50 protein-coding genes, 4 tRNA genes and 1 riboswitch (2 of these 55 running past the window's edge) are annotated in these 56806 nt (G+C 65.8%); of the genes, 9 read left to right on the top strand and 45 right to left on the bottom strand.

The genetic code is table 11. The annotated features are described in order from the left end of the window. The 8 genes from metE to ACFVYC_RS03510 all read right to left on the bottom strand — a co-directional run. Positions 1-981, bottom strand: partial view of a 5-methyltetrahydropteroyltriglutamate--homocysteine S-methyltransferase gene (metE, locus tag ACFVYC_RS03545; RefSeq protein ID WP_387546607.1) — the 5' end (the start) only. The gene continues 1350 nt to the left of window position 1, outside the view; the window shows 981 of its 2331 coding nt (coding positions 1-981); it begins with the start codon at positions 979-981; the stop codon falls past the left edge of the window. A gap of 84 nt (positions 982-1065) precedes the next feature. After that, a complete protein-coding gene (locus ACFVYC_RS03540) occupies positions 1066-2031 on the bottom strand; it encodes a methylenetetrahydrofolate reductase (RefSeq protein WP_387546605.1) in 966 nt (321 codons plus the stop codon). A gap of 355 nt (positions 2032-2386) precedes the next feature. Then, on the bottom strand, positions 2387-3124 hold the full coding sequence (locus tag ACFVYC_RS03535; RefSeq protein ID WP_387546604.1) for a hypothetical protein: 738 nt from the start codon (positions 3122-3124) through the stop codon (positions 2387-2389). Further along, positions 3121-4155 carry a VWA domain-containing protein gene (locus ACFVYC_RS03530; RefSeq protein ID WP_387546601.1) on the bottom strand — a complete coding sequence of 345 codons (1035 nt, stop codon included), beginning with the start codon at positions 4153-4155 and terminating at the stop codon, positions 3121-3123. The genes ACFVYC_RS03535 and ACFVYC_RS03530 overlap by 4 nt, the downstream gene beginning before the upstream one ends. Further along, the gene (locus tag ACFVYC_RS03525) at positions 4152-5150 is read right to left on the bottom strand and encodes a VWA domain-containing protein (RefSeq protein ID WP_387546598.1); all 999 of its coding nucleotides are present in this window, start codon (positions 5148-5150) and stop codon (positions 4152-4154) included. Before ACFVYC_RS03525 ends, ACFVYC_RS03530 begins: the two co-directional genes overlap by 4 nt. After that, the gene (locus ACFVYC_RS03520) at positions 5141-5608 is read right to left on the bottom strand and encodes a hypothetical protein (RefSeq protein WP_387546595.1); all 468 of its coding nucleotides are present in this window, start codon (positions 5606-5608) and stop codon (positions 5141-5143) included. Before ACFVYC_RS03520 ends, ACFVYC_RS03525 begins: the two co-directional genes overlap by 10 nt. Then, complete coding sequence (locus ACFVYC_RS03515; protein WP_387546593.1) at positions 5598-6470, bottom strand: DUF58 domain-containing protein; 873 nt, start codon at positions 6468-6470, stop codon at positions 5598-5600. The genes ACFVYC_RS03520 and ACFVYC_RS03515 overlap by 11 nt, the downstream gene beginning before the upstream one ends. A gap of 7 nt (positions 6471-6477) precedes the next feature. Beyond that, entirely contained in the window at positions 6478-7485 is a 1008-nt protein-coding gene (locus ACFVYC_RS03510) for an AAA family ATPase (RefSeq protein ID WP_387546591.1), read from the bottom strand. 139 nt (positions 7486-7624) lie between these two features. Here ACFVYC_RS03510 and ACFVYC_RS03505 point away from each other — a divergent pair, with 139 nt between their 5' ends. Then, a complete protein-coding gene (locus ACFVYC_RS03505; protein ID WP_387546588.1) occupies positions 7625-7828 on the top strand; it encodes a hypothetical protein in 204 nt (67 codons plus the stop codon). Positions 7829-7866: 38 nt separating this feature from the next. Here the strand turns inward: ACFVYC_RS03505 and ACFVYC_RS03500 are convergent, their stop codons facing one another. From ACFVYC_RS03500 to ACFVYC_RS03475, 6 genes are all read right to left on the bottom strand, one after another. Further along, complete coding sequence (locus ACFVYC_RS03500) at positions 7867-8748, bottom strand: carbohydrate ABC transporter permease (RefSeq protein WP_387546586.1); 882 nt, start codon at positions 8746-8748, stop codon at positions 7867-7869. Further along, complete coding sequence (locus ACFVYC_RS03495) at positions 8745-9566, bottom strand: carbohydrate ABC transporter permease (RefSeq protein WP_387547132.1); 822 nt, start codon at positions 9564-9566, stop codon at positions 8745-8747. The genes ACFVYC_RS03500 and ACFVYC_RS03495 overlap by 4 nt, the downstream gene beginning before the upstream one ends. A gap of 63 nt (positions 9567-9629) precedes the next feature. Continuing rightward, a complete protein-coding gene (locus ACFVYC_RS03490) occupies positions 9630-10982 on the bottom strand; it encodes an extracellular solute-binding protein (RefSeq protein ID WP_387546583.1) in 1353 nt (450 codons plus the stop codon). 107 nt (positions 10983-11089) lie between these two features. Next, complete coding sequence (locus ACFVYC_RS03485) at positions 11090-12292, bottom strand: ROK family transcriptional regulator (protein ID WP_387547129.1); 1203 nt, start codon at positions 12290-12292, stop codon at positions 11090-11092. 193 nt (positions 12293-12485) lie between these two features. After that, positions 12486-13640 carry a class I SAM-dependent methyltransferase gene (locus tag ACFVYC_RS03480; protein ID WP_387546581.1) on the bottom strand — a complete coding sequence of 385 codons (1155 nt, stop codon included), beginning with the start codon at positions 13638-13640 and terminating at the stop codon, positions 12486-12488. 86 nt (positions 13641-13726) lie between these two features. Next, a complete protein-coding gene (locus ACFVYC_RS03475) occupies positions 13727-14809 on the bottom strand; it encodes an FAD-dependent oxidoreductase (RefSeq protein ID WP_387546579.1) in 1083 nt (360 codons plus the stop codon). 67 nt (positions 14810-14876) lie between these two features. Here ACFVYC_RS03475 and ACFVYC_RS03470 point away from each other — a divergent pair, with 67 nt between their 5' ends. Then, positions 14877-16193: a class I SAM-dependent methyltransferase gene (locus tag ACFVYC_RS03470; RefSeq protein WP_387546576.1), complete on the top strand. Its 1317-nt coding sequence runs from the start codon at positions 14877-14879 to the stop codon at positions 16191-16193. A gap of 88 nt (positions 16194-16281) precedes the next feature. Here ACFVYC_RS03470 and ACFVYC_RS03465 read toward each other — a convergent pair. The 13 genes from ACFVYC_RS03465 to ACFVYC_RS03405 form a co-directional block, all read right to left on the bottom strand. Then, positions 16282-16354: transfer RNA gene (locus tag ACFVYC_RS03465), tRNA-Ala, on the bottom strand. A gap of 187 nt (positions 16355-16541) precedes the next feature. Next, positions 16542-16614 (bottom strand) — tRNA-Ala (locus ACFVYC_RS03460). Positions 16615-16729: 115 nt separating this feature from the next. Beyond that, on the bottom strand, positions 16730-17131 hold the full coding sequence (rsfS, locus tag ACFVYC_RS03455; RefSeq protein WP_387546573.1) for a ribosome silencing factor: 402 nt from the start codon (positions 17129-17131) through the stop codon (positions 16730-16732). Between the two features lie 46 nt (positions 17132-17177). After that, the gene (locus ACFVYC_RS03450; protein WP_387546570.1) at positions 17178-18485 is read right to left on the bottom strand and encodes a hypothetical protein; all 1308 of its coding nucleotides are present in this window, start codon (positions 18483-18485) and stop codon (positions 17178-17180) included. Positions 18486-18492: 7 nt separating this feature from the next. Further along, the gene (gene nadD / locus ACFVYC_RS03445; protein WP_387547126.1) at positions 18493-19161 is read right to left on the bottom strand and encodes a nicotinate-nucleotide adenylyltransferase; all 669 of its coding nucleotides are present in this window, start codon (positions 19159-19161) and stop codon (positions 18493-18495) included. A 1-nt stretch (position 19162) separates the two neighbouring features. Continuing rightward, entirely contained in the window at positions 19163-19393 is a 231-nt protein-coding gene (locus tag ACFVYC_RS03440; RefSeq protein WP_163164071.1) for a hypothetical protein, read from the bottom strand. A gap of 78 nt (positions 19394-19471) precedes the next feature. Further along, entirely contained in the window at positions 19472-20851 is a 1380-nt protein-coding gene (locus ACFVYC_RS03435) for a glutamate-5-semialdehyde dehydrogenase (protein ID WP_387546567.1), read from the bottom strand. Between the two features lie 26 nt (positions 20852-20877). Next, positions 20878-22029: a glutamate 5-kinase gene (gene proB / locus ACFVYC_RS03430; protein WP_387546564.1), complete on the bottom strand. Its 1152-nt coding sequence runs from the start codon at positions 22027-22029 to the stop codon at positions 20878-20880. Next, positions 22019-23608: a GTPase ObgE gene (obgE, locus tag ACFVYC_RS03425; RefSeq protein ID WP_387546562.1), complete on the bottom strand. Its 1590-nt coding sequence runs from the start codon at positions 23606-23608 to the stop codon at positions 22019-22021. The genes proB and obgE overlap by 11 nt, the downstream gene beginning before the upstream one ends. Positions 23609-23724: 116 nt before the next feature. After that, positions 23725-23988 (bottom strand): 50S ribosomal protein L27, encoded by a 264-nt coding sequence (gene rpmA, locus ACFVYC_RS03420; protein ID WP_009372867.1) that lies wholly within the window; start codon positions 23986-23988, stop codon positions 23725-23727. Positions 23989-24047: 59 nt separating this feature from the next. Beyond that, positions 24048-24356, bottom strand: coding sequence for a 50S ribosomal protein L21 (gene rplU, locus ACFVYC_RS03415; RefSeq protein WP_091422877.1), 309 nt, complete (start codon positions 24354-24356; stop codon positions 24048-24050). A gap of 263 nt (positions 24357-24619) precedes the next feature. Continuing rightward, positions 24620-26143: a bifunctional hydroxymethylpyrimidine kinase/phosphomethylpyrimidine kinase gene (gene thiD, locus ACFVYC_RS03410; protein WP_387546559.1), complete on the bottom strand. Its 1524-nt coding sequence runs from the start codon at positions 26141-26143 to the stop codon at positions 24620-24622. A gap of 8 nt (positions 26144-26151) precedes the next feature. After that, a riboswitch (TPP riboswitch) is annotated at positions 26152-26249 on the bottom strand. Positions 26250-26425: 176 nt separating this feature from the next. Continuing rightward, a complete protein-coding gene (locus ACFVYC_RS03405; RefSeq protein WP_387546556.1) occupies positions 26426-29884 on the bottom strand; it encodes an Rne/Rng family ribonuclease in 3459 nt (1152 codons plus the stop codon). Positions 29885-30335: 451 nt separating this feature from the next. Here ACFVYC_RS03405 and ACFVYC_RS03400 point away from each other — a divergent pair, with 451 nt between their 5' ends. Next, on the top strand, positions 30336-31019 hold the full coding sequence (locus tag ACFVYC_RS03400) for a vitamin K epoxide reductase family protein (protein WP_387546553.1): 684 nt from the start codon (positions 30336-30338) through the stop codon (positions 31017-31019). An 81-nt stretch (positions 31020-31100) separates the two neighbouring features. On the opposite strand, the gene ndk is transcribed toward ACFVYC_RS03400, so the two are convergent. The 5 genes from ndk to ACFVYC_RS03375 form a co-directional block, all read right to left on the bottom strand. Further along, positions 31101-31520: a nucleoside-diphosphate kinase gene (gene ndk, locus ACFVYC_RS03395; RefSeq protein WP_387546551.1), complete on the bottom strand. Its 420-nt coding sequence runs from the start codon at positions 31518-31520 to the stop codon at positions 31101-31103. A 40-nt stretch (positions 31521-31560) separates the two neighbouring features. Beyond that, the gene (locus ACFVYC_RS03390) at positions 31561-32043 is read right to left on the bottom strand and encodes a DUF4233 domain-containing protein (protein ID WP_387546548.1); all 483 of its coding nucleotides are present in this window, start codon (positions 32041-32043) and stop codon (positions 31561-31563) included. Beyond that, positions 32043-33401 carry a bifunctional folylpolyglutamate synthase/dihydrofolate synthase gene (locus ACFVYC_RS03385; RefSeq protein ID WP_387546545.1) on the bottom strand — a complete coding sequence of 453 codons (1359 nt, stop codon included), beginning with the start codon at positions 33399-33401 and terminating at the stop codon, positions 32043-32045. Before ACFVYC_RS03385 ends, ACFVYC_RS03390 begins: the two co-directional genes overlap by 1 nt. Positions 33402-33404: 3 nt before the next feature. Next, entirely contained in the window at positions 33405-36713 is a 3309-nt protein-coding gene (ileS, locus tag ACFVYC_RS03380; RefSeq protein ID WP_387546542.1) for an isoleucine--tRNA ligase, read from the bottom strand. A gap of 390 nt (positions 36714-37103) precedes the next feature. Beyond that, complete coding sequence (locus tag ACFVYC_RS03375; RefSeq protein ID WP_387546539.1) at positions 37104-37862, bottom strand: SDR family oxidoreductase; 759 nt, start codon at positions 37860-37862, stop codon at positions 37104-37106. Between the two features lie 140 nt (positions 37863-38002). Here ACFVYC_RS03375 and valS point away from each other — a divergent pair, with 140 nt between their 5' ends. After that, positions 38003-40624: a valine--tRNA ligase gene (gene valS, locus ACFVYC_RS03370; protein ID WP_387546536.1), complete on the top strand. Its 2622-nt coding sequence runs from the start codon at positions 38003-38005 to the stop codon at positions 40622-40624. A 386-nt stretch (positions 40625-41010) separates the two neighbouring features. Here valS and ACFVYC_RS03365 read toward each other — a convergent pair whose 3' ends face one another. From ACFVYC_RS03365 to ACFVYC_RS03340, 6 genes are all read right to left on the bottom strand, one after another. Next, entirely contained in the window at positions 41011-41643 is a 633-nt protein-coding gene (locus ACFVYC_RS03365) for a DsbA family protein (protein ID WP_387546533.1), read from the bottom strand. 100 nt (positions 41644-41743) lie between these two features. Beyond that, positions 41744-43024 (bottom strand): ATP-dependent Clp protease ATP-binding subunit ClpX, encoded by a 1281-nt coding sequence (clpX, locus tag ACFVYC_RS03360; RefSeq protein WP_387546530.1) that lies wholly within the window; start codon positions 43022-43024, stop codon positions 41744-41746. Positions 43025-43199: 175 nt separating this feature from the next. Continuing rightward, positions 43200-43859 carry an ATP-dependent Clp protease proteolytic subunit gene (locus tag ACFVYC_RS03355; RefSeq protein ID WP_387546527.1) on the bottom strand — a complete coding sequence of 220 codons (660 nt, stop codon included), beginning with the start codon at positions 43857-43859 and terminating at the stop codon, positions 43200-43202. Between the two features lie 37 nt (positions 43860-43896). Further along, a complete protein-coding gene (locus tag ACFVYC_RS03350; protein WP_387547123.1) occupies positions 43897-44526 on the bottom strand; it encodes an ATP-dependent Clp protease proteolytic subunit in 630 nt (209 codons plus the stop codon). Between the two features lie 258 nt (positions 44527-44784). Continuing rightward, positions 44785-46167: a trigger factor gene (gene tig, locus ACFVYC_RS03345; RefSeq protein WP_387546524.1), complete on the bottom strand. Its 1383-nt coding sequence runs from the start codon at positions 46165-46167 to the stop codon at positions 44785-44787. Positions 46168-46249: 82 nt separating this feature from the next. Beyond that, positions 46250-46324, bottom strand: a tRNA-Pro gene (locus ACFVYC_RS03340). 152 nt (positions 46325-46476) lie between these two features. Between ACFVYC_RS03340 and ACFVYC_RS03335 the strand changes: the two genes are divergently transcribed. Then, positions 46477-46550: transfer RNA gene (locus ACFVYC_RS03335), tRNA-Gly, on the top strand. A 55-nt stretch (positions 46551-46605) separates the two neighbouring features. Here ACFVYC_RS03335 and ACFVYC_RS03330 read toward each other — a convergent pair. The 3 genes from ACFVYC_RS03330 to ACFVYC_RS03320 form a co-directional block, all read right to left on the bottom strand. Further along, positions 46606-47550 carry an Fpg/Nei family DNA glycosylase gene (locus ACFVYC_RS03330; RefSeq protein ID WP_387546521.1) on the bottom strand — a complete coding sequence of 315 codons (945 nt, stop codon included), beginning with the start codon at positions 47548-47550 and terminating at the stop codon, positions 46606-46608. Next, entirely contained in the window at positions 47550-48044 is a 495-nt protein-coding gene (locus ACFVYC_RS03325) for a ribose-5-phosphate isomerase (protein ID WP_387546518.1), read from the bottom strand. Before ACFVYC_RS03325 ends, ACFVYC_RS03330 begins: the two co-directional genes overlap by 1 nt. 78 nt (positions 48045-48122) lie before the next feature. Beyond that, positions 48123-49139, bottom strand: a complete 1017-nt coding sequence (locus ACFVYC_RS03320) for a hypothetical protein (protein WP_387546515.1) — start codon at positions 49137-49139, stop codon at positions 48123-48125. A 169-nt stretch (positions 49140-49308) separates the two neighbouring features. Here ACFVYC_RS03320 and pepN point away from each other — a divergent pair, with 169 nt between their 5' ends. Continuing rightward, the gene (pepN, locus tag ACFVYC_RS03315) at positions 49309-51888 is read left to right on the top strand and encodes an aminopeptidase N (protein WP_387546513.1); all 2580 of its coding nucleotides are present in this window, start codon (positions 49309-49311) and stop codon (positions 51886-51888) included. Then, entirely contained in the window at positions 51885-52358 is a 474-nt protein-coding gene (locus ACFVYC_RS03310) for an OsmC family protein (protein ID WP_387546510.1), read from the top strand. The genes pepN and ACFVYC_RS03310 overlap by 4 nt, the downstream gene beginning before the upstream one ends. 22 nt (positions 52359-52380) lie before the next feature. Here the strand turns inward: ACFVYC_RS03310 and ACFVYC_RS03305 are convergent, their stop codons facing one another. Beyond that, the gene (locus ACFVYC_RS03305; protein WP_387546507.1) at positions 52381-53379 is read right to left on the bottom strand and encodes an epimerase; all 999 of its coding nucleotides are present in this window, start codon (positions 53377-53379) and stop codon (positions 52381-52383) included. A 116-nt stretch (positions 53380-53495) separates the two neighbouring features. Here ACFVYC_RS03305 and ACFVYC_RS03300 point away from each other — a divergent pair, with 116 nt between their 5' ends. Both ACFVYC_RS03300 and ACFVYC_RS03295 read left to right on the top strand, forming a co-directional pair. Beyond that, positions 53496-54182 carry a mechanosensitive ion channel family protein gene (locus tag ACFVYC_RS03300; protein ID WP_387546505.1) on the top strand — a complete coding sequence of 229 codons (687 nt, stop codon included), beginning with the start codon at positions 53496-53498 and terminating at the stop codon, positions 54180-54182. A gap of 3 nt (positions 54183-54185) precedes the next feature. After that, on the top strand, positions 54186-54635 hold the full coding sequence (locus ACFVYC_RS03295) for a globin (protein ID WP_387546502.1): 450 nt from the start codon (positions 54186-54188) through the stop codon (positions 54633-54635). A gap of 343 nt (positions 54636-54978) precedes the next feature. Here the strand turns inward: ACFVYC_RS03295 and ACFVYC_RS03290 are convergent, their stop codons facing one another. The 3 genes from ACFVYC_RS03290 to ACFVYC_RS03280 form a co-directional block, all read right to left on the bottom strand. Continuing rightward, on the bottom strand, positions 54979-55716 hold the full coding sequence (locus tag ACFVYC_RS03290) for a hypothetical protein (RefSeq protein ID WP_387546499.1): 738 nt from the start codon (positions 55714-55716) through the stop codon (positions 54979-54981). Between the two features lie 370 nt (positions 55717-56086). After that, a complete protein-coding gene (locus ACFVYC_RS03285) occupies positions 56087-56572 on the bottom strand; it encodes a hypothetical protein (RefSeq protein WP_387546496.1) in 486 nt (161 codons plus the stop codon). Beyond that, on the bottom strand, positions 56562-56806 hold the end of the coding sequence (locus ACFVYC_RS03280; protein ID WP_387546493.1) for a CPBP family intramembrane glutamic endopeptidase. The gene runs 628 nt beyond the window's last position; 245 of the gene's 873 nt are visible here — the last part of the coding sequence; the start codon falls outside the window, past its right edge — the gene reads right to left on this strand; it ends in the stop codon at positions 56562-56564. Before ACFVYC_RS03280 ends, ACFVYC_RS03285 begins: the two co-directional genes overlap by 11 nt.

Here is a 56806-nt window from a genome sequence, read left to right as displayed (position 1 = left end):
CTTCAGTTCCTCAAGCTTTGCGGCGGAAGCGGCGAGGTCGTTGCGCCAGATGTTGTGGCCGTCAACGACGCCCGCAACCAGGGTCTTGTTTCCCAGGCCGGCGAGGGCGGCCGCAGAGGGAACGGCGCCCTTGAAGACGTCTATGTGGAGGGCCTCGATGTTGGTGGCGGCGAGGGTGCCGAGCTGTCCGTCGAGCGAGCCGTACGGGGTGGAGACGAGGATTTGCGGACGGCTGGCCGGAGCGGTCAGCACCTCGTAGGCGCGGGCCACGGCTGCTTCGATTTCGGCCGCCGGGGTGTCCTGGTCCACTACCAGTGCGGGCTCGTCGAGCTGTACCCAGCCGGCGCCGGCTGCTGCAAGCTTCTCAAGCAGCTGGACGTAGACGGGCAGGATGTCCTCGAGGCGGGACAGCGGAGCGAAACCGGCGGGGGCGTCGTCGGAAGCCTTGGAAAGCAGCAGGTAGGTGACCGGACCCACAAGGTACGGGCGGGTCTCGATGCCGTTGGCCAGGGCGAAGGCAAACTCGTCAACCTTTGCGGTGGAGGCGAGGGTGAACCCGGTCTCCGGGCCGATCTCCGGCACCAGGTAGTGGTAGTTGGTGTCGAACCACTTGGTCATTTCCAGCGGCTGCTGTTCCTTGGTGCCGCGGGCCAGCGTGAAGTAGCCGTCGATGTCCAGCTGTCCGTCAGCGTTGAGGAGCTTGCCGAAGCGGGCGGGCACGGCGCCGAGGTGCGCGGTGGTGTCCAGGACCTGGTCGTAGTAGGAGAAGGTGCCGGGCACGGCTGCGGCTTCGGTCAGGCCGAGTTCCTGCAGGCGCCGGGCAATGGTCAGCTGGATGTCCTTGGCGGCGGCGTCCAGGGCGGCGGCGTCGATCTTGCCGGCCCAGTAGGCCTCGACGGCCTTCTTGAGTTCGCGGCGGCGGCCGATGCGCGGGTAGCCGAGAAGGGAGGCGGAGGGGAAAGGCGTGGTGTTTTCAGGCATGGGAAAGTTCCTTAGATAGAAGCTGCGTCTAAAGCTTGGGCTCAGAGACCACTGGTCTGGAGCCGTGTGGGTCGCGGAAGGCGGTCAGCTGGCCAGCTGGGGGCTGCCCACAGCGGCGCGCCGGCCGGCGGTGCGGGAGTGTCGCGGCAGGGCGAGCTTGTCCAGCACTTCCAGTGCGCTTTGGTGTTCGTTGAAGGTGTAGAGGTGGATGCCGGGCGCACCCGCATCGAGGGCCGCGTTGGCCAGGTCCACCGTGGCATCGACGCCGAGGTGCAGGCGCTCAATGTCGCTGTCCGCGGCAGCCAGGCGTTCCATCAGTTCGGGCGCGGGTTCCACGCCGGCGAGTTCGCCCAGCCGTTTGAGGCGGCGAAGGCTGGTGAGCGGCATAACGCCCGTAATGATGGGGATGGTGACCCCGGCCCGGCGTGCCCGGGTCAGCAGGTCCGCATACTCTTCGGTGCGGAAGAAGACCTGCGTGATGGCAAAATCGGCGCCGGAACGCTGCTTGGCGAGCAGCACCTCGACGTCGTGCTCCTCACTGGGTGATTCGGGGTGACGCGTGGGATATGCCGCAACTCCCACGGCGATCTTCCCCGCGCACAGCAGTGCCGAACGGCGCTGCTCCACCCGGCGGATGAGTTCGATCAGGTCCTGGGCGTAGCGCAGCGACCCCGGAGCAGGTTCACCGCCCTCCTTGGGCAGGTCCCCGCGCAGGGCGAGGATCCCGCGCACGCCGGTGTCCAGCAGTTCGCCGATGATCCCCGCCAGTTCCTGCGGCGTGTTGCCAACGCAGGTCAGGTGCGCCAGGGGCCGGAGCGTGGTTTCGAGCAGGAGCCGGTTGATGAGTTCGACGGCGGTGTCCCGGTTGGAGCCGCTGGCACCATAGGTCACGGAGACGTAGTCCGGTTCAGTGCTTTCCAGCTCGCGGATGGTGGTCCACAGTGTCTCCGCGGCTTTCGGCGACCGCGGCGGGAACAGCTCATAGGAAAGCGCCACCGGGGCGGCGTCGGAGAGGTTCGGATGTGTGTCAATAAGGCTGGGTGGTGACATTTGCGTCCTTGGCTTTGGGCCATTGAGGGCTGCCTGTCAGAAGTTGAAGACAGGACACCGGCAATGAATTGAGTTTGGGGAACACGGAAGAACTCCACAGGACGCAGCCGCGACTGTTACGCCTGAAATGAAGTTGTCCGTGAGCAAATGTCAGGCCCACATGGGGGCACCCACACCCTCCGCAACGGAGGATCGCTGACACGTTACCGCGGTAACTTGTATAGAACTCTAGGAGTGGCGGGAGGAGCATTCAAGTTCGCCTCCGAATTAAGACGCATTCTTACGCCTTGTTTCGTCTGCCGGCAGAACATTGTTCGCCGCGCAGCTCCTGCACGTGTGTTGCCCCTGCGGCCCGTCACCAGGGCCGGTCGGGGCCGGGAGCGTACCCGCTGTCCCGAAGGTACTCCCCGCGTTCCCGTCCGCTGTTCCGTTCACGCTGGGCTTCCCGGGCGTTTTCGGCCAGTTCTTCCAGCCGGGTCCTGCCGGGAGCATCGGCTTGCGGCTCCTCCCGGCCGGGCTCCTGCTGTGCTTCGTCCTGCCCGCCGCGGGCGGCTTCGAGTTTTTTGCTCACCCGTTCTTCTGCCCCGGTAAGCTTCTCGCCAACTTCCGCACCGGCACCGGTGAAACAACCGCCGGCCGCGGCAGCGGCAATCTCCAGTGCCTCCGTGAACAAAGCAGCGGCCGATGCCGGATCCTCCAGCCGCAGCTTGTCGTCGCCGAGCCTCTCGACAGCCAGGAACAGGTTCAGCCGGATAATGCAGGCGTCGGCCGATGCAGGCGGTGCGAGTTCCAGGGCTTCCTCGAACCTAAACCTGGCGGCGGCGGTGTCTCCGGACAGGATCAGGGCGTCGCCTGCTGCGAACGGAGCCTTGTGCCGTTCGAGGATGTTCGCGGGCTGCAGCCACCCGGCAGCCCGTCCGACGGCGGCAGCATCGTTCGCTGCGAAGGCTCGGGCCGCTTGCCCCGCGAGGGAGCCCACGCTGAGCAGTTTGGCGGCCACGCACAGCACCAGCAGTACCGGCAGCGCCGACCAGAGCAGCAGGCGACGCCTCCGCAGACCTTCCCTGCTTGCCTTGGCTTTGATGGCCGTCACCGGGCAGCCTCCTTCTCGTCCGCGGAATGCGGGGCCTCGTGCCGTTTGGCAGCCGGCCGCAGTTCGCGGAACTGCCGGATAATCACCACGGCCTCAGCGAGGCCGAGCCCGAAGGCGCCGGCGGCGAACAGCCAGTAGAGCTCTGTCCGGCCGCCCGGGCCGCCGTTCCCAGCGGTGCGTTCCAGTGCGCCTGGACCCCGCTCCTGCATCATTCCGGACACGGACGCCCCCGCGGACCGGTGCACGTACGGCACACCAAGCTGGGCAGCGATGTCACGAAGCCGGCCTTCATCGATGACGGACACGGCGTCACTGCCGCTGCTGTCCTGGATGTAGGACGAATCGTCGTCGGATTCCAGCCCGGTGTTTTCCTTCATCCGTCCGCCGCCGGCGGTGCCGTAGCCCAGCACCGCTCCCCCGGCCACCAGGCCGGCCTCCAGTTTCAGGGGCTCCGGTTCCTTCCCGCTGGTCTGCTCGCCGTCACCCAGGTAGTAGACCAGCCGGGGCCGCTCCGGGTGGCCCTCCCGGGCAGCGGCCAGGCGTTCGGCGAGCACCTCCCGGGCGGCCGTGATGCTGCTGCCCTTGGCGTAGGCCGTGACCTGGGGCTCAAGGATCGACGTGATGGTTTCCAGCGCCGACGTGTCGGTGCTCAGCGGCATCCGAACATGTGCTGTGGTGTCAAAGGTGATCACGGAAAAACGGGCGCCGGGCACCTCCCCGGCGATCGCCCTCATGTCCTGGCGTACGCCGTCCAGGCGCGGGGCAGCATTTCCGTAGTCCTCGGCCACCATGCTGCTGGTGGTGTCCACCACGAAGAACACGTTCAGGTCGGCGGTGGCTGCTGTGCCCGGGCCGCCCGGGAAGCCAGGCCGGAGCGCCGCTGCGCACAGCAGCAGCACCAGCACGGCGCGGCGGACCTCGAGGCGTGTACCCCGGCGTCGTTCGAGCAACACCCGCCATCCCAGGAGCACCGCCGTGGCAACAATGACGGGAACCAGGAGCCACGCCGGCAGGATCGGCTGCAGCGTCATGGCTGGAGCCGCCAGTACGCCACAGCGAGTGCCAGTCCCGAGAAGAGGGCAAAGATCAGCGGAAGGTCAGCGCGGTCCGAGGCCACCGCCGTGGGAGCGCCCTGGAGCGCAGCTGCCTCAGTTTCCTGCACCGCAGCAACAATGCCGGCCACAGCTTCGGGGCTGTCGAGGGCATAGTAGGCGCCGCCGCTGGACTGGGCAGCTTCCCTCAGCTGGGCACCCGGCTGGTTCGCGCCGGCGCCGTAGTCCAGGTCCCCCGGGTTCAGCGCATACACGCGCACTGCCCTGTCCCTGGCGATACCTGCGGCTTCCTGCAATGTCATGATGGGCTCTCCGGAAACGAAGTTGTCCGTTGCCAGGACCACCGACCGCGAGCGCTGCGGTGTGGTGTCCTGGCCTTTGCCGGTGGGGAAGCTGTTGAGGCAGGAGGCCAGGCCGTCCCCGATCAGGGACGAACCGCGGCCGCTCCAGGTGCCGTTGAGGAAGCCGGTGCTGCCGGGCCTGCCGTCGAAGGCGTCCCGTGCGAGGGTCAACTGTTCCTGCGCGTAAGAGTAGTCGTCCGTGAGGGGAAAGACCTGGATGGCCGTGCTGTCGAAAATGGTCAGGCCGATCCGTTCACCCTGAAAGTCTTCGGCCAGCCGGGCAAAGACGTCCACCACGGCAGCGTCGGCGCTGCTCATGGATCCTGAAACGTCCAAGCACAGGATGATGTCCCGGTTGTGCTGCTCCGGCCGGATGGTGGTGACCTCCACCGGACGTGCGGCCGCCAGCAGTGTGGATGCCAGCAGCGAGGCACAGGCTATCGCAGCGACCGCGAGCCAGCGGCGGCGCCGCCGCAGCGCTGCCTGATATTCAGGCAGCATGGTGAGCCGTTCAGCGTAGGCTGCCGGCCGGCGTCGTGCGTTGGCTTGCCTGTTGGGGCGCAGGGCGACCCACCCGGCCACGCCTGCGGCGATGGCAGCGAGCGGGATCACCCCCCAGAAGATCAGCTCCACGAATGCACCGCCTCGCGGGCCGTGGCGGCCGAGGCGGCAACGGCAGGAAGCGGCTCATGGCCGAACTCGCCCGGGTACAGGGCGGCGATGGCAGCGGCGGCGGCAGGCAGGGGATGCGCCGCGAGGTCGGCGTGCGTCATCCGCGGTGCATCCACTCCGGTGGCGTCCCGGACGAAACGCCGCAGCAGCAGGCTGATCTCCTGGTGGGCGGTGCGGGCCGGCAGGTTCCCGGCGGCGGCATGCTGCTCCACGTCGGTGATCCGCTGCAGGTACGCGGCTTTGAGTCCCGGGAGGTCGGTCAGCGGAGCCGACGCCTCCTCGGACCGCGGGCGGGGCGGGCGGGTGGCTGTGAACAGAAAGACGTACCAGGCAGCCACCAGCAGGAGCAGCGCCAGTCCCGCCCACAGCCACAGCGGGCTGTACTGCAGCGGGCCGTGGAATCCGGGATCAGCCTGCACGCCGGTGCCTTTCCAGGAGAGCGAACAGGGCGGTGACGACGTCGGAGCTGCCGGCTACCGAGCCGTGGGTGATACCGGCCTGGCGCAGCATGTTGTCCCGGCCGGTGTCCCGCTCCGCGGCAGCCTTCCGGTAGGCAGCCGCTACGGCCGGCGACCGCGCCAGCTGACCCATCAGGGGTGCGGAATCGTCCACGCTGTACCAGTCCCCCGCGGCGGCCAACTCCGCGTCCCGCACGGTGAGCCACAGGATCTCGTGCTGTGCCCGGAGCCGGCGGAGCAGCCGGCCCAGCTCCGGATCTGCCACCATTTCGTCCGCCACCACAAACAGGAGGTGCCTGCCTTTGACGGTTCGGGCCACGTGCCCCAGCTGCTCCTGGATCCTGCTGCCGGCCCCATCCTCGGAGGTACTGGAATGGACGTGGCGGAGGAGCCGTTCAAGGTGCGCTTCGCCGCCCTTCGCCGGGAGGCTCAGGGTCGCGGCGGAGTCGCCGCTGACCAGGCCCACTACGTCCCCATGGCGGTGGGCGAGGTATCCCACCACCCCCAGCGCCATCACGGCGATGTCCTTTTTCACTTCGCCGCCTTCGGCCATGGCTGCCATGTTGCGTCCGGTGTCGGTAATGAGCAGGACCGTCTGCCGGCGGACGGCGACGTACCTTTTGATCAGCGGTGAGCCGTGGCGGGCGGTGGCTTTCCAGTCGATGTCGCGGACCTCGTCGCCGGGGACGTAGGCGCGGAGGTCATCGAAGTCCAGGCTGCGTCCGCGGAACACTGAACCGTACTCGCCGTCGATCATCCCGCGGGCCTTGCGGTGGGCGAAGATGGCCATCTTCGCCTTCACCCGGTGAAGGAGGCTGGTCATGGGCGCCTCAGGGCGTCTGGACGGCGGCGACGATCGCGTCAATCACCGTTTCCACCGGCACCTGCCCGGCCACCGCCTCGAAGTTCAGGATGAGCCGGTGCCGCAGCACACGGTGGGCGAGGGACTTCACGTCCTCGGGGATGACGTGGTCCCGGCCGCTCAGGAGGGCCACGGCCCGGGCAGCCTGGCTGAAGGCGATGCTGGCGCGGGGGCTGGCACCGAATTCGATGAAGCCGGCCAGTCGCGGATCAATGTACTGCCCGGCGTTCCGGGTGACGTAGACCAGGCCCACGATGTAGTTGATCACGGCCGGATCGAGGTAAATGCGCTTCACGACGTCCTGGACGTGCATCACGGCATCCAGCGACGCGGCCGCCGCCGGTTTCTGCTCCTGCGTGAAGATGCCGGCGTCGATCCGGCGGATGATCTCGGCTTCCTCCGCCGGCGAGGGGTAATCGAGGACATCCTTGAGCATAAAGCGGTCCATCTGGGCTTCCGGGAGCTGGTAGGTTCCCTCCTGCTCAATGGGGTTCTGCGTGGCCAGCACCAGGAACGGGGAGGGCAGGCGGTACTCCTGGCCGCCGATCGATGTCTGGCGTTCCTGCATGGCCTCGAGCATGGCGCTCTGGGTCTTGGCGCTGGAACGGTTGATCTCGTCGAGGAGCACGATGTTGGCGTGCACAGGGCCCAGCTGGGTCACGAAGGTGCCTTTGGCGGCGTCGTAAATCTGGGTGCCAACAATGTCGCTGGGCAGCAGGTCGGGGGTGCACTGGATCCGCCGGAACTCCGCGCTGACCGCTTCGGCCACAGTCTGCGCGGCGGTGGTTTTGGCCAGGCCGGGCACGCTCTCCAGGAGGATGTGGCCCCCGGTCAGCAGGCCCACGAGCAGGCTTTCCCGCAGCCGCTGCTGCCCCACCATTTTGGCGTCGAAGCTCCGGGAGATGCCTGCGGCAACTTGCTGCGCCCTTGCCAGCTCCGCCGGTTCAATCCTTGCGGACGCGCTGGTTTGAAGCACTGGTATTCCCCCTGGTGGCTGTACTTGCGGGTGACGGGCCGGCCGGCTGCACTCCGCGCCATCCTATCCAAGACCGGCCCGCCGGTTCCGGCAATGGGGACCCCTCCCCACCGCGCCCTCCCAGGTCTATTCTTTTGACATGAGCGAGCTTCCAGCCAGTTACAAGGAGTTTCTCGCCGGTAAAAGCGAGATGTTCATCAACACCGTGCGGCCAGTCCTGCTGCAGTCGGCCGCGGACAAGCTGCACGGCGTCCGGGTCACGTACAACCCCGGCTCCACCGGCCACCAGGCCCACCTCGATGACAGCCTTCCCTACGGGGTTGTTTTCGAGGACATCGACTAAGTCATCACGGGACGGGCCGCCTGCGCTGTTGCGCCGGCTCAGCCCCTTACCGCGCCCGAGAGGGCAAACGAACTGCCGGCACCCCGGGCCACCAGGACGTACAGGGCCAGGACCGGCAGCGAGTACAGGATGGAAAAAGCGGCCAACTGGCCGTAGGCCACTGCCCCGTGCTGTCCGAAAAAGCTGAAGATGGACACGGCGGCGGGTTGGTTCGCTTCGGACAGGAGCAGCACAAAGGGGACAAAGAAGTTCCCCCACGCCTGGATGAACACAAAGATGAACACCACACCCAGGCCCTGGCGCATCAGCGGCAGGACGATGGTTCGCCGTGCGGTCATCCTCGACGCGCCGTCCACCCAGGCCGCTTCCTCAAGGGAGGCCGGCACCGCGTCCATAAAGTTCCGGGTCATCCAGATGGCCATCGGCAGGGCGGTGGCGGCCATAAAAAGGATGGTGGCCGCCATCGAGTCCAGCAGTTCCAGCTGAACGAACAGTCCATAGACGGGCACCATAATGGCTGTGATGGGAAGGCATGTGCCGAAAAGGACGGCGTACATAAACGGCGTGTTGAACCTGGACCGGTAACGGGACAGCGGGTAGGCGGCCAGCACCGCAGCCACGAGGGTGACGGCGGCGGTGCCGGCCGAGAGCACCAGGCTGTTCCATAATGGCTGGAGCAGCAGCCCGGGCGTCATGATCGCGGAAAAATTCCCCAGGCTTGCCTGTGCCGGAACCCTGGTTTCGTGGCTGGCGTCTGTGTCCAGGGAGGCCAGGACCAGCCACAGCAGCGGCAGCAGGAAACAGGCGCCGAGCAGCAGCAAGGACACATCCGCGGGAGTACTGCTGCGGTGCGGTGCGCGGGTCCGCCCGGCGGATTGGCTGGGAAGGACAGTCCTCGATGCTTTGACGGGCGCGGTCATCGCTTCGACTCCCGGAGCAGCCGGACGTAGACCGCGCCGAACACGCCTCCGATGAGGATCAGCACTGATGCCACGGCAGTGCCGTAGCCGATGTCACCGAATTTGAAGGCTTCCTGGTAGGCCAGGACGGGCAGCGTAGTGCTCGCGTTGGCCGGGCCGCCGGCGGTCATCACCCAGATCAGGGTAAAGACAGCGAGGGTCTGCAGCGTGATCAGCATCAGGTTGGTGGCGATGCTCCCCCGGATCATGGGCAGCGTAATGAAGGCAAGCCGCTGCCAGCCCCCTGCTCCATCCATCTGGGCGGCTTCGGCCACTTCAGTGGGAACATCGTTCAGCGCCGCGCGGTACACCAGCATGGAAAAGGCAGTGCCGCGCCAGATGTTGGCCAGCACCACCGCCGCCATTGGCCAGGAATAAAGCCAGTCCTGCTGATCCATCCCCAGGCCTCCCAGCAGTTGGTTCAGCGTCCCGCCGCGGCTGAAGTAGGCATAGGCGGCAAAGGCGGCAACGATTTCGGGGAGCACCCAGGCTGCCACAACAGCTGTTCCCACTGCGGCGGACACTGCCCGGCGCGCCCGGCGCATCAGGACGGCGAGGGCCAGCCCCAGCAGGTTCTGCCCCAGGACGGCAGAACCGATCACAAACAGCACGGTCAGCCCCAGCGACAGGGGAAACACCGGATCCACCAGCAGCCGCTGGTAGTTCTCCAGCCCAATCCATTCCGGGCTGCGTGCGTTGCGGCCCGTCAGGCCGGCGTTGGTGAAGGACGCGTGGAAAGCCCACAGCACGGGCCCGGCGAGGAAAACCACCAGGAGCATAACGGCAGGCAGGACGGGCAGGTAGCGCAGCAGCCCGCGTCCCCCGGTTCGGGCGGGCACCGCTTACTTCCGGACGGTGTTGTCGCCACCTACGATGTCCGTCACCGCTGCGTCGTAGTCCGCCGCTGCCTGCTCCGGCGACCGCGTACCCGTGATCACGGCCTCCGTCGCCTCCTGGACCGCAGCTGAGATGCGGGGGTAGTCAGACGTCGCCGGGCGGTACCGCGTGACGGAGACGAGTTCGGAAACGTCCTTGACGAACGGGTTTCCGGCCTGGTAGCCGGGATCTTCGGCCACGTCGCTGCGGACGGCGATCTGGGAACTTCCCAGGGTGAACTTCAGGGAGTTCTCCCGGTTCATCGCCGTGCTGAGGAAGCTGAAAGCGAGGTCGGGCTCTTTAGTCCCGGCACCAACGGCCAGCGTCCACCCGCCGGACATACTCACGGATCCCGGGGCGCCGCCGTCCTGCGTCGGGAACGGGGCAACACCCATGTCCTGCTCATAGCCGGGCCATGCGTAGCTGCCGCCGTCCTGCCAGAACGACGGCGCGTAGGAACCTTCCACCGTGGCGCCCAGCTTTCCGTTCGGGAACCACTCGCCGAACACCTTCTTCCACACATTAGCGTCCAAGGCCTCTGCCGGCGTAACGGCGAGCCCCTCGTCGTAAAGGGTCTTGAGGAAGGCCAGGGAGTCAACAAATCCGGCAGACCCCACCACCCACTTTTTGGTTTCGTCGTCGTAAAGTGCGGACCCGGTTCCGTACAGGAGTTCGTAGAACCCCTGCATAACGGTGCCTTCGCCGGTGCCCTTACCGGCATACACGTTGAACGGGACCACCGAGGGATCGTTCGCCTTGATCTTCCGGGCAGTGTCCAGGATGTCCTGCCAGCTGCGCGGCGCCCAGGGGACGCTGATCCCGGCGGCTTCGAGGACCTTCTTGTTGTACCAGATGGCCCGCGTGTCGGTTCCCAGCGGCACCGCGTAGGTCCCGCCGTCGTCCGCCCGCCCTGCCGCCTTGGCGCCGTCGTCGAACGTGTCCCAGTCCGCCCAGCGCTCAAGGTGGCTGTCCAGCTTGAGGAGGTAGCCGGCGTCGACGTCGGAGCGGACCTTGAAGGTGTCCTCGTAGAAGACGTCCGGCGCGGTGGAGGGCGATCGCAGGGCGAGGGCCAGCTTGGTGCCATAGTCGTCGTCGTTGCCCTGGATGGGCTGCAGCTCAATGGTGACCCCCGGATTTGCGGCTTCGAACTCCTGTTTGGCTGCCTGGAACATCGTCTCCAGGGCGGTGAAGGAGTCGGTCTTCTGATAAACCACCTTCAGCGTTTTCGCTCCGTCCCCGGGAGCAGCGGGCGTGCAGGCTGCCAGGACGATCAGTGCGGAGGCGATCACGGACAGGGTCTTCAGGGCCGGGCGACGCATGGTGCTCCATTCGATCAATGGCTGCGGTCCCCCGTTGTCAGCGGGCCCCAGCCGCGGCAATACGCAAAATGCTAGATCGGTGCCCGGCCACAGGCAAGGGCACCGTCTCAGCTCTCCAGCAGGAGCCTTTGGGCGCGGGGCGCGAGCATGTGCTCCAGGACCAGGGACGCCGCGCCGATGGCCCCCACGTCCTCGCCGACGCCGGTCCCCACCACCTCGATGGGGTGGATCAGCCGGGTGTCGCTGTTGGCTTCGAGCAGGGCCGGGATCTTCTCAAGGTAGCGTTCGGCGAGGCGGCTCCAGAACGGCCCGCCGAACACCACTCGCTCGACGTCCAGGGTGTTGGTCACCACGGACGCTGCGCGGGCCACCAGCACCGCGGACTTGTCGATGATGGCCAGGGCCTGTTCGTTTCCCTCATCGGCAAGGTCGCACAAGGCGGAGAAGCTCTGCTGGATTTCGGCCCCGCTGTTACCGGACCGGGAGGCGTCCAGGATGCCGGCGGCCTCGGCCTCAGCCACCAGCACCTGCGGGATGCACGATGACTTCACGCAGCCGCGGAGGCCGCAGTCGCACGGCGGCCCGTCCGGATCCACTACGATGTGGCCAATCTCGCCGGCGTTGCCGGAGGTGCCCCGGACCACCTCGTCGTTCAGCACGATCCCGCACCCGATGCCGGTGCCCATGTACATAAAAATGAAGCTGCCGGCTCCGCTCGGGCCGCCGGCCCAGGTTTCCGCCACTGCCGCGCTGGTGACGTCCTTGTCCATCAGGACGGAGTAGCCCGTGGCTTCGGTGAGCGCGTTGCGCAGTTCCACCCTGTCCCAGCCGGGAAGGAGCGGCGGGTCAACAACAGTGCCGTTGTCCAGGTCGATGGGGCCCGGAGCCGCCACGCCGATGCCGGCGATCTTGTCCCTGTCCACCCCGGAATCCGCCACGAGCTGGGCGATCTCTGCCGCGATGGTGCCAATCACGGCAGTGGGATCATTTCCGCCCGGTGTCTTGATCCGGGAGTGCTGCACCACCGCGCCCACGAGGTCCAGGACCACAAAGGTGGTCACGGCTGGGTCCAGGTGGACGCCCACGGCGAACATTCCGCCGGGATTGAGGCGGAGGATGGTGCGTGGTTTACCGGGCCCGCTGCCCTCCTTGCCTGCTTCGACAATGAGGTTCTGGTCCAGGAGGCGCCGGGAAATGTTGGAGATGGTCTGCGGCGAAAGGCCCACGATCTGGGCGAGCTCCACCCGGCTGAGTCCGCCGGCCGTCCTGCGGATGGCATCGAGGATCACCGTGAGGTTGAAGTCCCCCATCCGGGGCAGGTTGGTGCCGCGTCGGGGTGACGATTGGCGGATCTCACTCACGGCGTCCCCTTCGTCTCCGGCACATAGTTACTGATGTCTGAATCGTACGTTACGCGTGGTCGCAGACCCATAGGATCGGCCGACGGCGCGGCGCGGCCCTGGCCTCCCGTCGTTCCGGGCCGTGCCCGCTTCCCCAACCCGATCACCGCCGGCTCCGGCGGGTGCTGAGGGTTACCGTGAATTTGGGGTTCTGGCCCTTCACCACGGTGGGGCCAACGTGCCGCTCAAGCGCCGGCAAATAGGCGAGATGGCGGTTGTAGACGGTCCACAACTCACCGCCGGGGGCCAGCACCCGCCCGGCCGCTTCAATCAGTTTCAGGCCCGCCCCCGCATGGACGCCGGCGCCTACGTGGAAGGGCGGGTTCAGCAGAATCAGATCCGCGCTCCCGTCCGGCAGGGTGCCCATCGCGTCGTCCTGCAGGGCGCGGATCTGTCCCGCCAGGCCGTTCGCCTCTGCCGTTGCGAGGGCGGAGGCGACGGCGGCCGCAGACTGGTCGGTGGCGGTGACTTCAGCACCGGGATGCTGCCGGGCATACATCGCGGCAAGGATGCCCGTGCCGCAGCCCAGGTCGATGGTGTGCCGGGCCGGCCGCATGGCCGGCAGGAACGTCAGCAGGAACCGGGTGCCGATATCCAGCTTTGAACCGGCGAAGACGGCACCGTGGGCGGCGACGTCAAGATCGATTTCGGCCAGGTGCTCGACCACGGGAAAGCGTTCCGCGTCCCCGCTGCCCTGCGGGCCGGTGGCCACGATCACCCGGGACTTCTGCCGGGCGAGCTGGGGCGCGACTGACCTGAAGTGGCGTTCCAAAACCGCGTTCATGCCGAGGGACATGTGTTTCACCCTGCCACCTGCCAGGAGCACCGCGTCCGGGGAGGCGTACCGGGCCACCGCCGCAGCGATCTCGTCCAGCTCGGCGAGGGTCTTGGGCAACTGCAGCAGGACAGTCTCCGCGTCTTCCAGGAGTTCGCGTCCGAGGGGAAGCTGGACAAACGGCAGGTCACGTTCGGTGCCGTTTCCGAGCACCGCCGCGGCATTCAGCCGCAACGCCTGTTCGCCGGTGATGAGGTCCTGGTGCACGCGCACCGGGCCGGAGCTCAAGACCGCAAGCGCACCAAGGGTCAGGGCACCAAAACGGTCACCGATGACGGTCAGCCTGTTTCCGGCCGGCACATGCGCGGCTGCTGCATCAAGCAGCAGGCGGTCTGTGGCATCCCAGGCCTGCAGGTTGGGCGCTTCCACGTCCGGCCGCCGCCGGAGTACCGGAAGGACATCCTCAAGAGTCTGTAGTGCCACCTGGTTCCTGCCGCCTTGCCCGTTTGCTGTGTCTGATTGCCGTGCCCTAACAGCCATGGCCGGATTGTCCTGGCCCTGCCCGCCCGTCAGCCCCAATTTACCGTCCCGGCGGTGGGCCGGATCCCGGGGAGTTTCAGAATCGCCGCTACTGCGGCGCGGCCTGCCCGGTTGGCGCCGATGGTTGACGACGACGGCCCGTAGCCCACCAGGTGGACCCGGGGCTCGGTTGCCACCCGGGTTCCGTCCATCACGATTCCACCGCCCGGTCCCCGAAGGTGCAGCGGGGCGAGGTGCTCGAGTTCGGCCCGGAAGCCCGTGGCCCACAGGATGACGTCTGCTGCCAGGAAGCTCCCGTCGGCCAGCCGGACGCCGTCGGATTCGATTGAGGTGAACATCGGCTGCCGGATGAGGGCACCGCGTGCTGCCGCCGCACGCAGGGCGGGCGTCCAGATGAGCCCGGTCACCGACACCACGCTTTGCGGCGGCAGGCCCTGGCGGACCCGTTCCTCCACCAGTTCCACGGCGTCGTGGCCGGCCCGGGCATCGAATTCGGCGTCCCGCCACACCGGCTCCCGCCGGGTGAACCAGCTGGTGGAGGTGATCCGCGAGATTTCGTCCAGGAGCCCGACGGCGGAAATCCCGCCGCCCACCACAACCACATGCTTGCCGGCGAACTCGCCGGCCGAGACATAGTCGGCCACGTGGAGCTGCCTGCCCCGGAACGTCGTTTGCCCGGGATAGATGGGCCAGAACGGCCGGGTCCAGGTGCCGGTGGCATTGATGACCGCCGCCGCGCTCCAGTCACCGGCGGTGGTGCTGACGAGCAACCTGCCGTACGGATCCGTGTCTTCGCGCTTAACCGACGTGACCCTGACGGGCCGCTGGACGGACAACCCCAGTTCCTCTTCATACCCGCTGAAATAGCGCGTCAGGAACTCTGAGCTGGGTTCCCTGGGGTCCACGGCGGGCTTGGCGATGCCGGGGAGGTCGCTGATGCCGTTGACCGTGGCCATCCGGAGGCTTTTCCACCGATGCCGCCACGCGCCGCCCGGACCTTCCTCGGCGTCGAGCACCACGAAGTCCAGCCCCCGGCGCTGGAGGTGGTAAGCGGCGGAAAGCCCGGCCTGGCCCGCGCCAATGACAACAACGTCGGCGCGGGCAGAATTCACCCACCCATGATAGTCGCGCAGGGGGTGCCTCCCTTAGTCTTGGCCCAAGGACACAGGGAGGACTGCCATGACCGCCAGCAAAGGGAACGCCGCACGACTCGCAAAGGCCCTCGCCGTCGTGCTGGGCACCGAAGAAATCCCGCTCCGCCTGCGGGCGTGGGACGGCTCCGAGGCCGGACCGCACGGAGCGCCGCTGCTGGAGTTCCGTTCCCGGCGTGCCCTGCGTCGGATGCTATGGTCCCCGGGGCAGCTGGGCCTGAGCCGGGCGTACGTTTCCGGTGACATCGATGCCCCGGGTGACGTCTTTGCCGCCTTTACCGCGTTGAGCTCGGCCGGGAAGTTTGCGGAACCGGGGCCCTTTAAGCCGCTCACCCTGGGCGAACTCTGGATGCTGCTCCGGACTGCCGTGAGACTGGGGGCACTTGGCCCCAACCCTGCTCCTCCACCGGAGGAGGCACGAATCGCCCGCAAGGGCAGGCTTCACTCCCGGGGCCGGGATTCCGCCGCCATCTCCCACCATTACGACGTCGGCAATGACTTCTACGCGCTGGTCCTGGGTTCTTCAATGGTCTACTCCTGCGCTGTGTGGCCCGAGGAGGAGGACGGGCGGGCTCCCGCCGGCGACCGGCTGGCCCCGGGCCTGGATGCCGCCCAGGAGGCAAAGCTTGACTTGGTGTGCCGCAAGCTGGGGCTCAAGCCGGGGATGCGCGTGCTGGACGTTGGCTGCGGCTGGGGAAGCTTCGCCCTGCACGCTGCCGGACGGTACGGCGTTACGGTGGTTGGCGTAACTTTGTCGCAGGAGCAGGCCATCAGGGCACGCAAGAGGGCCGCCGACGCCGGCCTGACCGAAAGCATTGACATCCGTGTGCAGGACTACCGCGATGTCCAGGACGGGCCTTTCGACGCCATCAGCTCCATCGGGATGTCCGAGCATGTGGGCCGGGCGGAGATGCCCCGCTACACAGCGGCGTTGTTCAACCTGTTGCGCCCCGGCGGCCGGCTGCTGAACCACGCCATCTCCTGGAACGCAGGCCCTACCGCGCCGGACCCTGATTCCTTTATCCCCCGGTATGTTTTTCCCGACGGCGAGATGATCAGCCTGGGCGAGATGTCGTCCGCCCTGGAATCTGCGGGTTTTGAGATCCTGGACGTGGAAGCCCTGCGCCGGCACTACGCGCTTACCCTGCGGGCATGGGTCAGCCGGCTCGAGGAGCACTGGGACCAGGCGGCGAAGCTGACCAGCCTGGGACGGGCACGGGTGTGGCGGCTGTATATGGCCTCCAGTGCCTTGGGCTTTGAAAACGGGCTGACGGGCGTCAACCAGGTTCTTGTCCAGCGGCCCGGCGGAAACCAGCCTCCGCTGCGCCGGACGCAGTGGCTGTAGCGGCCCGGACCGGTATCTTGGCGGGAAAACAAAAGGAACCATCCGTTGGGATGGTTCCTTTTGTTTCCTCCTGGCGGAGGCCGACCGGTGGAGCTGAGGGGACTCGAACCCCTGACCCCCTGCATGCCATGCAGGTGCGCTACCAGCTGCGCCACAGCCCCGGACCTTGCTGCAGTGGGAGGATGTCCCGCCGAAGCAACCTGATCAGCTTAATGCACTTTCGTCCCGTGCGCCAATCGGCACCTTCCGAAAGGTGGACGCTCCATGCGCCCTTCGCCGGCCACGGTGGCACCGGCGGAAGCTGACAAAAAAATCCGCCGGAATCTGATGATTCCGGCGGATTGTCGGTGGAGCTGAGGGGACTCGAACCCCTGACCCCCTGCATGCCATGCAGGTGCGCTACCAGCTGCGCCACAGCCCCGAATTATTGCCGCTCGAAGAGCTTTTCTTTCGGGTTTCCCCGAAGCAACTCAAATATCTTAGAACAGCAATTCCGAAAATTCCAAATCGGGCATATTCGGCTTGTTTCGGCGCATTTACTCCGTGTCGGTGGAGGCAGCAGTCTTCGCCGACGCGTCGTCGCCCAGTTGGAGGTCCACCACGGGGCAGTCCTTCCACAGGCGCTCCAGCGCGTAGAAGACGCGGTCTTCCTCGTGCTGGACGTGGATAACGATGTCCGCGTAGTCGAGCAGGACCCAGCGGCCGCCTGAGCGCCCCTCGCGCCGGATCGGGCGCAGTTCCTGCTTGGCCAGTTCCTCTTCGATCCCATCAACGATGGCGTTGACCTGCCGCTCGCTGGGGGCGGAGGCAATGAGGAAAACGTCTGCCAGGGCGAGCCGCTCGCTCACGTCCAGGGCCACAATGTCCTGGGCAATCTTGTCCGCAGCTGCCTTGGCGGCAACGCGGGCTGTGGTGATGGATGAATCTGATGCAGTCACGGGACTCCTTGTTGGTTTAAAAAGCTTGTGGTGCCGGCGGTGCCGGCTAGCGGGACATTCCGCTGATGATCAGGAAGATGCCGGCGATGAGGGCCAGAATCCCGAAGGCCAGGACGCTGAACTGGAGGACGCGGTTGCGGGTGGCGCGGGCGAGCCCGGCCGTTGCGGCGTCCAGCGGATCGAGTCCATGGGCCTGCCGGGCAGGGACCCTGGGCAGGTCCTCGAAGATGTCCTCGGTGCGTTTCTCCGCCACCACTGCCGGCGCCAGGACAGCAGGCTTGGGGTGGACGGCAGCCTTGGCAGCAGCCTCAGCCCGGGCAATCACATCCGAACGGCCGGAGCCGGCGTCGGACTTGCCCGGCCGGTCACCGGCATCCGGGCGCCGCTTCCTGGTGCCGGCAGGCGAAACCTTTGCGCCGGGACGGGTGGTGACCGGAACGTGGCTGGTTGCCGGCGGCTTCATGACCGGCCGGTCCACGCCCGGCACCTGAACGAATTCCAGCGGCGTGACCATGGCTAGGTTGCTGGCGGTCGAGGGGGCCGGACGCTGCGCCGGAACGGGTGACGGCTTGGGCCCCTGTTGCTGCGCTGCAGGTTCTTTGGCGGAGGAAGGATCGGTGGCAGGCGCAGGGACGCCGGTCTGCTCGGCCAGCTTTTGCTTTGCCATGGCCCGCCGGTTCATCACGGCCGCGCGTTCCGCCAGGGCAATCTGTTCCGCCAGGATCTCCGGATCCACAGCTTCAGGATCCAGCGATGCGATGTGCTGCATCTTGGCGATCTGGTTCTTGGCCTGCTCGGCGATCAGGGACCGTGCCGCCAACGCCTGTTCGACGGTCATCCCACCAGGAACCGTGGAAGGTGTGCTGCCCGGCGAAGGTGCGCCGTTTAGAGCAGGCGCAGGGCTCGGGGAAGGCGAGCTGCTGACGCCCCGGCTATCCTGCTCCCCCGCTGCGATCTCCTGGACGGCCGGCGATGCCGGACCCTTTGCGGCCGGATCAACAGGACCGGCCGGGGCAACGATGGGGTTGGCAGCGGTAAGCGCCTGTTCCTTGAGTTGCTGCAGGCGGAGTTGGCGCCGCGTGGGTGCACCTCCTCCTGCCAGCTGGCCCTCTTTCTCCTCGAGTTCCTTGATGGTGCGCAGGGCTGCACGGTCACGCGCCCGGATCTGGGAGGAACGCTGGGTGTGCGTTTGTTCAGGAGCCGGCACCGCAGGGCCCGGTGCGGGGCGGTTTGCGGCGGGTTTCTTCGGGGCAGGCGAAAGCTGATCCGTAGCTGTGGACACGGATGGCTGTTGCGCATCCCTTGCCTTCCGGAGTTCCCGGCGGCTGCGGATGGGGGGCTGTTCCTGACTCATGGAGAACTCATTCAGTGCTGGCTGGTTCGCTTGCTTCGGAGGTTGGAGCATTGGCACCTGCCGGGGCGTCCAGGTACAGGCCGTACTTGGCGATGTACTGGACTACCCCGTCCGGCACGAGGTACCACACAGGATTGTTCGAGGCCACACGTGTACGGCAGTCCGTGGAAGAGATGGCCATGGCGGGCACCTCCAGCAGGCTGACATCCTTTCGGCCCATGCCGTCCAGCACGTGCCCCGGCCTGGTCACGCCGACAAAGTGGGCCAGTGACCACAACTCGTCGATGTCCTTCCAAGACAGGATCTGGGCCAGCGCATCGGCGCCGGTGATGAAGAAAAGATCCGCGTCCGGACGCTGGGCCCGGAGGTCACGCAGGGTATCAATGGTGTAGGTGGGCCCGGGACGGTCCACGTCCACCCTGCTGACCGTGAACCGCGGGTTGGAAGCCGTGGCGATAACGGTCATCAGGTAACGGTGTTCGGGCTCGCTGACCTGCTTGTGGGATTTCTGCCACGGCTGGCCGGTGGGAACAAAAACCACCTCGTCCAGGTCGAACTCGGCAGCCACCTCACTGGCAGCCACCAGGTGGCCGTGATGAATGGGATCAAACGTCCCGCCCATCACCCCCAGGCGCAGCCTGCCGTTGGCACCGTTGTGGTGAAGAACGCGGGAAATGTTAGTGGCCCTGCCCGTGATCGTGCTTGTTGGGGTGCTGGCGGTGCGGGTCCGCGTGCTCCTCGGTGGCAGCGTGCCGCTTGCCCAGGTTGGAGTAGGACAGCGTGATGAACATCATCACCAGCAGGATGGCGAAGATAACCACTCCGAAGACCCACGGCTCAGCCCACAGCGGGGCGAGTTCGTGCTCTTCGCCTTCGGCGATGGTCGTGGCAATCTGCTGGAACAGCATTTTCTCCCCTTGGGTTCAAACGATTGTGGCAGCGGAAAGCTCCGCCGTTTCTGACTTCTGGTCTATGTTACCGCGTTGCTACCCGCGGACCTGGCCCTCGCCCTGCACGATCCACTTGGTGGTGGTGAGTTCGGTCAGGCCCATCGGGCCCCGTGCGTGCAGCTTCTGGGTGGAAATCCCCACCTCGGCGCCCAGCCCAAGTTCGCCGCCGTCGGTGAACCTGGTGGACGCGTTGACGATGACAGCGGCGGAATCCACTTCGGCGATGAACCGCTCGGCGTTGGCGAGGTCATTGGTGAGGATCGCTTCGGTGTGTCCTGTTGACCAGGTGCGGATGTGCTTGACGGCCTCGTCCAGGCTGTCCACCATGGCAACTGCGAGGTCAAGGTCCATGTATTCGGTGCCCCAGTCCTCGTCAGTGGCCGGTTCGGCTTTGATCGCCGCGGGAAGGGACGCGCGGACACGCTCGTCAGCGTGCAACCGGACGCCGGCCTTGCTCAGGGCGGCGGCAACGGCCGGCAACACCGTTGAGCCGGAATGGACCAGCAGGGTCTCCACGGTGTTGCACACGCTGGGCCGCTGCGTCTTGGCATTAAGGAGGATCTCCACGGCCATTTCCTCGTTGGCGGATTCGTCAATGAAGATGTGCACGTTCCCCTCCCCCGTCTCAATGACCGGGACGGCGGAGTTGGTGACCACGGTTTGGATAAGCTCACGGCCGCCGCGGGGAATCAGGACATCCACCCTGCCGCGGGCGCGCATCAGGACGTTGGCGCCGGCGCGGCCGTACTGGTCCACGGTCTGGACGGCGTCGGCAGGCAGGCCAACGGATTCGAGTGCCTCCCGCAGGATGCGCACCAGGACTTCGTTGGTGGCCTCTGCCGCGCTGCCGCCGCGAAGGATGACGGCATTGCCGCTCTTGAGGGCCAGCCCGGCGATGTCCACCGTGACATTCGGGCGTGCCTCGTAGATGGCCGCCACCACACCCATGGGGACGTTAACCTGCCGCAGGCGAAGCCCGTTGGGGAGGGTTTGCCCGCGGACCACGTTGCCCACGGGGTCAGGCTGGCCTGCCAGGTTCTCCAGCGCGGCCACGAGGCCCGCGATCCGGGCTTCGGTGAGGGTGAGCCGGTCCAGCATGGCGGCAGAGGTGCCGTTGGCCTTCCCCGCCGCCACGTCTCTGGCGTTTGCGGACAGGATGGCCGAAGTGCTCCCCTGCAGGGCATCACCTACGGCGCGAAGGGCGCGGTCCTTCCAGGCCCGGTTGGCCATGGCCATCCGGCGCGCGGCGTGGCGGGAACGGTCTGCGATGGCGTGGACCGCCGCTTCGACGTCGCCTGACGACAGCGGGACCCCGGCCGGCACCGACGCTGCAGGTGACTCGACGGGCGGCACGCCGGCGTACGCAGCGGTGTCTCCGGAGTTTTCGGCGGTCTTGTGGGTCAGGGCCTCAGTCATGATCCAAGTTTAGGCGAGCCGGGAGCTCAAACCAGCACGAGGTCATCTACATGAACAACTTCACGGTCGTAGCCGCTGCCCAGCGCCTCACCGAGGTCCCTGGTGGACCTGCCCAGCATCTGGGGCAGTTCGGCTGACGAGTAGTTCACCAGGCCACGGGCCACCACGGTGCCGTCGGCACTGGCGATCTCGACGGCGTCGCCCGCTTCAAAGTCGCCATGCACAGCCGAGATCCCGGCAGGCAGCAGCGACGTGCGGTGATGGCGCACGGCCTTTACGGCGCCGTCGTCCAGGACCAGGCGGCCCTGCACGGAAGCAACGTGCGCCAGCCACAGCAGGCGGACCGGCTTGCGGGCGCCGTTGACGGTGAACCAGGTGCCAACATCCTCCCCGTTCAGCGCCGCGGCGGCGTTGGGGGTGGATGTGACCAGCGCGTGGATGCCCGAGCCGGCGGCCATGGTTGCCGCTTCTACCTTTGTGAGCATCCCGCCGGTTCCCACACCGGCTTTGCCGGTCTTGCCGATGGACACCCCTTCCAGGTCCTGGGGGCCTGCAACGAGGGGAATCCGCTTCGCGCCGAGCGACGGCGGGCCGTCGAACAGGGAGTCGACGTCGGACAGCAGCACCAGCGCGTCCGCCCGGACCAGGTGTGCCACCAGGGCTGCGAGGCGGTCGTTGTCGCCGAACCGGATTTCATGCGTGGCCACGGTGTCGTTCTCGTTGACTACCGGAACGACGCCAAGGTTGAGCAGCCGGTCCAGGGCCCGGAATGCATTGGTGTGCTGGCTCCGCCGCATCAGGTCCTCGGCGGTAAGCAGGACCTGGCTGACCGTCACGCCGTGAGCACCGAACGCCTGGGTGTAGCGGGCCATCAGCAGACCCTGCCCAACACTCGCGGCAGCCTGCTGGGTGGCCAGGTCGCGCGGGCGTTTGGCGAGCCCCAGCGGAGCGAGGCCCGCGGCGATGGCGCCGGAGGACACCAGGATGATTTCGGTTCCCGTGTTGCGCTTGGCGGCCAGGGCGTCTGCCAGGGCCGTCAGCGACTCCTCGGAAATGCCGCCTTTGATGCTTGTCAGGGACGACGAACCCACCTTGACCACAACTCGGCCGGCGTTGGCGAGGACGCTCCGGTCCACGGACCGGGTGAGCGGTTCCGCGGCTGCAGCCCTAAAACTCATCGCCTGCGTCCAGTCCACTCTCCTTGAGGGGCTTGGCCACCCGGCGGCTGCTCACGGACTCGGTCCAGATGCCGGCCTTGCGTTCGGCTTCCAGCTCGGCGCGGGCGGCGGCCCTGGCATCCTTGCGTTCCTGCTGCTCTTCGCGCTTCTGGCCGCGGGTGGGGCGGTCGCCGAGATCGGCGAAGCGGATGTCCGTGCCGCGCGGTGCGGCGAGGAGTTCCGCACCTGCCATCATGGTGGGCTCCCAGTCGAAGACGACGCCGTCATCCCCGCCGATCACCACGGTGTCGCCGGGCTTGGCGCCCTGCTTGAAGAGTTCCGTCTCGACACCGAGCTTGGCCAGGCGGTCGGCGAGGTAGCCGATGGCTTCCTCGTTGGTGAAGTCCGTCTGCTTGACCCAGCGCACGGGCTTTTCGCCGAGGACGCGGAACAGCGGCTCGAGGCCCTTCTCCTCGCGGCGGATCGTGAAGCCGGATTCGTTGACTGCACGGGGCCGCAGCACGGCGGGCTGGACCTTGGGAGGCGCGGCTGCCACGGCATCGCGGGCTGCTTTGACGATGCCGGCCATGGCAAAGCCGAGCTGGCGAAGGCCCTCGTGGCTGGTGGCGGAGATTTCGAACACCTGGTAGCCGCGGGATTCCAGTTCCGGGCGGACGAACTCGGCCATGTCCTTGCCGTCGGGCAGGTCCACCTTGTTCAACGCCACCAGGCGGGGGCGGTGGTTGAGCGGAACAACTTCGCCGTCCTGCCCGGCGTAGCTCATGTCCACGGCGTACTTTTCAAGTTCCGCCTCAATGATCGCGAGGTCGGCCAGGGGGTCGCGGTCCGATTCAAGGGTTCCGCAGTCAAGGACGTGGACCAGCGCGGCGCAGCGCTCCACGTGGCGCAGGAAGTGGTGGCCGAGGCCCCTGCCCTCGCTGGCGCCTTCGATGAGGCCCGGGACGTCGGCGATGGTGAAGCGGACGTCGCCGGCCTGGACCACCCCGAGGTTGGGAATAAGCGTGGTGAAGGGGTAGTCGGCGATCTTGGGCCGGGCCGCGGACATGGCGGCGATAAGGCTTGATTTGCCGGCGGACGGGAAGCCCACCAGGGCGATGTCGGCGATCGACTTGAGTTCCAGCACGATGTCGCTGGATTCGCCCTCGATGCCGAGCAGGGCGAACCCGGGAGCGCGGCGTTTCTGCGACGAGAGCGCAGCGTTGCCGAGGCCGCCGATGCCGCCTGCCGCGGCCACGTACTCGGCGCCTTCTCCGACGAGGTCCGCCAGGACGGTGCCGTCCTTGGACTTGACCACGGTGCCGTCCGGGACGGGAAGGATGAGCGTTTCGCCGTTCTTGCCCCCGCGCCAGTCGCCCATGCCCGGGCCGCCGTTGGTGGCGTGGCGGTGGGGTGCGTGGTGGTAGTCGAGGAGGGTGGTGGTCTGGTGGTCCACGCGAAGGATGACGTCGCCGCCGTTGCCGCCGTTGCCGCCGTCGGGCCCGCCCAGCGGCTTGAACTTCTCGCGGTGGACGGAGACGCATCCGTGGCCGCCGGTACCGCCGGATACGTGCAGTACTACCCGGTCTACAAAGCTGGCCACGTGGATCTCCTCAGTGCTGTTTCCTGGACGCCGCGGGGCGCCAAGACGATTGTAATGCGGTTAAAAGAACAGTGGAGCGGACCATCTGGCCCGCTCCACCGCTTCAGAACTTTTTGTTACTCTGCAGCTGCAGCAGCAACGATGTTGACGACGCGACGACCGCGGCGGGTGCCGAATTCAACGGCTCCCGGGGTCAGTGCGAACAGGGTGTCGTCGCCGCCACGGCCAACGCCGGCGCCCGGGTGGAAGTGGGTGCCACGCTGGCGGACGATGATCTCGCCTGCGGAAACAACCTGGCCGCCAAAGCGCTTGACGCCGAGGTACTGAGCGTTGGAATCACGACCGTTGCGAGTGGAGCTCGCGCCCTTTTTATGTGCCATTTGAAATGCCTGCCTCTAAATTCTGGGGATCTGCTGAAAAACCTGAACAGTAACGAAGGTTACTGGATACCAGTGATCTTGACCTTGGTCAGTTCCTGGCGGTGACCCTGGCGCTTCTTGTAACCGGTCTTGTTCTTGAACTTCTGGATCACAATCTTCGGACCACGGAGGTCGTTCAGGATCTCAGCAGTAACAGTTACCTTGGCCAGGTCAGCAGCGGCGGTGGTGATCTTGTCACCATCGACCAGGAGCAGTGCGGGCAGCTGAATGGTGCTGCCAGCTCCACCGGCGACGCGGTTCAGGGTAACGAAGTCTCCAACGGAAACCTTCTCTTGGCGGCCGCCTGCGCGGACAATCGCGTACACCACTTGGGAACTCACTTCTCTCGACGTTTATTACTAAATTTGCGTGCGGAACCGGCCAATAAAAGCCTGGTTTCTCGCTGTGCCTCAACGCCGTGGGGTCATAACCCAAGTGTTGGCGTAAGCACCGAAGATCTAGAATACGCTAATTTTGTCTTCGGCCGCAAATGAGGCTGGTTCCGGCGGGTTCACTGTGATAGGTACCACAGCTCAACTCCGGCGTCCGCACCGTGCCCCACCATAGTACCGGTTGCGCCGCCTTTGCATGGTCAGGAGTGGATGCGCGGCGCGTCGAAGAAGTCCACTTCGAGGCGGCAGGACTGCTTGAACGCCGTCAACATGGCGGCCCGGTCCGCGGCGGAAGCCTTGCGGCCCGCTTCATCCACTATGGCAATAGCCCTGCGGGTGGCGGCTGCGAATTCTTCGTCTGCATAGGTGCGCAGCCAGTCCGCGTAAGGGTGTGTTGAGGGCTCACCGGCGGCAACGAACTGGGCGTGGAGCGTGGCCCCCACCTCCGCGTAGAGCCAGAAGCAGGGCAGCACGGCCGCCGCCAGGACCGCGTAACTGCCCGACGCCGATGCCGCCGTCAGGTGGTCCACGTAGGACTTGGTCACGGGGCCCAGCCGGGGCTGGACCGTCCGCGTGCTCAGCCAGGAACGGTGGAGTTCTGACTCGACCTCCAGGCACTGCCCGGCAGAAGCAGCCCAGAAGAGCTGCTCGGCCTCGGTAGGCGCCAGCGCACTCGCCCTGGCCAGAACCCGGGAATAGCCGTTGAGGTAGATGGCGTCCTGGGCGAGGTAGTACCCGAATTCCTGCTCCTGGAGGCTGCCCGAGGCCAGGTTGCGGATGAAGTCCAGGGCATAGATGTCGTCCAGGTCCGGCTGCGCCTCAGCCCACAGTTGTGCGGCGAAGCTGCCTTCGGAGGGCAGCGGCTGCAGGTGGTGGAAGTGGTGCACCGGTCCGTTGCCGGTTCCCACCTCCAGTTTTTCGGATGCCTCCAGGGCCCCGGCCAGCCAGGGTTTGACTTCCCGGAGTGACGCCTCCCAGTCCCCCAGCCGCGCGTGGGCGGTTGCCATGGCAGAGGACAGTGAACAGCCGGTGCCGTGGCTGTTCCGCGTTGCCAGCCGGTCCCCCGACACCACCACCACTTCGCCGGTCAGCAGGCCAGCGGTGTTAACGAGCGCATCGGGGCACTCGTTGCCAGCCAGGTGGCCGCCCTTGACCAGCACTGTTGTACCGGTCGCAGTGGCAAGGGCGCGGCCTTGTGCCAGCGCACCGTCCCAGCTGTCCTGCAGTTCCCCGCCAACCAGCATGGCGAGCTCCGCCAGGTTCGGGGTGATGAGGTGTGCCAGCGGCAGGAGCCCGCGCAGTGCCGCTTCCGCGGACTCCTGCAGGAGCCGGTCCCCGCTGGTGGCAACCATCACCGGGTCCAGGACCACGACGGCGGGACGCACCTTCCGGAGCCACGCACCCACCGCCTCGATGACCTCGGCGTTGCCCAGCATCCCGATTTTGACGGCGTCGATGCCGATGTCGTCACTGATGGCATCCAGCTGTTCACCCAGGAACGCTGCGGGGGGCACGTGCACGGACCTGACGCCGCGCGTGTTCTGGGCGGTCAGGGCAGTGACGGCAGCCATTCCGTAGCCCCCAAGGGCGGCGATGCTTTTCAGGTCGGCCTGGATGCCGGCGCCGCCGGAAGGATCGGAACCGGCAATGGAAAGGACCCGCGGTATGGGCCGGCCTGGCGTTGTTGGTGCCGTAGTGAAGGTTGCCGTGGTGGCAGTGGGCATTACAAGAGTCGTAGACAAAGAGACATCCCTTCGCCGGTGCTAGCCGGACAGGTTCAACGGGTGTGAATCTCAGCCGGCCCTCTGCGCGGCACCCCGTGTCGGTTCCCCAGCCTAGCTTTTTTCCCAGGCGGGGACCGAAGGTGACACTTTGCGACCAGCCACCCTGCCTTTGGGTTGCCCTGCCCGGTTGGGGGCCCGCACGGCCCTTGGATCCCGTGGCGTTAACGCGCGATGCCCGGCCAGCCACTGCTGTGGCTGGCCGGGCATCCGTACTTGCGGCCCCTAGAGTTCCGAGGCCGGAACCCCGACGCCGAGGATGATGGGCGCCTCTGCCGGCTTAGCGGCCGGTTTTGCAGCGCCCGCCTCTCCCGCGGCGCCTGCCGGCTCCGGGGCCTTGGCCTCGTGGGTATGCCCTGTGCTGGCTGCCGCCACACTCTCGTGGTGCTGCACGGTGGTTTCGTTGGCAGCTCCCTGGGCGCGGCTGGCACTGCGGTGGCGCCGCGGCCGGCGCTGCCGGGATTGCTCCAGTGTGTGGTCGGTGTAGTCCTTTTCCGGTGCTGCAGCAGCGGCCGCAACGGCAGGCACCTGCGCGGGCTGCACCGCTTCCACGGGCTCTGCAGGATTCTGCTCCGGTTCTGCCTGCTCCAGCCGGATTTCAGCGGGCGCCGGCTGGCCGAGGTGGGCGAAGGCTTCAGCGAGCCGGTCCAGGGTCAGGGCCGGCTTCTGCTGCTGCTCTTCTGCATGCTCAACGAACGGCAACACCACCTTCTCCCCACCGAAGGTGAGTACGGCAGCCGGGCGCGCCTCGTCGTCGCGTTTTACAGCCTCCGCTGCAGGGGCCGCCTGGTCAGCGGCCGCCTGCCTGGCTGCCGCCACTTCGTCGTCGTGCAGGTGCGCTGCGTGCGCGGCGGCGGCGATGTTGGCAAGGGCCAGCCGGGTGGCCTCAGCCTTGGCGTGCCTCTCAGCGTCCGAGGGGTCGGGCTGGACGGTGTGGACGTGGACGGCAGCCGCCGGGGCAACCTCAGGCTGCTGGCCCCCGCGGCCGCGCCGGCGCTTGCGGTCCGGGCGGGCGCCGGGCTGGCTGCTGTCGATGCGCTGGGCGTCGGCGCGGTGGCCTTCGCTGCGGGCTTCGGGCCGGCTGTCGGACCGCTGGACGTGGTGCTCGGCGGCTACGATGTTGGCCCGCCGGTGCTCCACGGGGTCGTCGTGGGTGACAACGCCGCGGCCGGCGCACGTTTCACACTGCTCGCCGAATACTTCCAGGAGCCCGGTGCCCATCCGCTTACGCGTCATCTGGACCAGGCCGAGTGACGTCACTTCGGCCACCTGGTGCTTAGTGCGGTCACGGCCCAGGCATTCCACCATGCGGCGGAGAACGAGGTCGCGGTTGGATTCGAGGACCATGTCGATGAAGTCGATGACGATGATGCCGCCGATGTCCCGGAGACGGAGCTGGCGGACCACTTCCTCCGCAGCCTCGAGGTTGTTCTTGGTCACGGTCTCTTCGAGGTTGCCGCCGCTGCCGGTGAACTTGCCGGTGTTGACGTCCACCACGGTCATGGCTTCGGTGCGGTCGATCACCAGCGAACCGCCGGACGGCAGGAAGACCTTCCGCTCCAGGGCCTTGTGGATCTGCTCGTCGATGCGCCAGGCAGCGAAGATGTCCTGGTCCTTGGTCCACTTCTCAAGGCGGCCCACCAGGTCCGGCGCCACGTAGGTGACGTAGGCCTCGATGGTGTCCCAGGCTTCCTCACCGGAGACGATCAGCTTGGAGAAGTCCTCGTTGAAGACGTCGCGGACCACCTTGATGGTGAGGTCCGGTTCGCCGTAGAGCAGCTCAGGGGCGAGGATCTTGGTGGACTTCGACTGGCTCTCGATGCCCTCCCACTGGGCCCGCAGCCGGTTGATGTCGTGCGTCAGCTCTTCCTCGGAAGCGCCCTCGGCGGCGGTGCGGACGATGACGCCTGCCTGCTCCGGGAGGCGGTCCTTGAGGATGCGCTTGAGGCGGTTGCGTTCGACGTCGGGCAGCTTGCGGGAGATGCCGGTCATGGAGCCGCCGGGCACAAACACCAGGTAGCGGCCGGGCAGTGAGATCTGGCTGGTCAGGCGGGCGCCCTTGTGGCCCACGGGGTCCTTGGTCACCTGGACCAGGACGGTATCACCGGACTTGAGGGCGTTTTCGATGCGGCGCTGCTTGCCCTCAAGGTTGACGGCTTCCCAGTTCACTTCACCGGCGTACAGGACGGCGTTGCGGCCGCGTCCGATGTCCACGAACGCCGCTTCCATCGAGGGCAGCACATTCTGGACCTTGCCCAGGTACACGTTGCCAATCAGGGAGTCCTGCTGCGTTTTTGACACAAAGTGCTCGGCCAGGACACCGTCTTCGAGGACGGCGATCTGGATTCTGTCGTCGCGCTGGCGAACAATCATCTGCCGGTCAACAGACTCACGGCGGGCCAGGAACTCGGCCTCGGTGATGACCGTGCGGCGGCGGCCAGTGTCACGGGACTCGCGCCGGCGCTGCTTCTTCGCCTCCAGGCGGGTGGATCCCTTAACGCTGGTGACGCGGTTGCTCACGGCCGGCTCGCTCACGGCGCGCGGCGCACGGACGCGGGTGACCGTGTTGGGCGGATCGTCGTCTCCCCCGCCCGTCAGTTCAAGGTCCTGGTCGCCACGGCGGCGGCGGCGGCGACGGCGGGACGTTACGCCCTCTTCGAGCTGACCGGCGGAGTCCTCGTCGGCGTCGTCCGAAGCGTCTTCGCCGGCACCTTCGCTGCCCTCAAGGTCGGCGTCCGCTTCACGCTCGCCGGTACGGCTGCGTCCCCGGCGGCCCCGGCCCCGGCGCCTCCGGCGTCCGTTGGCGTCCTCAGCATCGCTCTCTTCGGCGTCGTCCTCTCCTGCTTCTTCCACAGCGGCGGGCACCGGACGCACCACGGTGCTCAGGTCAGGCGCCTGGAACAGCACGGAGGTGGGGGAAGCAGGTTCCATAAACAGGGAGCCGAAGGGGCTGGCAGGAGCCGCGGGCGCCTGCTCCTCCGGAGTTGCTGCCTGCGGCGCTTCAGCCTGGGGGACAGCCACTGCGGGGGCTTTTTCTTCGGCGGCTTCTTCTGCTGGTGCCTCTGCCGTTGCAGGCTGGGCAGCTGCTTCTGCAGGCACGGCAGCTTCGGTTTCAGGCGCTGCCGGAACATCGGCTGCCTGGACATCGGCCGGCTCGGCACCGGTCGGTGCAGGTACGGCTTCGGCTTCGGCAGCGGGTGCGGGTGCGGAGGTCTTCCGGGTGGCAACCCGGCGGCGACGGACAGGCTTCGTTTCAGCCGCCCCGGCGGCCGGCTCCCCCGCTGGAAGCTCTCCGGCGGAAAGCGCAGGCGCATCGGCACCTGCGGCGGCATCAGGGGTTGCGCCGGCAGCGGCCTGGACGCCGGCCGCTGCTTCAGGTTCTGCATCTTCCGCGAACGCCGGAAGGGGTTCAGCGGTTTCGGCTTTTTTCCGGGCGCGCGTCCGGCGGACGGGAGCTTTGGCCTCCGGCGCAGCGGATTCCGCCGCATCCGCTCCCGCAGCGGGAGCATCGACGCCGGCGGGGGTACTCCCTGCCGAACCGGCTTCCGGGAGGCCAACTTCCGGGATCAGGGCCTCGGCCTTGGGCGTGGCCTTCCGGCGCGTCCTCGTGGTCTTCTTGGGGGCAGCGCCGGCCTCGGTGGCCGCTGCTTCGTCGTTAACGGCTGAAACTTGTTCATTATCCATATGTGGCAACACTCCTGCCCCTGACGTACCGCCACATCCGGCACCCATTGGGGCACATATTGTCAAAACCCGCAGGCGTTGACAGAAGTCAAGTGGATACCCCCAGGTTCGCACCGGCAGTGGGGTGCGGCAGCCCGTGGGGGCCGGTGGGATGTTCTGAAACCCGTTGTTCTACATGCCACAACCAGGTGCCGCTCAATGGAGTCGCGGGAGACTGCGCCGGTGAGACCGATGCCTGCCCTGCTCGTCATTGGCGGTCTTGGGAACAAGCCACCGGACCGGAGTCCGAATGTGGATCGGCTTCCAGCCAAGTTCATTCTCTCATACCCGGACTAAATCACGGTGGAGGCGGCGCCAAATCCGCTGGCTTTTCCCGCTCCCCTGGATGGTCCTTCCAGCCTGCGGCGTTACAATCAGGCAAGGAGCACCGGATGAAAAGGACGCCATACCAATGCCCAGCATCTCCCCCCTCAGCGGCACCCCTGCCCAGGAACGGAGCCTGAACCAGGACAGCCTCCCGGCCGGCAGGACAACAGGCGCGGTTCCGGCGATAACCCGGAACCGGCCCTTCGGCTGGCTGCTGGTGGCCACGGGGATCATCGGCTGGCTGGCCTCGGGAACACTGGTCCTGGAAAAGCTGGCTGTGCTGCAGGACCCCAACCACACCACCGTGTGCGATGTGAATCCCTGGATCTCCTGCGGCCAGGTGATGCTGACGTGGCAGAGTTCGCTGTTTGGTTTCCCCAACATGTTCATCGGCATCGTGGCGTTCGCCGTCATCATCACGGTGGGCATGGGACTACTGGCCGGGGCAACCTTTGCCCGCTGGTTCTGGGCGGGCCTGCAGGCCGGCGTCACGCTCGGTTTCATCTTTGTGGTGTGGCTGTGGTCCCAGGCCCTCTACGACATCCACGTCCTCTGCCCGTTCTGTATGATCGTCTGGGCAGCCATGATTCCCCTCTTCGTCTGGGTAACCATCCGGAACATCACGGCCGGGGTGATTCCGGTGCCGGCGAACGCAGCCCGCATCCTGGGCGACTCCGGCTGGATCATCACCGCGCTGCTCTACGTGGCCGTTATCGCCACCATCTTCTTTGCTTTCATCCAGGTTTTCGCCGGAACGTCGGGCTTCTGAAGCTGACGGCAAATTGCGCAGGATGACAGATAAGGCCGATGTTCGCGAAGAACATCGGCCTTATCTGTTATCCCGGGCGGTTTACGCCTGGAACCAGATCTTGATCTCCCGCTCGGCGGAGTCTGTGGAGTCGGAGCCGTGGACCAGGTTCTGCTGGACCTTCAGGCCCCAGTCGCGGCCGAAGTCGCCGCGGATGGTGCCGGGGACTGCCGTGGTGGGATCCGTGGTACCGGCCAGGGAGCGGAAGCCTTCGATGACGCGGTGGCCTTCGAAGATGGCTGCCACAACGGGGCCGGAAAGCATGAACTCGACCAGCGGCTCGTAGAAGGGCTTGCCGACGTGCTCCTCGTAGTGCTGCTCCAGCAGCTTCCGGGACGCGTCCACCTTCTTCAGCTCGGCCAGGCTGTAGCCCTTGGCTTCGATCCGCGCCAGGATGGCCCCGGTGAGGTTGCGGGCGACGCCGTCGGGCTTGATCAGGACGAGGGTGCGCTCAGTAGTCACAACTGCTCCAATGCATTGGTAAGGGGTTTCGGGGACAAGTCTACGGGGACTTCGTCTCAGGCAATGGGGGCTGCTGGCCTGGCCCGGCGGACTCCTCCGGATGGGCGGCTTCCCAGGCGGCCTGTTCGCGGGCACGCTCGCCGGCTTCCCGGTCCAGCCGGATTCCGGTGCGGATCCCGTACCACCAGGCCAGTGCGAACAGCGCGCCCACCAGGAACATGGCGGGCTCGAAGATGCCGGTAAGGATCAAGACCAGCTGCAGGACCCAGCCCAGTCCCATGCCCCAGGGTTTGGTGAGGAAAGCACAGGCAACGATCATCACAACGCTCAGGGCGATGCCGACGCCGAGGATCGCCGCCGGCGGGAACTCACCGCGGCGCAGCCCGAACACCGCCAGGGTGGCGAAGAACATCACAAAGGCTTCCAGGAGCAGCACCGTGGACGCAAACATCACCTTGGTGGAGCGCCGCTTCTTCGGCATCCCCGGCCGCCATTCGCGCTGTGCTTTGGTGAGGCGGGCCATCACGCCTCCGTCTTTCCGAGCAGGATCCGGGCTTCTGCCACCAGGGTGATCGAGCCGGTGACCAGCACGCCGCCGGAAAGGTCGTCGTTTGCCTCAGCCCGTTCCACGGCCCATTCCAGGGCGTCGTCGAGCTTTTCCTCGACGTGCACGTTGTCCTCGCCGAAGCCGAGGTCGATGGCGAGCTCGGCGAGTTCAGCCGCAGGGACGGCACGCGGGGAATTGGACTGGGTAAAGCAGTACTCCTCAGCCATGCCACCCAGGGATTCCTTGAGCTGGCGAAGGATCTCCTCGGCGTCCTTTTCCTTCAGGATTCCCACCACCGGGACAAGCCGGGTGAAGGTGAAGGCTTCATGGAGGGCTGCCGCCGAGACCTTGACGCCGTCGGGGTTGTGGGCCGCGTCCACCACAATGGTGGGCGCCGTGCGCACTACCTCAAGCCGGCCCGGCGACGTGACCGCGGCGAAGCCCTCCTGCAGGACATCGAAACCGAGTTCCTTTTCGCCGCCGAAGAATGCTTCGAGGGCTGCCACGGCCACGGCTGCATTCTGCGCCTGGTGGGCACCGTGAAGCGGCACCAGCAGGTCCGGGTAGCGGCCCGCGATGCCTTGGATGGTGACCATCTGGCCGCCAACAGCCACCGTCCGGGACTCGACGCCGAACTCCACGCCCTCGAATTTGAAGGGCACACCGACGTCCTTGGCCTTCTCCAGCAGGACCTGGGCCGCGTCAAGCGGCTGGGCAGCGCTCACGAGGCAGCCGCCGGGCTTGATGATGCCGGCCTTTTCGTAGGCGATGTCCTCCGTGGTGTCACCGAGCAGGTCCGTGTGGTCCAGGGAGATGGGCGTGATCACGGAAACCTGCCCGTCCCCCACGTTGGTGGCGTCCGTAATGCCGCCGAGGCCCACTTCGATGACCGCCACGTTGACGGGCTGGTCGGCGAAGACCGCAAAGCCCAGGATGGTGAGGCATTCGAAGTACGTCAGGCGCGGCTGCCCGTCGGCCTCCAGCTCAGAGTCCACAATCTGCAGGTAAGGGCGGATTTCGTCCCAGATCCGGACGAAGGTCTCGTCCGGAACGGGATGCCCGTCGATGCTGATCCGTTCGGTGACTTTGGTCAGGTGCGGGCTGGTGTAACGGCCGGTGCTCAGGCCGTGGGCGCGCAGGACCGATTCGATCATGCGGGCCGTGGAGGTCTTGCCATTGGTCCCGGTCACATGGATGATCGGGAACGCCTTGTTCGGCTCCCCCAGCACGTCCATCGCCCGGAAGAGCGGGGCGAGCCGCGGCTCCATCTTGTTTTCCGGCGCCCGGCCCAGCAGTTCTGCGTAGACGCTCTCTACGGAAAATTCGTCAGTCATGGATCAGGCCTCTACTTTTTCGACGGCGACAACCGGTTCTGCAATATCCGCGGGTACGGCCGTGAGGTCCACGGTAAGGGTCTCGCCCTTGACCAGGTCCGCGTTGGCCAGCAGGGCGTCGACCACGTTCTGCCGGGCACTCACGGAGGTCCGGATCCGGTCGCTGACGTTCAGCCCGGCGTCCTTGCGTGCCTGCTGGATGGCGCGGACCATGTCGCGCGCCAGGCCTTCGGCCTCAAGTTCCGGGGTGACCTCGGTGTTGAGGACCACGAAGCCCCCGCCCGGCAGCACCGCTACCGAGGCGCTGCCGCCCTCGGACTCAGCCACCACCGTCTCCAGCGTGTACTCCTGCGGTTCCAGCTGCAGGCCGCCTGAAACGACGACGCCGGCGTCGTCAACGGACCAGTCACCGGACTTGGAGCCTTTGATGGCCAGCTGCACGTTTTTGCCCAGGCGCGGGCCGGCGGCCCGTGCGTTGACCACCAGCTTCTGCTGGATCCCGAACTCCTCCGGGGAGGCGGTGACTGCGTCCAGCAGTCGGACCGAGCGGAGGTTGAGTTCGTCCGCGACGACGGCGGCGAACCCGCCCAGCGCGTCGGCGCCGGGTGCCACCACCGTCAGTTCCTGCAGGGGCAGGCGGACACGGAGGTTCGCGGCCTTGCGGAGCGAGGACCCGGTGGAGCAGATTTGCTGGACCTTGTCCATGGCTTCCACCAGCTCCGGGTTGGCCGGGAACAGGCCGGCATCCGGCCAGTCGGCCAGGTGCACGGAGCGGCCGCCGGTGAGGCCGCGCCAGATCTCCTCGGAGACCAGCGGCAGCAGGGACGCCGCCACGCGCGAGACGGTTTCCAGGGCGGTGTACAGGGCGTCGAAGGCGTCCTGGTCCTCGTCGAAGAACCGCTGGCGGCTCCGGCGGACGTACCAGTTGGTGAGCATGTCCAGGTAGCTGCGGAGTTCATCGCACGCGCCGGAGATGTCGTAGGTGTCCAGCTGCACCGTCATGTTCCGGACCAGTTCGCCGGTGTTGGCCAGCAGGTACCGGTCAAGTGTGTCGGCGTAGCCGTCGTACCGGAGCTTGGCGTCGTACCCTGCTCCGCCGGAAGCGGCGTTCGTGTACAGCGTGAAGAAGCTGTAAACGTTCCACAGCGGCAGGATGACCTGGCGGACGCCGTCGCGGATTCCCTGCTCGGTGACCACCAGGTTGCCGCCGCGAAGGATGGGGCTGGACATCAGGAACCAGCGCATGGCGTCGGAGCCGTCGCGGTCCAGCACCTCGGAGACGTCCGGGTAGTTCCGCAGGCTCTTGGACATCTTCTGCCCGTCCGAGCCCAGCACGATGCCGTGGCTGATGACGTTGCGGAAGGCCGGCCGGTCGAACAGCGCGGTGGAGAGGATGTGCAGCATGTAGAACCAGCCGCGGGTCTGCCCGATGTACTCCACGATGAAGTCGGCCGGGTTGTGGGTATCGAACCAGGCTTCGTTCTGGAAGGGATAGTGAACCTGGCCGTAGGGCATGGAGCCGGAATCGAACCAGACGTCCAGCACGTCCTCCACGCGGCGCATCACCGACTGGCCCTCTTCGGGGGTACGCGGATCGTCCGGGTTGGGCCGGGTCAGTTCGTCGATGAACGGGCGGTGCAGGTCAACCTGGCCGTCCTTGTTCAGCGGGAGGCGCCCGAAGTCCGCTTCGATCTCGGCGAGCGAGCCGTAGACGTCGGTGCGGGGGTATTCGGGGTCGCTGGACTGCCAGACGGGGATGGGGCTGCCCCAGTAGCGGTTGCGGCTGATGGACCAGTCGCGGGCGTTGGCCAGCCACTTGCCGAACTGCCCGTCCTTGACATTGCCGGGGATCCAGTTGATCTCCTGGTTCAGTTCGGACATCCGGTCTTTGAACTTGGTGACCTCCACGTACCAGGAGGAAACGGCCCGGTAGATCAGCGGGTTGCGGCAGCGCCAGCAGTGCGGGTAGCTGTGCTCGTAGCTGGCCTGGCGGACCAGGCGGCCCTGGGCACGGAGGACCTGCGTGATGGGCTTGTTGGCCTCGAAGACCTGCAGGCCAACGATGTCGTGCAGGTCGCCGTGCTTGAACAGCGGGAGGAACTTCGCGCCTTCGTCAACGGAGAGGATCACCGGGATGCCGGCTTCCTCGCAGACCTTCTGGTCATCCTCGCCGTAGGCAGGGGCCTGGTGCACGATGCCGGTGCCGTCGGTGGTGGTGACATAGTCAGCCACGAGGAACCGCCAGGCGTTCTCCATGCCGTATTTTTCGTTGTCGCTGAAGTCCTGCCACAGCGGCTGGTAGGCCAGGCCCTCCAGTTCGGCGCCCGTGTGGGTGGACACGACGGCGGCTTCTGCTGCCTCGAAGTCGTCGTAACCCAGGTCCTTGGCGTAGCTGGCCAGCAGGTCCGCGGCGAGCAGGAAGCTGCCGCCCACGGGTGCGTCCGCGGCGGCAGCCTTGATGCCGTTGGGCCCCGCGGGCAGCACGGCGTAGGTGATGGAAGGCCCGACGGCGAGCGCGGCGTTGGTGGGGAGCGTCCAGGGCGTGGTGGTCCAGGCGAGGGCCTGCACGCCGTCGAGCTGCCGGGACAGTTCGGACTCTCCGGCGGTGATGGGGAAGGTCACCGTTACGGTCTGGTCCTGGCGGTTCTTGTAGACGTCGTCGTCCATGCGCAGCTCATGGTTGGACAGCGGCGTCTCGTCTTTCCAGCAGTACGGCAGCACGCGGTAGCCGTTGTAGGTCAGACCCTTTTCGTGAAGCTGCTTGAACGCCCAGAGGACGGACTCCATGTATTCGACGTTGAGGGTCTTGTAGTCGTTGTCGAAGTCCACCCACCGTGCCTGGCGGGTGACGTAGTTCCGCCACTCGTCGGCGTACTTCATCACGGAGGCTCGGCAGGCGTCGTTGAACTTGTCGATGCCCATGGCTTCGATCTGGGTCTTGTCCGTCATGCCCAACTGCTTCATGGCTTCAAGCTCTGCCGGCAGGCCGTGGGTGTCCCAGCCGAAGCGGCGCTCCACGCGCTTTCCGCGTTGGGTCTGGTAGCGGCCCACCAGGTCCTTGGCGTACCCGGTCAGCAGGTGGCCGTAGTGCGGCAGGCCGTTGGCGAACGGCGGGCCGTCGTAGAAGACGAACTCGTTGCTCCCGGGTTCACCGCCGGGGGCATCGGCGCTGCGCTGGTCGATGCTGGCCTGGAAGGTGCCGTCCTGGTCCCAGTACTTGAGGATGCGCTCTTCGACTTCCGGGAACTTCACGGAAGCGGAAACGCCGGGCGTGCCGCTGGTGGAGGCTGAGGCCTTGGGGTAATACGTCATTCTCGACATCCTGGGTTGAGCTTGGCGAACTGCCGGCCTGGGCCTTCAGTTCCGTTCAGGATGCGAGGACGGTTGCCGTGTTGTCCGCCGGGACTCCACGCTCACCGCGGTACCACCTCACTTACCGGCGCTGCCAGTTCCCGGGGGAACGGGCCTGCTCCGGCCTCTCATTACTGCTGTGACGGGCTTACCCGTCCGGTTCTACTGACGCTCCCCGCCTGGCAGGCTGTTTGCGCGTTCTTCCGGAAGCTCGCCGGTGATAGCCGGGTCGTAGCCGGTTTCGAGTCTACTATTTCCGCGGCCGGGCCACCAATAAACGCGGACAGGCGGATGCGAGGCGCCGGGGCCGCACGCCGTGATGGGGCGGCGCGGCTGGTGCCGCCGTAGGTTTTAGCCCTTGCGGATCAGTTTGTGGTTGGCGGCCTGCGCCACCGGCCGGATCACGATCTGGTCCAGGTTGACGTGGTGCGGGGCAGTGACGGCGTACCGGACCACCTCCGCCACGTCTTCTGCAGTGAGCGGCTTTTCGACTCCCTTGTAGACCTTTTCGGCGGCCTGCTGGTCACCCAGCCGGTTCAGGGCGAACTCCTCGGTGTACACCAGGCCGGGAGCCACTTCGATGACCCGGAGGTTGTTCTCCACTTCCTCGAGCCGGAGTGCCCCGGTCATGGCATGCTGTGCGAACTTGGCAGCGTTGTAGCCGCCGCCGCCCTCGTAGGCGGACAGGCCGGCCGTGGAGGTCAGGTTCAGCACTGTCCCTTCACCGTTGGCGCGGAGCATCGGCAGGAAGGCGCGGGTGAGCTTCATGGTGCCAAGCACATTGACCCGGTACATCCACTCCCAGTCTTCCGTGCTTGCGGCGCCTATGGCGTCCGCTCCCCTTGCGCCGCCGGCAATGTTGACCAGCGTGTCTATTCCCCCGGCTTCGGTCACGCGGGCAAGCAGACGGGACACGTCGTCGTCCTCGGCGATGTCAGCAGGAATCGCGACGGCGCCCGTCTCGGCTTCGAGGGCGGCAAGGCGCTCCGCGCGGCGGGCCACGGCGAAGACCGTCCACCCCTGGGCCACCAGGGCGCGGACCGTTGCCTCGCCGATTCCGCTGCTCGCGCCGGTCACCAAAGCTGCCTTTTTCTGCACGTCCGAAGTCATGGCACCACCCTAGCGGCAGCTGCGCCGGGAAGGCCCGGAGGTATGTCGCCGGATGACACCGGCGCCGGCGTTGACCGCCGTGCTGGCCGCCGGGTCCGCTGGCGACCGGCGGACCAGCCCGTCCATGAAACAATTGGCAAATGGCTGAAGACACTCAGGGTACAGACACGCCCAACACCGCCCCCATCAACGTTCCGGACAAGCCGGCCCTCGAAGGCCTCGAAGCTGCCTTGACGCAGCGCTGGCTTGCCGAGGGGACCTATAAGTTCAATAGGGACACCACCCGGGAGCAGGTCTACTCGATCGACACTCCCCCTCCCACCGCCTCCGGATCACTCCACGTGGGGCACATGTTCTCCTACACCCAGACCGACGTGCTGGCGCGCTACCAGCGCATGACCGGTAAAAACGTCTTTTATCCCATGGGCTGGGACGACAACGGCCTGCCCACCGAACGCCGCGTGCAGAATTACTACGGCGTCCGCTGCGACCCCTCCATTCCGTACAACGCCGACTACCAGCCGCCGGCGCAGCCTGCCAAGAACCAGCGGGACTTCGACGTCGTCTCCCGCCGGAACTTCATCGAGCTGTGCGAGGAGCTGGCTGTCGAGGACGAAAAGGTCTTCGAGAACCTCTTCCAGACCCTTGGCCTGTCCGTGGACTGGGAGCTGACGTACCGGACCATCGACGACAACTCGCGCGCAGTTTCGCAGCGGGCTTTCCTGGCCAACCTCGCCGCCGGCGATGCGTACATGGCCGAGGCACCCACGCTCTGGGACGTAACGTTCCGTACGGCGGTGGCCCAGGCCGAGCTTGAGGACCGCGAGGTGCCCGGCGCGTACTACCGCTACCCGTTCTTCACCGAGGACGGGGAGCGCATCTACGTCGAGACCACCCGCCCCGAACTGCTCGCGGCATGCGCCGCGCTGGTGGCGAACCCCGACGACGAACGGTACCAGCCGCTGTTCGGCAAGAAGGTCACGTCCCCGGTGTTCGGCGTCGAGGTTGAAGTCAAGGCACACCCGCTCGCCAAAGCGGACAAGGGTTCCGGCATCGCCATGGTGTGTACCTTCGGCGACCTGACCGACGTGACCTGGTGGCGCGAACTTCAGCTGCCCACCCGCGCCATCGTGGGCCGCGACGGCCGGATCATCAGCGAGGCTCCCGAGTGGATCACCACGGACATCGGCCGTGAGGCCTTCGCTGCGATTGCGGGCAAAACCGTCTTCAGCGCCAAGGAAGAGGTGGTGAAGCTCCTCACCGCCGCGGACCTGCTGGAGGGCGAGCCGAAGAAGATCATGCACCCCGTCAACTTCTACGAAAAGGGCGACAAGCCCCTGGAAGTTGTGACCTCACGCCAGTGGTACATCCGTAACGGCGGCCGGGACGAGGACCGCCGGGAGCGGCTCATCGCCCGCGGGCAGGAGATCAACTTCCACCCCGCCTTTATGCGTTCACGCTACGAGAACTGGATCTCCGGCCTCAACGGTGACTGGCTGGTCTCCCGGCAGCGCTTCTTCGGCGTGCCGATCCCCGTCTGGTATCCGCTGGATGCCGATGGCAACCCGGACTACGACGCCCCCATCGTTCCTTCGGACGGGCAGCTTCCCGTTGACCCGGCAGCCGATGCCGCACCGGGCTTCGACGAGGCCCAGCGCGACGTGCCCGGCGGATTCACCGGAGACGCCGACATCCTCGACACGTGGGCCACGTCCTCTCTGACGCCCAAGATCGTGGGCGGCTGGAAGCGGGACGAGAAACTGTTTGCCCAGGTGTTCCCGTTTGACGTCCGGCCCCAGGGCCACGACATCATCCGGACCTGGCTGTTCTCCTCGGTGGTCCGCGCGGACGCCCTGGAGGACAGCGCACCGTGGAAGCACGCCGCCATCTCCGGCTGGATCCTGGATCCGGACCGCAAGAAGATGTCCAAGTCCAAGGGCAACGTGGTGGTCCCCACCGACGTGCTGGAGGAATATGGCTCTGACGCCGTCCGCTACTGGGCCGCGTCAGCGAAACTCGGGGCAGATACCGCCTACGAGATCGCCCAGATGAAAATCGGCCGGCGCCTGGCCATCAAGCTGCTGAACGCCTCCAAGTTTGTGCTGAACCTCGGAGCCACTGAGGCATCGGTGCTGTCCGCCGCCCTGTCGGTGCTGAGCAACCCGCTGGACCGGGCCCTACTTGCCCAGCTCGCGGAGGTTGTGGCCCAGTCCACCAAGGCGTTCGGGAACTACGACTACGCCCGCGCACTGCAGATCACCGAGAGCTTTTTCTGGCAGTTCACGGACGACTACGTGGAGCTCATCAAGGACCGGGCCTACGGTGCGGCGGGCGAGTCCGAACAGGCTTCCGTGCTTGCAGCGCTGGCCACCACCCTGGACACCCTGCTCCGCCTGTTCGCGCCGTTCCTGCCGTTTGCCACGGAAGAGGTCTGGGGATGGTGGCGCAACGGCTCCGTCCACCGCGCCCAGTGGCCTGCCCCGCTGGACGTGCCCGGCGGTGACACCACGATGCTTGCCACGGTGGGTGTCGCGCTCAGTGGAGTCCGCAAGGCCAAGTCCGAGGCCAAGGTCAAACAGCGCACCGAGGTTCTTTCCGCCACCATCACGGCTTCGGAAGCGCTCACCACGCAGCTGAAGGCGGGACTTGCCGACCTCAAAGCCGCCTCAAATGCCAGGGAAATCACGCTGCTGGTGGGCGACGGTGACCTGACTGTCAGTGACGTGGCCCTGGCCGCCACTGAGGAGCCCGCCCAGGCCTGACCGGGCTGCCTGTTTCAGGGCAACTGATTCAGAGGAACTGTTTCAGGGGAACTGTTTCAGGGCAAAGGGGAAGCCCCATCAGCGTTTTGCCGTTGGTGGGGCTTCGACTTTTCGGCCATCCGGTGACGTCTTCGATGGTCTGGCAGAATCCTCAGATCTTCAGGTCTTCCTACCTCGTCACTGGTAGCCTGCTTCTAACTTTGCCGATGGCTGCGTTGAATGCATATCACTGAATCTTTGGTTTCTGCGTCCCTCTTCTTTCGAAGTGGGTAAGTTCCATTTTTGTCCTGCCCCTCCGGAAGCGCAAGAGCCCCGGCAGAACTACAAGAGAGTAGTTTTGCCGGGGCTCTTTGGCACCCTGCCATATAGTCCGGCAGGTTCAGTACCTAGTTGAACTCGGGCCGTTCGGTGCGGCTGCGCTTGAGCTCGAAGAAGTGCGGGTAGGAGGCAATCGCCGTGGTGGCGTCCCACAGCCTGCCCGCCTCTTCGCCGCGCGGGATGCGGGTGAGGACCGGTCCGAAGAACGCCGTTCCGTTGAAGGCAACCACCGGCGTTCCGACGTCCTGGCCCACCAGCGAGATGCCTTGCTCGTGGCTTGCGCGCAGCTCGGCGTCCAAGGCATCCGTTGTGGCGGCCGCCGCCAGCCCTGCGGGAAGACCGCATTCCGCGAGTGCCTTGCTGATGACCACCGCACGGTCCTCCTCACCGCGCTCATGGATCAAAGAACCCATGGCGTCGTACAGTGCCTTGACTGCTTGCTGTCCGTGTTCCTGCTGCGCGGCGATGATCACGCGGACCGGGCCCCAGGCGTTGTCCATGGATTCGCGGTAGGCGGGCTCCAGGTCGCGGCCCTCATTCAGGACGGCAAGGCTCATCACATGCCAGACAGTTTCGATGTCGCGGACACCTTCCACTTCGCCAATCCAGCGGGAGGTGATCCACGCAAAGGGGCACAGCGGATCAAACCAAAAGTCCGCCTTGTTCAGGGCAGATTCTGCATTGGCAGCGGCTTCAGACATGGGAAATCCTTCCGGTGGGCTGGGCGCACGAAGCAGCCCTCAGCTGGCGTGGTGGTACGGGCGCGTTGGTTCTCAGGCAGGGTCCGGGCAGGGTCCCGGATCAGGCAGACTTCCGGCGCTTGGTGACGTGCGGGATCATGGTTGGCTCTGCCCCGTTCAGGACGACGTCCTCGGTGACAACCACAGTGGCCACGTCTTCGCGGCTTGGGAGATCGAACATCACCGGGAGCAGCACTTCCTCCATGATGGCCCGCAGGCCGCGGGCACCGGTGCCGCGCTCCAGGGCCTGTTCGGCGATGGCGTCCAGGGCGGTGTCATCAAACACCAGTTCCACGCCGTCGATCTGGAACATCTTCTGGTACTGCTTCACCAATGCGTTCTTGGGCGTGGAGAGGATCTGGATCAAGGCGTCGCGGTCAAGGTTGGACACGGTGGTGATCACGGGGAGCCGGCCGATGAATTCGGGAATGAGCCCGAACTTCAGCAGGTCCTCCGGCATCACTTCCCCGTAGGAGTCGATCTTCTTGCTGGCTTCGTTGAGGGGTGCGCCGAAGCCGATCCCCTTCCGGCCGGACCGTGAACCGATGATTTCCTCGAGCCCGGCAAAGGCCCCGGCGACGATGAACAGTACGTTGGTGGTGTCAATCTGGATAAATTCCTGGTGCGGGTGCTTCCGGCCGCCCTGCGGAGGGACGGAGGCGACGGTGCCCTCCAGGATTTTCAGCAGCGCCTGCTGGACGCCTTCGCCGGAGACATCGCGGGTAATGGAGGGGTTTTCGCTCTTGCGGGAGATCTTGTCGATCTCGTCGATGTAGATGATCCCCTGTTCGGCCTTCTTGACGTCGTAGTCCGCGGCCTGGATCAGCTTCAGGAGGATGTTCTCCACGTCCTCGCCCACGTAGCCGGCCTCGGTGAGTGCGGTGGCGTCAGCTACAGCGAAAGGCACGTTGAGTCGGCGGGCGAGCGTCTGGGCCAGGTAGGTTTTTCCGCAGCCGGTGGGGCCGATGAGGAGGATGTTGGACTTGGCGATCTCCACGTCGTCGTGGTGGCCGCCCTCTGCCAGGCTCCCGGACTTGGGTGCGTGGCCGGCCTGGATCCGCTTGTAATGGTTGTAGACGGCGACGGCGAGGGAGCGCTTGGCAGGCTCCTGGCCGATGACGTATTCCTGCAGGAAGTCGAAGATTTCGCGCGGCTTGGGAAGCTCAAAGCTGCCGAGATCGGCAACCTCTGCAAGTTCCTCTTCGATGATTTCGTTGCAAAGCTCAATGCATTCATCACAGATGTAGACACCGGGCCCGGCAATGAGCTTGCGCACCTGCTTCTGGCTCTTTCCGCAGAAAGAGCACTTCAGCAGATCCGTGCTCTCGCCAATCCGAGCCATATGTGAACCCCTTAGTATCTTGCTGCCAGGCAGCCTTGCACCGTTGCTGGAATCTCCACCAGCCTGCTTGGGCCGGTTGTGACAACATCCACTCTAGGTCACATTCGCTTCCGAGGGTGGAAGGAAAAGGCCGGTGGAGCCAAATGAATGGCGCCACCGGCGCTTTATTTTACCGCTACCTGGTGATGGCCTGCGGTTTGATCTTGCGTGAATCCAGGACCTGGTCGATCAGGCCGTATGACTGGGCTTCTTCCGCGGTGAGGATCTTGTCGCGCTCAATGTCGTTGTTGACCTGCTCCGACGTCCGTCCGGAGTGGTGTGCCAGAGTGTCCTCGAGCCAGGAACGCATGCGCATGACCTCTGCGGCCTGGATCTCAAGGTCCGAGGCCTGGCCTCCCTGGCCGCCAGACAGCGCCGGCTGGTGGATCAGGACGCGCGCGTTGGGCAGGGCCAGGCGCTTGCCCGGCGTGCCGGCTGCCAGCAGGACAGCCGCTGCACTGGCCGCCTGGCCCAGGCAGACGGTCTGGATCTCAGGCCGGATGTACTGCATGGTGTCGTAGATGGCCGTCATGGCTGTGAACGATCCGCCGGGCGAGTTGATGTAGAGCGTGATGTCGCGGTCCGGGTCCGTGGATTCCAGGACCAGCAACTGCGCCATGACGTCGTCCGCCGAAGCGTCGTCCACCTGGACGCCGAGGAAGATGATGCGGTCCTCGAAAAGTTTGGTGTACGGATCCTGGCGCTTGAAGCCGTAAGGGGTGCGCTCCTCGAACTGGGGCAGGACGTAGCGGCTGGACGGAAGATTACCGGCGGACCACCCGAAGTTGTAGTTCATTTTTTGTTGCTCCTGATCTGAGTGTTCTTGTGCCGGTCTAGTTCGCGGAGGCGGATTCGCCCGAGGTGCCGTTCGAGTTCGACGTGCCGCCGCCGCCGGCCACAGAGCCCGCGTGCGCAGCGATCTTGTCGAAGAAACCGTATTCAAGCGCTTCGGCGGCCGTGAACCACTTGTCGCGGTCGTTGTCCTTGAGGATGGTGTCCACGGTCTGGCCGGTCTGCTCAGCCGTCAGTTCCGCCATGACCTTCTTCATGTGCAGGATGAGTTCGGCCTGGATCTTGATGTCCGAAGCCGTGCCGCCGATGCCGCCGGAGGGCTGGTGCATCAGGACGCGTGCGTTCGGCGTGGCGTACCGCTTGCCCTTGGTGCCGGAGGAGAGCAGGAACTGCCCCATGGAGGCGGCAAGGCCGGTGGCAACGGTGACGACATCGTTCGGGATGAACTGCATGGTGTCGTAGATCGCCATGCCGGCCGTGACGGAGCCACCGGGAGAGTTGATGTAGAGGTAGATGTCCTTTTCCGGGTTTTCAGCGGAAAGGAGGAGGAGCTGCGAGCAGATGGCGTTGGCGTTCTCGTCACGCACCTCTGAGCCCAGCCAGATGATCCGCTCCTTGAGGAGGCGGTTGTAGATGTAGTTGTCCTGGGCTGCAGGATCGACAGTTGCCATCCGGGGGGCCTCTGCGTGCTGTGACATGTGTACTTACCTCTCACTGGTGACGGTGACATCACTGAAAATCTCTACTTGGACACTAACCGGTTTCACTGGCGTTTTGTTCGCGCACCGTGGGCTGTTCGCTGACGGCGCACGATCGGCGGGCCCCTTGCTGGAGCGTGCCCTTATCCAATGCAAAAAGGCCCCCGGATCAGTGGATCCGGGGGCCGTTCACATCTGCCTTACAGCGAGGTACTGCGTTTACCGCAGGTGCTAGGCCTTGGCCTCTGCCTTGTCTTCCTCAACAGCAGCCTCAGCTTCGGTTGCTGCTTCTTCGACGTCGGCCGCGGGAGCTTCTTCTTCGCCGCCGGGACGGACGAAGTCGCTGAGGTCAACAGTCTTGCCCTCGGAGTCGGTCACCGTGGCCTGGCCAAGGACAACAGCCAGGGCCTTCCGGCGGCGGACCTCGGAAACCATCATGGGAACCTGGCCGCTCTGATCGATGATCTGGGCGAACTGGTTGGGGTCCATGCCGTACTGGCTGGCGGTGGTGACGATGTAATCGATCAGCTCGTTCTGGCTGACATTGACTTCTTCCTTCTCAGCGATGGCGTCGAGGATGATTTCGTTCTGGAAAGCGCGGGCGGTGTTGGCCCGGACTTCTTCACGGTGCTCCTCGGTGTCGTGTTCGCCTTCACCGTGGCCGCTGCCCTCCTTGAAGTGGGCTTCGAGCTGCTCCTCGACAACGGAGTCCGGAACGGGTACCTCTACCAGCTCAACAAGCTTGTCCAGGACCTTGTCGCGGGCTTCGACGCCCTGCTCAACGACCTTGGAATCGGCAGCCTGCTTGGCGAGGTCCTCGCGGAGCTCGGCAAGGGTGTCGAACTCGGAAGCCAGCTGGGCGAAGTCGTCGTTGGCCTCGGGGAGTTCGCGCTCCTTGACGGCCTTGACCACTACCTTGACCTGCGATGCTTCACCGGCGTGGTCGCCGCCCACGAGGGTGGTGTCGAAGATGGCGTCTTCGTCGGCACTGAGGCCGGTGACAGCCTCGTCGAGGCCCTCAAGCATGGTTCCGGTGCCCACCTGGTAGGACAGCCCGGCAGCAGAGTCGACCTCTTCGCCGTCGATGGTGGCGTTGATGTCGATGGTGAGGAAATCGCCGTCGGCGGCGGGACGGTCCACGGACTTCAGCGTGCCGAAGCGGCCGCGCAGTTCGTCCAGTGCCTTGTCAACGTCTTCATCGGAGGACTGCGCCGCAGCAACCTCAACCTGGATGCCGGCGTAGTCAGGCAGTTCGATTTCCGGGCGGACGTCAACCTCGGCGTGGAACTTCAGTTCCCCGTCGGTGGAGGTGGGGTCCGGAACTTCGGTGATTTCCACCTCGGGACGGCTCAGGGGACGGATACCGGATTCCTGGACAGCGGACTGGTACCAGCCGTTGAGGCCTTCGTTGATGGCGGTTTCGAGGACGTAACCGCGGCCAACGCGCTGGTCGATAAGCTTCGCCGGCACCTTGCCCTTACGGAAACCAGGGACCTGGATCTGCGAAGCAACGGTCTTGTAGGCCTCGTCGATGCTGGGCTTCAATTCCTCAAAGGGGACCTCAACATTGAGCTTGACCCGCGTGGGGGTGAGGTTCTCGACAGCGCTCTTCACGGTCTAAGTACTCCTGGGATTGTGGGATGGGTTTCTGCAAACGCAATGTCCTTGCCCAGGCCGAGTGGTCCGGGCCGCAGAGTCGGGGTGACAGGATTTGAACCTGCGACTTCCTGCTCCCAAAGCAGGCGCTCTAGCCAAGCTGAGCTACACCCCGTAAGTGCACAGGCAAGTCTACGGTGATACGCGCCGACTTTGCACATTTGACACGTAGGCCATGAATTAGGTTTAGTTGTATCCGGCTTGAACAGCCAGCCCGAAGTTGCCAACCTGACAGCGCCTGCCGGCACTGCAGAAGGACCTTCTTTCGGGGACGTAGCTTAATGGTAAAGCCTCAGTCTTCCAAACTGATTACGCGGGTTCGATTCCCGTCGTCCCCTCCACAGGAACAAAAAGGCCCCTCACTGAGGGGCCTTTTTGGTTAAGCCGTACGGTTTGCTAGGACTGCTGGCAGTACGGGCACCAGTAGAGTTTGCGCGCCACCAGTTCAGCGGTGAGCACCTGGGTGCCGCACACCCGGCAGGGCAAACCATTGCGTTTGTAAACAAAGTGCGCATTTTCCCTGGCCGGGAAGGTGCCGCTCTTGAGCGCGGCGTTCTCCGCCGCAGCCTTGGCCGTCTTGCCGTTTCCCGACCAGTACCTCGGCGTGGTGGTGATGATCCGGCCGTCCGCCACGCCGTCGTTCATCACGGTAACGACGTCGCGCCACAGCTTGCGTGCCTCGGCGTCCGGAGTGGCGCTGCCCGGCAGCCATGGATCCAGCCGCCGCCGGAAAAGGACCTCGGCCCGGTACACGTTTCCCACGCCGGCGATGACCTTCTGGTCCATCAGCAGCGCGGCCACCGGTGTTTTGCGGCCTTGAAGAGTCGCGGCAAACCGGCCGGCGTCGCCGCGGCGGTTCACCAGTGGATCAGGGCCCAGGCGGGCCAGCACGGCATCGGTTTCGGCAGCGGTGATGGTCTCGCAGGTGGTTGCCCCGCGCAGGTCGGCCCAGCCGCTGCTTCCCACGATCCGGACGCGGACGGCCCCCACGGGCGCAGGCGGACCGGCGTACACGCGGGGCGCATCGCCGTCGCCATCATCAAAGGTCTCCTGCTCCCCTACTCTGCGCGGGGCACCGATGCTGGACGACCCTGCAAACGTGCTGTCGCCGCCGAAGGTCCAGGCACCGTAGAGGCCCAGGTGGACGTGCAGCACCAGCGAGTGATCAAAGTGCAGGAACAGATGCTTTCCGTGGGCCTCGGCGGAAACCAGTATGTGCCCGTCCAGCAGCCCGGCTCCGCCGACGAACCGGCCCTGCGGGCTGGATACGGTAAGCCGCTGGCCACCGAAGACATCCCCGAACTGCCGGGCCAGGCGCCGGAGGGTATGCCCTTCCGGCACTACTCGATGACCTCGCCGGTCGTTTCGTACGCGGCGATTTTGCCGATCCTGCGGACATGCCGCTCATCGTTGCTGAAGGGCTCGGCCAGGAAGGCCTCGATCAGCTCCGTTGCTTCCTCCACGCTATGCTGCCGGCCCCCCACGGCCACCACGTTGGCGTCGTTGTGCTCACGGGCGAGCGTGGCGGTGGAGTGGTTCCACGCCAGTGCTGCCCGGACACCCTTGACTTTGTTGGCCGCAATCTGTTCGCCGTTTCCTGATCCGCCCAGCACGATGCCGAGGGCGTGCACGCCGGCCTGCTGGTCCGCCACCACTGCGAGGGCGGCGTTGATGCAGAACGACGGGTAGTCGTCCAGGGCGTCATAGACCTTGGGACCGTGGTCCACCACGTCATACCCCTTGGCGGTCAGGTGGGAAACCAGGTGGGCGCTGAGTTCCATGCCTGCGTGGTCGGTGGCAATGTGGACCCGCGGGAAGGCAGGGGAAGAAGTCACAAGCAGAATCCGTTCGGTGTGGGCGCTGGCGGTCCGCACCGAAGGTGCAGTCCGGGGTCAACAACACGGACAAGAATACTAGGACTCGGGCTGGCCGGCCCCTGCCGGACCGCCGCCGCGGTGTGCCCGGTCCGCCACGCGGGTAAGGACATCAGCCAGCCGCGCGGCCGAGTCCTGGCTCCCGCTGCTCACGGCAAGGCTCTGCCCGTCCGTCTTTTTCACCACGACGGCGGGTCCGCTGCTCACGAGCATGGCGGCAGTTCCGCTGTGGTGGCGGTAGCCCCACCCGCCATAGTCGGCAGCACGGACGTCCGCGGCGCTGGCTGCCGAAATGGCGCCGGCGGGGACGTCCATGACAGGTACCACGCCGGCCAGCAGGACCTTCAGGCCCTGCCGGTCGGCCTTGATCCTGGCACACAGGAAAGCTGCCCCGATGACGGCAAGGACCACCAGCAGCACCCCAAGCCATGGCACGGCGATGGCAATCAGCGCGGACGGAAACAGTGAGGCTATGCCGATCATCACGAAGACCGAGCTGCGGGCGTGTACCCAGAGCCGGATGCTGTCCCGGGCCAAATCGGGATCCAGCTCCTTCGCGATGGCAAGCTGGAGCGCCCTGTCGTCCTCGGGGGACCACTGCCGGTCCGCCTTGTAAACGAAACCCATAACCACGCCGAGGGACACTGCGGCCCCGCTTCCGAGCGCAAGGACTGTGAGGTCCACCCGGGACTCACGGGCATCGGCAAGGCCGGCCTGCCCAACGAGGCCGGCAGCCAGCGCGGTGGCGACAAAGAGGCACAGGAACAGTCCGGCCCCCATCATGATCCGGCGCATGGGCACCGGCCTGCTGACCGGCAGGGCCTGGGAAAGAACCAGCCAGCCGGCGGCGACAATCATCAGGGCGCCCACCCAGACGTAGGCGGCAAAGGGCGCGAAGGCGGCACCGCCGTCGTCCGTCCACCGGACGGCGAGCGGCTCAGGAAGGTCCGGCCGAAGCAAAAAGGCGCACACCGCGAAGGCGGCCGCTACCACCACCGGAAAACCCGCCACAAAACGCAGGGCCTTCGTGTCCATCGACTCCATGAACTTCCCCATGATTTAACGCTACTCCCGCCGCCGGCCAGTGACTTGGTACTTCTCTCCCTACCCGTTGTGAGCTGCGCTACTTGTCGGGGGGTGAAGGGATGCAAGAATGATCAGTGCCGCCGCTGGGCACCGCCAGCCGGCAGACGCATATATTCCGGAAGGCCCCACTTTGCCAGGTATGAATCTGACCCGCGCTGAAGCCCGCGAACGTGCCGAACTGCTAACCGTCGAGTCCTACGATGTCAGCCTGGACCTGACCCGCGGCGGTGAGGTCTTTGGCAGCACCACCACGGTGAAGTTCAGCGCGAAGCCAGGCTCCTCCACCTTCATTGACGCTGTCACGGCTACTGTTCACGCTGTCACGCTCAACGGCCGCAGCCTCGATCCGGACAGCGTGGCAGACGGCGTGCGGATCCAACTGCCGGAGCTCGCGGCGGACAATGAGCTCACCATCGTGGCGGATGCCCCCTACATGAACACCGGCGAAGGACTGCACCGCTTCGTGGACCCCGTGGACAACGAGGCCTACCTTTACACGCAGTTCGAGGTCCCCGATTCACGCCGGATGTTCGCGGTGTTCGAGCAGCCGGACCTGAAGGCCAGCTTCAAGTTCACCGTCACGGCTCCCTCACACTGGGATGTCATCTCCAACTCCCCCACCCCGGCGCCCGTGGAAACAACGCCCGGGGACGACGGCGGTGCCCGCTCCGTCTGGTCCTTCGCTCCCACTCCCCGGCTGTCCTCTTACGTCACCGCCCTGATCGCCGGCCCGTACCAGTCAGTGCGCAGCGAGGTAAAGAGCTCCGACGGGAGGATCATTCCGCTGGGGGTTTTCGCCCGGAAATCGCTGATGCAGTACCTGGACGCGGACAACATTTTCGAGCTGACCCGGCAGGGCTTCGAATTCTTCGAGGCGCAGTTCGGCTGCCCCTACCCGTTCGAAAAATACGATCAGCTCTTTGTGCCGGAGTTCAACGCCGGCGCCATGGAAAACGCCGGCGCCGTGACCATCCTCGAAGGCTACGTCTTCCGCAGCAAAGTCACCGACGCCCAGATTGAACGTCGGGCCATCACCGTGCTCCACGAACTTGCGCACATGTGGTTTGGGGATCTCGTGACCATGCGGTGGTGGAACGACCTCTGGCTCAACGAATCGTTTGCCGAGTACATGTCCCACCTCGCCGCCGTCGAGGCCACCACGTTCACCAGTGCCTGGACCACTTTCGCCTCGGTGGAAAAGTCCTGGGCCTACCGCCAGGACCAGCTGCCCACCACCCATCCGATCTTCGCGGACATCAACGACCTGCAGGACGTCGAGGTGAACTTTGACGGCATCACGTACGCCAAGGGCGCCTCTGTCCTCCGCCAGCTGGTGGCGTGGGTGGGACCGGAGCAGTTTATGTCCGGCGTACGGGAGTATTTCGCAAAGCATTCCTGGCAGAACACCGAGCTGAGCGACCTGATGGTGGAACTGGAGAAGGCCAGCGGCCGCGACCTGGACGAATGGGGCCGGCAATGGCTGGAAACGGCCGGCGTGAACACCCTTACACCGGAGCTGGAGGTGGACGCTGCCGGGAACCTGGCCTCTTTCGCGATCTTGCAGTCCGCCGTCGAAGAGTGGCCCACCATCCGTCCGCACCGGCTGGCGGTGGGGTTCTACAATTTGAACGACGCCGGCAAGCTTGAGCGGGTGCACCACGAGGAGCTGGATGTCGACGGCGTCCGCACCGAGGTGCCCGCGCTGGCGGGAATGGCCCGGCCTGACCTGATCTTGGTGAACGACGATGACCTCGCCTACGCCAAAGTCCGGCTGGATGAGAAGTCGCTAGCCACCGCCACGGCGCACCTGAAGGACTTCAGCCAGAGCCTGCCGCGGACCTTGGTGTGGAACTCCGCGTGGGACGCCGCCCGCGACGGCGAGACTCCTGCGCGGCGTTACGTTGAACTGATCCTTGCAAATGTGGCCGCCGAGTCCGATTCCTCGGTGATCCTTGTCCAGCTCCGCCAGCTGGCCACCACCTTGAACTTCTACGTGGCTGAAGAACACCGGGAAGCGACGACCGTGGCGGCAGCGGACCGGCTGTGGGAACTCGCCTCGGAGGTGCCCGGTGGCTCTGACGCCCAGCTTCAGTTCGTGAAGTCCTTCGCCTTGCTGGCGGGCAGCGGAAGCCAGCTGGATACAGTGGCCGGCCTCCTTGACGGCTCGCTGGTCCTTGACGGCCTGGCCGTTGACCAGGACCTCCGCTGGGAGCTGGTGACGTCGCTGGTGGTGGGCGGCCGGCTCGGCCGGGACGGCATCGATGCCGAACTCGCACGGGACAACACTTCCAGCGGGCAGAACGCAGCGGCCCAGGCCACGGCGGCCATTGCCACGCCCGAGGCCAAGGCGGCGGCCTGGGAATCGATTGTGGCCAGCGGCGAGCTCTCCAACGCGCTTCAGGGCTCGGCCGTCAACGGCTTCATGCGCGTCCTGGACCGGTCCCTGCTGGAGCCATACGCGGAGAAGTACTTCCAGGCGGTGCCGGCCATCGTGGAAACCCGGACACACGCAGTTGCCCAGCAGATCGTCGTCGGGCTCTACCCCGCGTTGCTGACCACCCAGGCAACCGTTGACCGCACTGACGGTTTCCTCGCGGCACTCCCGCCGCAAAGCTCCGCCCTGCGGCGGATGATGCTGGAAAACGGCGACGGCGTTGCCCGGGCGCTGCGGGCACGCGCCGCTGATGTCCTTCCCGGCGAAGCAGGGCCGGGTTTGTGACCCTGGGTGAGCACCGCTATGCGCTGACGGTGCAGTGGACGGGCAACCTGGGCGAAGGGACGTCGTCGTACCGCGGCTACTCGCGGGACCACGACATCGTGGTTCCCGGGCTGCCGGTCCTCAGGGGTTCGGCCGATCCCACCTTCCATGGCGACCGGGAGCGCTACAACCCGGAGCAGCTGCTCCTGGCCGCGCTGGCCCAGTGCCATATGCTTTCCTTCCTACATGTGGCGGTAAAGCATGGCGTGGTGGTGACGGACTACCGGGACGAGGCCACCGGGCTGATGAGGCTCAACCGGGACGGCAGCGGCCAGTTCGAGAGCGTGACGCTGCGTCCGCAGGTGACCGTGGCGGATGGGCAGCACGTTGCCCTGGCCGCGGAGCTGCACCATGAGGCCAACCAGGTGTGCTTCATCGCCCGCAGCGTGAACTTTCCGGTGGAACACGTCCCGGTGACGGTGGCTGCGTAGCGCTGTTGCTGTCCTTCCCGGATTAGTTCGTGTTCCCGGCCCGCAGGAGGCCGGCCAGCCGCGCCTCCGTCTGTGGCGTCAACCCGGCTTTCCGCGGCCGGTCCAGGCCGCGTCGGCGTTCGTCGGCCAGCGTGTCCGCCAAGGTGTCCTGCCAGGGCCGGTTCCGCAGGCCGGCATCAACGGCGGCCTTGTTGCTCCTGGCCATAAAGCCCTCGTGCCCGGGCGGGAGCCAGAGCGGCAGCGAATCCGGCCCGGCCCAGGGGCTGACGCCCTGGTCCGCCAGCCATTCCCCGGGGGCGGGCACCAGGTCTCCGTGATGGCCGGCAGCCTGCCGGGACGCGCCGAGGAACTCCCCGAACGGTACCTGGTCCCCCAACGCGTTCAGCGCCCCGGTGGTTCCCTGCCCGGCCGCCAGCAGGATCCAGGCGGCAAGGTCCCGGACATCGATGACCTGGGTGGCGTGGCGCTCGATAGCGGGAACGATGACGGGGTTGCGGTCCCGGGCAAAGCGGGCAGGCCAGTATCCGTAGCGATCGGTGCCGTCCCCCGGCCCGCCGATCAGGCCGGCACGGCACAGGTGGGCGATCCCGCCGGCGGCACCGACGGTTGCCTCCTCGATGGCGACCTTGGATTCGCCGTAGTTTTCCGGGGTTGAAGGAGTGCCGGGCGCAAGTGCCGGGAGGAGGCCCGCGTCTTCAGCGGCGCCGGGAAGCGAAGCGTCGGCATAGACGGAGCAGCTGGAGACGAACGTCCAGTGGGCGGTGCGGTGCGCGAGTGCGTCCAGCGCTTCGCGTGCGGGCACCGGATCGCGGGCGACGTCGATGACCTCGTCCCACTCCCCCTCAACGTCGTCGTAGGCCCCCGCGCCCAGCGAGCGGTCGGCTTTCAGCCAGGCGGCTCCTGCAGGCGGATCGGCGGCGGAACCGCGGGCAAGGCAGGTGACGTTATGCCCTCCGGCGACTGCCTGGCGGACGATTTCTGCGGACAGGAAGGCGGTTCCGCCAAGGACAAGAATGCGCATGCGAACACGCTACGGCGCTAGGGTTAAAGGAGAACAGAGCCTTCCGCGCCGGGCGTAACCGGCGCTCCGGCCCCCGTATCCCGGCCCCCCGGTGAACCCCAGGAGTACTTCCCCCAATGGTCAGCATGTTGTCCATCCTTCCTTCCGCCACCACCGAGCCGGACGGCATCAGCGTCACGGGCATCGTGATCAGTCTCGGTGTGGGCGTCGCCATTTGGCTGGCTGCCACCTTTGTTATCTCCCGCATCACCAGCCGTGTGGCGGCAGGCAGCAACTTTTTCAAGCGCCCCACCTTCAAATGGGCGGCACCGGCCCTGCGGGCCCTGGACCACGAGCGGAGGGTTCAGCGCGCGGAGACCATCGGTTCATTGTTGAACAGCATTGTGGGCGTGCTGGTGGCGGTCATCACCAGCATGTACGTCCTGCAGAACCTGGACATCAACATCGCGCCCCTCCTCACCAGCGTGGGTATTTTGGGTGTGGCCATCGGTTTCGGTGCCCAACAGTTGATCCGCGACTTCCTGGCGGGAATCTTTATTACCATTGAAGACCAGTACGGAATCGGCGATGTGATCGAAACCAGTGAGGTTGTTGGTGTCGTGGAGTCCATGGGCCTGCGCATTACCCGCGTACGGTCCGACGACGGCGCCATCTGGTACCTCCGCAACGGCGAGATCCTGCGCGTGGGCAACCGTTCGCAAGGCAACTACGTGCCCCTGCACGAGACACCGGACGGGACCACGGACCAGGCCAGCGACCACGGTACCGAAACCAAAAAGACTGACCAAAAGGCCGGAGACTAACAAATGACCATCCCCGTGGAGCCGCAGCGGCCCCGTCAGCTGATGCAGAATGATCCGTTCAGCCAGCCCGGTTACACCGACAACTTCTATGACGCTGTGGGCGGCCATGAAACGTTCGTCAAACTGATCGATGTCTTTTACGACGGCGTGGCGACCGATCCGCTGCTGCGGCCCATGTACCCGGAGGAGGATCTGGCCCCCGCCAAGCGCCGGTTCCTGATGTTCCTGGAACAGTACTGGGGCGGGCCCACCACCTATGGGGAAGAGCGCGGCCACCCCAGGCTGCGTATGCGCCACATGCCCTTCACGGTGACGCCGGAGGCCAAAGACCGCTGGCTGTTCCATATGCGGACGGCGGTGGACGCATTGGAACTCCCGCCCCTGTATGAGGGAACCCTCTGGGACTACATGGAGCGCGCGGCCCTCTCGATGGTGAACAGCCCGGCCGGTTAACCGCCAGCGGTTCCGCCGCAGCGGCGGTTCCGTAAGGACGCGAACCGAAGCGATAAGTGGCGGCATTTTCGCAGCACATAAATGGCACGCAAAGTGCCCCCTGACCGACCCCTCACAGAACACCGGTCGCGCCGACGCCGGGTTGTACGCGTCTCCACCCTACGAGGGGATCTCAGCGATTATCATCGTGCCCACCTCAGGAACGATCGAGACCCCGAGCAGGTAGCGGCTCCATGCCAATGATCGCCACGTCCTGCAAGGAAAACCGAGGATCATTGAGCAGCTCGTCCCATTATTCATCGATCATGGGAGCACAATACTGGAACTTTCGGGCGATAGATGGTCAGCCTGCGGCGAGGGCTGTGTTGACGAGTTTGGCGAGTTCGGATGCATCGGCTGCGGTGACTGCACCGACGACGCCGCTTTTCATCGCGGTGACCGCCAGGTTCCCCTTGACTCCGAAGACGGTGAGATTACAGACCTGTTTCTGCCCCTCGGGGGTAGTCTGGATGGTCAACGCTGCCAGTGACTTATCGGCCTGCACCTCGGCGTCCAGAGGTTTCAATTCACTGGTGATCTTCTGTCCCTTCAACTCGACGGTGTAGGTCGAGCAGTCATCCAAGGCCGCTGCGCTCTTCTCAAACTGGGCACTCATCACCGAAGGGTCGTTGACTGCGAATACCGTCATGACCGTTGCCGTTTGGGCCTGCCCCGCAAGGCTAGCGCCGGCAGCGTAGGTGCTGCCTTCAGGAACCTGGGTGTTGTTGTCAAACAAAACGCCGCAAGCATCGGGCGTTATGACGGCGGTTTTCAGCATTTCGCGGGCCGCTATTAACCCTTGGTCGATTTGGGCGGCCGGGACCAGGGTCAGGGGCTGCCCTTGGGCATCCTTTAGGCCGGCCACAATCGCGCTGAGGTCCTCGTTCGTGTAGGTCTTGGCCGGTTGTGAGGTGGGCGGCGCGGATGAGGACTCGGCCGTGGGCGGCGCGGTTGTATTTGTCTGGCCGGACCCGCCGCAGCCGGTGAGGCTTATCGTCGCTGCTGCGATGGCTAGTGTCGCTGGTGCGATGCTTCGGTGCATTAGTGATTCCCGTCCGCTGGGGCCGGTCTGCCTGCGGGTTCCGCGGGCGCATCCCGGAATCGCATCCCCCGGGTGAAATGGCCAGATCTTGACGGGCCCATCCGGCGGGGCGATTGCTCAGAGCCTACGGCCGGAGGGAAAGCTGGCACCAGAGCCGCCGCTACCTGTCTTCCCGCGCCTCACTACCTAACCCGCCAAGGAGTGGCGATGCACCCAGGTGATACGACCGGGTATCGCAGTCCCGTAGCGGCACACTGACGGAACGGCTTGCCTATCACTTCGCAGTCGGCTAGCTAATCCCTTTGGTTGACGTTGAATTCGTCCAGTTCGCGGATCCCGCGACGCCATCGGATCGCTTCGGAAGCACTCTCTAGAGGGTGATCAGCGCCGCGATGTAGAGGGCGGACGCGGACCAGGTTGCGACCATCTGGATCCAGTTGATCGTAAAGTACTTCTGTCGTCCGGCCTCCCAACTTGGCGGCAGCGCCTCGGGGTCCCAGGCCAGAATCACTTTGTAGTGCGGCGTTTTCACGGCGTTCGAGACGATGATGACGCCGAAGAACACGATGCTCAGGCCGATCGCAGTGAGTACGAACGGTGCGGAACCGCGGTCCTCCCAGAGGAGCACGAGTGCCACTATCGGCAGGAGGAACATCCCAAGGGACCAGCCGAGGTTGTACAGCTTTCCCCAAGAGTGGTCCGCGAATCGGAGGAACGCTTCCATGAAGTTGCGGAACTCCCGGCCGTCCATCTCGGCGAGCATCGGCCGCATGATCGTGCACAGCATCCCCAGGAGGCCGCACGCGAGCCCGGACAAGAAGACGGTCGCTGAGAGCACCCATTGCTCACCCGTCATGGCGAGACGCTCTTGTCCCGGCTCTGCGGCCAGTTCGTGAAAGGCGCAGATGCCCAACAGCAGTCAGCGAAGGTAGCGCCAAAGGACCTGAGAGGACTCTACGCGGGACCACCAGGGCGAGAAGGGGTATGGCCAGGCTCACCATGACGAGAAGCAACGAGAACGTCAAAACCGCTGATGCCGGCAAAACGAACAGCTTGAAACTGTCGATGGCTGTATGGACAAGCGCGGGCG

The sequence above is a fragment of the Pseudarthrobacter sp. NPDC058329 genome (genome assembly GCF_042879835.1).
GTDB lineage: Bacteria > Actinomycetota > Actinomycetes > Actinomycetales > Micrococcaceae > Arthrobacter.
The sequence above is the reverse complement of the archived record's forward strand: the minus strand, read 5'-3'. Positions and strand labels throughout refer to the sequence as shown.

Bases quoted from the DNA above. Each gene is read 5' to 3' on its own strand.
- ACFVYC_RS03375 (WP_387546539.1), bottom strand. From the start codon at position 37,862: ATGACTTCGGACGTGCAGAAAAAGGCAGCTTTGGTGACCGGCGCGAGC.
- ACFVYC_RS03350 (WP_387547123.1), bottom strand. From the start codon at position 44,526: ATGGCAACTGTCGATCCTGCAGCCCAGGACAACTACATCTACAACCGC.
- ACFVYC_RS03285 (WP_387546496.1), bottom strand. From the start codon at position 56,572: ATGACGGGTGAGCAATGGGTGCTCTCAGCGACCGTCTTCTTGTCCGGG.
- ACFVYC_RS03505 (WP_387546588.1), top strand. From the start codon at position 7,625: ATGAGCGAGCTTCCAGCCAGTTACAAGGAGTTTCTCGCCGGTAAAAGC.
- valS (WP_387546536.1), top strand. From the start codon at position 38,003: ATGGCTGAAGACACTCAGGGTACAGACACGCCCAACACCGCCCCCATC.
- rpmA (WP_009372867.1), bottom strand. From the start codon at position 23,988: ATGGCACATAAAAAGGGCGCGAGCTCCACTCGCAACGGTCGTGATTCC.
- ACFVYC_RS03385 (WP_387546545.1), bottom strand. From the start codon at position 33,401: ATGACTGACGAATTTTCCGTAGAGAGCGTCTACGCAGAACTGCTGGGC.
- ACFVYC_RS03300 (WP_387546505.1), top strand. From the start codon at position 53,496: ATGGTCAGCATGTTGTCCATCCTTCCTTCCGCCACCACCGAGCCGGAC.
- ACFVYC_RS03495 (WP_387547132.1), bottom strand. From the start codon at position 9,566: ATGCTCCTGGTGGTTTTCCTCGCCGGGCCCGTGCTGTGGGCTTTCCAC.
- ACFVYC_RS03400 (WP_387546553.1), top strand. From the start codon at position 30,336: ATGCCCAGCATCTCCCCCCTCAGCGGCACCCCTGCCCAGGAACGGAGC.
- ACFVYC_RS03440 (WP_163164071.1), bottom strand. From the start codon at position 19,393: ATGCTGTTCCAGCAGATTGCCACGACCATCGCCGAAGGCGAAGAGCAC.
- ACFVYC_RS03290 (WP_387546499.1), bottom strand. From the start codon at position 55,716: ATGCACCGAAGCATCGCACCAGCGACACTAGCCATCGCAGCAGCGACG.
- thiD (WP_387546559.1), bottom strand. From the start codon at position 26,143: ATGCCCACTGCCACCACGGCAACCTTCACTACGGCACCAACAACGCCA.
- ACFVYC_RS03405 (WP_387546556.1), bottom strand. From the start codon at position 29,884: ATGGATAATGAACAAGTTTCAGCCGTTAACGACGAAGCAGCGGCCACC.
- proB (WP_387546564.1), bottom strand. From the start codon at position 22,029: ATGAGTTTTAGGGCTGCAGCCGCGGAACCGCTCACCCGGTCCGTGGAC.
- ACFVYC_RS03530 (WP_387546601.1), bottom strand. From the start codon at position 4,155: ATGACGCTGCAGCCGATCCTGCCGGCGTGGCTCCTGGTTCCCGTCATT.
- ACFVYC_RS03435 (WP_387546567.1), bottom strand. From the start codon at position 20,851: ATGACTGAGGCCCTGACCCACAAGACCGCCGAAAACTCCGGAGACACC.
- ACFVYC_RS03365 (WP_387546533.1), bottom strand. From the start codon at position 41,643: ATGTCTGAAGCCGCTGCCAATGCAGAATCTGCCCTGAACAAGGCGGAC.
- pepN (WP_387546513.1), top strand. From the start codon at position 49,309: ATGAATCTGACCCGCGCTGAAGCCCGCGAACGTGCCGAACTGCTAACC.
- ileS (WP_387546542.1), bottom strand. From the start codon at position 36,713: ATGACGTATTACCCCAAGGCCTCAGCCTCCACCAGCGGCACGCCCGGC.
- ACFVYC_RS03305 (WP_387546507.1), bottom strand. From the start codon at position 53,379: ATGCGCATTCTTGTCCTTGGCGGAACCGCCTTCCTGTCCGCAGAAATC.
- ACFVYC_RS03500 (WP_387546586.1), bottom strand. From the start codon at position 8,748: ATGACCGCGCCCGTCAAAGCATCGAGGACTGTCCTTCCCAGCCAATCC.
- ACFVYC_RS03540 (WP_387546605.1), bottom strand. From the start codon at position 2,031: ATGTCACCACCCAGCCTTATTGACACACATCCGAACCTCTCCGACGCC.
- ACFVYC_RS03490 (WP_387546583.1), bottom strand. From the start codon at position 10,982: ATGCGTCGCCCGGCCCTGAAGACCCTGTCCGTGATCGCCTCCGCACTG.
- ACFVYC_RS03295 (WP_387546502.1), top strand. From the start codon at position 54,186: ATGACCATCCCCGTGGAGCCGCAGCGGCCCCGTCAGCTGATGCAGAAT.
- ACFVYC_RS03355 (WP_387546527.1), bottom strand. From the start codon at position 43,859: ATGAACTACAACTTCGGGTGGTCCGCCGGTAATCTTCCGTCCAGCCGC.
- ACFVYC_RS03450 (WP_387546570.1), bottom strand. From the start codon at position 18,485: ATGAGTCAGGAACAGCCCCCCATCCGCAGCCGCCGGGAACTCCGGAAG.
- clpX (WP_387546530.1), bottom strand. From the start codon at position 43,024: ATGGCTCGGATTGGCGAGAGCACGGATCTGCTGAAGTGCTCTTTCTGC.
- ACFVYC_RS03515 (WP_387546593.1), bottom strand. From the start codon at position 6,470: ATGACCAGCCTCCTTCACCGGGTGAAGGCGAAGATGGCCATCTTCGCC.
- ACFVYC_RS03390 (WP_387546548.1), bottom strand. From the start codon at position 32,043: ATGGCCCGCCTCACCAAAGCACAGCGCGAATGGCGGCCGGGGATGCCG.
- ACFVYC_RS03485 (WP_387547129.1), bottom strand. From the start codon at position 12,292: ATGGGGGACTTCAACCTCACGGTGATCCTCGATGCCATCCGCAGGACG.
- ACFVYC_RS03470 (WP_387546576.1), top strand. From the start codon at position 14,877: ATGACCGCCAGCAAAGGGAACGCCGCACGACTCGCAAAGGCCCTCGCC.
- ACFVYC_RS03320 (WP_387546515.1), bottom strand. From the start codon at position 49,139: ATGGGGAAGTTCATGGAGTCGATGGACACGAAGGCCCTGCGTTTTGTG.